Annotated in this window: 57 protein-coding genes, 6 tRNA genes and 1 pseudogene (1 of these 64 cut by a window edge); 32 read left to right on the top strand and 32 right to left on the bottom strand. The window is 60.6% G+C overall.

Going from position 1 to position 55,627, the window contains the following annotated elements; genetic code table 11:
* Positions 1–32, bottom strand: the beginning of a protein-coding gene (locus PSN43_RS13640) for a Tim44 domain-containing protein (protein ID WP_272701287.1). Its footprint begins 754 nt before the window's first position; only the first 32 of its 786 coding nucleotides appear in the window; it begins with the start codon at positions 30–32; the stop codon falls past the left edge of the window.
* 35 nt (positions 33–67) lie between these two features.
* Positions 68–466: a response regulator gene (locus tag PSN43_RS13635; protein WP_272701286.1), complete on the bottom strand. Its 399-nt coding sequence runs from the start codon at positions 464–466 to the stop codon at positions 68–70.
* Positions 467–653: 187 nt separating this feature from the next.
* On the opposite strand from PSN43_RS13635, the gene PSN43_RS13630 reads away from it, so the two are divergent.
* From PSN43_RS13630 to PSN43_RS13620, 3 genes are all read left to right on the top strand, one after another.
* On the top strand, positions 654–983 hold the full coding sequence (locus tag PSN43_RS13630) for an SHOCT domain-containing protein (RefSeq protein WP_272701285.1): 330 nt from the start codon (positions 654–656) through the stop codon (positions 981–983).
* Between the two features lie 2 nt (positions 984–985).
* Positions 986–1,768, top strand: coding sequence for an HD domain-containing protein (locus PSN43_RS13625; RefSeq protein ID WP_272701284.1), 783 nt, complete (start codon positions 986–988; stop codon positions 1,766–1,768).
* Between the two features lie 113 nt (positions 1,769–1,881).
* Positions 1,882–2,787: an NAD(P)/FAD-dependent oxidoreductase gene (locus PSN43_RS13620; RefSeq protein ID WP_272701283.1), complete on the top strand. Its 906-nt coding sequence runs from the start codon at positions 1,882–1,884 to the stop codon at positions 2,785–2,787.
* Positions 2,788–2,796: 9 nt separating this feature from the next.
* Here PSN43_RS13620 and PSN43_RS13615 read toward each other — a convergent pair whose 3' ends face one another.
* Positions 2,797–3,426, bottom strand: a complete 630-nt coding sequence (locus PSN43_RS13615; protein WP_272701282.1) for a PilZ domain-containing protein — start codon at positions 3,424–3,426, stop codon at positions 2,797–2,799.
* A gap of 66 nt (positions 3,427–3,492) precedes the next feature.
* Between PSN43_RS13615 and PSN43_RS13610 the strand changes: the two genes are divergently transcribed.
* The 10 genes from PSN43_RS13610 to PSN43_RS13565 all read left to right on the top strand — a co-directional run bounded on the left by PSN43_RS13610 (position 3,493) and on the right by PSN43_RS13565 (position 12,387).
* Positions 3,493–3,780 carry a potassium:proton antiporter gene (locus tag PSN43_RS13610; RefSeq protein ID WP_272701281.1) on the top strand — a complete coding sequence of 96 codons (288 nt, stop codon included), beginning with the start codon at positions 3,493–3,495 and terminating at the stop codon, positions 3,778–3,780.
* Positions 3,781–3,905: 125 nt separating this feature from the next.
* Positions 3,906–4,646 (top strand): cytochrome c3 family protein, encoded by a 741-nt coding sequence (locus PSN43_RS13605; RefSeq protein WP_272701280.1) that lies wholly within the window; start codon positions 3,906–3,908, stop codon positions 4,644–4,646.
* Positions 4,647–4,660: 14 nt separating this feature from the next.
* On the top strand, positions 4,661–5,866 hold the full coding sequence (locus PSN43_RS13600; RefSeq protein WP_272701279.1) for an electron transporter RnfC: 1,206 nt from the start codon (positions 4,661–4,663) through the stop codon (positions 5,864–5,866).
* Positions 5,860–6,840 carry an RnfABCDGE type electron transport complex subunit D gene (locus PSN43_RS13595; RefSeq protein ID WP_272701278.1) on the top strand — a complete coding sequence of 327 codons (981 nt, stop codon included), beginning with the start codon at positions 5,860–5,862 and terminating at the stop codon, positions 6,838–6,840. Before PSN43_RS13600 ends, PSN43_RS13595 begins: the two co-directional genes overlap by 7 nt.
* Positions 6,841–7,419 carry an RnfABCDGE type electron transport complex subunit G gene (gene rnfG / locus PSN43_RS13590; protein ID WP_272701277.1) on the top strand — a complete coding sequence of 193 codons (579 nt, stop codon included), beginning with the start codon at positions 6,841–6,843 and terminating at the stop codon, positions 7,417–7,419.
* 13 nt (positions 7,420–7,432) lie between these two features.
* Positions 7,433–8,110 (top strand): electron transport complex subunit RsxE, encoded by a 678-nt coding sequence (rsxE, locus tag PSN43_RS13585; RefSeq protein ID WP_272701276.1) that lies wholly within the window; start codon positions 7,433–7,435, stop codon positions 8,108–8,110.
* Between the two features lie 9 nt (positions 8,111–8,119).
* On the top strand, positions 8,120–8,695 hold the full coding sequence (locus tag PSN43_RS13580) for an electron transport complex protein RnfA (RefSeq protein WP_272701275.1): 576 nt from the start codon (positions 8,120–8,122) through the stop codon (positions 8,693–8,695).
* Positions 8,696–8,707: 12 nt separating this feature from the next.
* Positions 8,708–10,810, top strand: a complete 2,103-nt coding sequence (locus tag PSN43_RS13575) for an FAD-dependent oxidoreductase (RefSeq protein WP_272701274.1) — start codon at positions 8,708–8,710, stop codon at positions 10,808–10,810.
* A 78-nt stretch (positions 10,811–10,888) separates the two neighbouring features.
* Positions 10,889–10,965 (top strand) — tRNA-Val (locus PSN43_RS13570).
* Positions 10,966–11,328: 363 nt separating this feature from the next.
* The gene (locus PSN43_RS13565) at positions 11,329–12,387 is read left to right on the top strand and encodes a glycosyltransferase (RefSeq protein WP_272701273.1); all 1,059 of its coding nucleotides are present in this window, start codon (positions 11,329–11,331) and stop codon (positions 12,385–12,387) included.
* A 218-nt stretch (positions 12,388–12,605) separates the two neighbouring features.
* On the opposite strand, the gene PSN43_RS13560 is transcribed toward PSN43_RS13565, so the two are convergent.
* The 6 genes from PSN43_RS13560 to PSN43_RS13535 all read right to left on the bottom strand — a co-directional run bounded on the left by PSN43_RS13560 (position 12,606) and on the right by PSN43_RS13535 (position 20,020).
* Positions 12,606–12,968 carry an STAS/SEC14 domain-containing protein gene (locus PSN43_RS13560; protein WP_272701272.1) on the bottom strand — a complete coding sequence of 121 codons (363 nt, stop codon included), beginning with the start codon at positions 12,966–12,968 and terminating at the stop codon, positions 12,606–12,608.
* Between the two features lie 84 nt (positions 12,969–13,052).
* Complete coding sequence (locus tag PSN43_RS13555; RefSeq protein ID WP_272701271.1) at positions 13,053–15,323, bottom strand: tetratricopeptide repeat protein; 2,271 nt, start codon at positions 15,321–15,323, stop codon at positions 13,053–13,055.
* Positions 15,324–15,347: 24 nt separating this feature from the next.
* Positions 15,348–15,857, bottom strand: coding sequence for a QcrA and Rieske domain-containing protein (locus PSN43_RS13550; protein WP_272701270.1), 510 nt, complete (start codon positions 15,855–15,857; stop codon positions 15,348–15,350).
* Positions 15,854–17,152, bottom strand: a complete 1,299-nt coding sequence (locus tag PSN43_RS13545; protein ID WP_272701269.1) for a cytochrome b N-terminal domain-containing protein — start codon at positions 17,150–17,152, stop codon at positions 15,854–15,856. The genes PSN43_RS13550 and PSN43_RS13545 overlap by 4 nt, the downstream gene beginning before the upstream one ends.
* Before the next feature lie 148 nt (positions 17,153–17,300).
* Positions 17,301–18,284, bottom strand: a complete 984-nt coding sequence (locus PSN43_RS13540) for an HAD family hydrolase (RefSeq protein WP_272701268.1) — start codon at positions 18,282–18,284, stop codon at positions 17,301–17,303.
* 137 nt (positions 18,285–18,421) lie between these two features.
* Positions 18,422–20,020, bottom strand: a complete 1,599-nt coding sequence (locus PSN43_RS13535; RefSeq protein WP_272701361.1) for an arylsulfatase — start codon at positions 20,018–20,020, stop codon at positions 18,422–18,424.
* 421 nt (positions 20,021–20,441) lie between these two features.
* On the opposite strand from PSN43_RS13535, the gene PSN43_RS13530 reads away from it, so the two are divergent.
* Entirely contained in the window at positions 20,442–21,404 is a 963-nt protein-coding gene (locus PSN43_RS13530; RefSeq protein ID WP_272701267.1) for a LysR family transcriptional regulator, read from the top strand.
* Here PSN43_RS13530 and PSN43_RS13525 read toward each other — a convergent pair.
* Positions 21,379–22,332, bottom strand: coding sequence for a hypothetical protein (locus tag PSN43_RS13525; RefSeq protein ID WP_272701266.1), 954 nt, complete (start codon positions 22,330–22,332; stop codon positions 21,379–21,381). The genes PSN43_RS13530 and PSN43_RS13525 overlap by 26 nt on opposite strands.
* Before the next feature lie 171 nt (positions 22,333–22,503).
* A complete protein-coding gene (locus PSN43_RS13520; RefSeq protein WP_272701265.1) occupies positions 22,504–23,040 on the bottom strand; it encodes a hypothetical protein in 537 nt (178 codons plus the stop codon).
* Positions 23,041–23,255: 215 nt separating this feature from the next.
* On the opposite strand from PSN43_RS13520, the gene PSN43_RS13515 reads away from it, so the two are divergent.
* The 11 genes from PSN43_RS13515 to rfbD all read left to right on the top strand — a co-directional run bounded on the left by PSN43_RS13515 (position 23,256) and on the right by rfbD (position 32,109).
* Complete coding sequence (locus tag PSN43_RS13515) at positions 23,256–24,983, top strand: aldehyde ferredoxin oxidoreductase family protein (RefSeq protein WP_272701264.1); 1,728 nt, start codon at positions 23,256–23,258, stop codon at positions 24,981–24,983.
* A 93-nt stretch (positions 24,984–25,076) separates the two neighbouring features.
* Positions 25,077–25,304, top strand: coding sequence for a MoaD/ThiS family protein (locus PSN43_RS13510; protein ID WP_272701263.1), 228 nt, complete (start codon positions 25,077–25,079; stop codon positions 25,302–25,304).
* Between the two features lie 4 nt (positions 25,305–25,308).
* A complete protein-coding gene (locus PSN43_RS13505; protein WP_272701262.1) occupies positions 25,309–26,145 on the top strand; it encodes a HesA/MoeB/ThiF family protein in 837 nt (278 codons plus the stop codon).
* A 128-nt stretch (positions 26,146–26,273) separates the two neighbouring features.
* Positions 26,274–26,660: a winged helix-turn-helix domain-containing protein gene (locus PSN43_RS13500; protein WP_272701261.1), complete on the top strand. Its 387-nt coding sequence runs from the start codon at positions 26,274–26,276 to the stop codon at positions 26,658–26,660.
* A 54-nt stretch (positions 26,661–26,714) separates the two neighbouring features.
* Complete coding sequence (locus tag PSN43_RS13495) at positions 26,715–27,539, top strand: substrate-binding domain-containing protein (RefSeq protein WP_272701260.1); 825 nt, start codon at positions 26,715–26,717, stop codon at positions 27,537–27,539.
* Positions 27,540–27,605: 66 nt separating this feature from the next.
* The gene (locus tag PSN43_RS13490; protein ID WP_272701259.1) at positions 27,606–28,301 is read left to right on the top strand and encodes an ABC transporter permease; all 696 of its coding nucleotides are present in this window, start codon (positions 27,606–27,608) and stop codon (positions 28,299–28,301) included.
* Entirely contained in the window at positions 28,298–28,951 is a 654-nt protein-coding gene (locus tag PSN43_RS13485) for an energy-coupling factor ABC transporter ATP-binding protein (RefSeq protein WP_272701258.1), read from the top strand. Before PSN43_RS13490 ends, PSN43_RS13485 begins: the two co-directional genes overlap by 4 nt.
* Positions 28,952–28,967: 16 nt before the next feature.
* A complete protein-coding gene (locus tag PSN43_RS13480; protein ID WP_272701257.1) occupies positions 28,968–29,675 on the top strand; it encodes a molybdopterin-guanine dinucleotide biosynthesis protein MobB in 708 nt (235 codons plus the stop codon).
* Positions 29,676–29,678: 3 nt separating this feature from the next.
* Positions 29,679–30,140, top strand: coding sequence for a tRNA (cytidine(34)-2'-O)-methyltransferase (locus PSN43_RS13475; protein WP_272701256.1), 462 nt, complete (start codon positions 29,679–29,681; stop codon positions 30,138–30,140).
* Between the two features lie 77 nt (positions 30,141–30,217).
* Positions 30,218–31,234 carry a dTDP-glucose 4,6-dehydratase gene (rfbB, locus tag PSN43_RS13470; RefSeq protein WP_272701255.1) on the top strand — a complete coding sequence of 339 codons (1,017 nt, stop codon included), beginning with the start codon at positions 30,218–30,220 and terminating at the stop codon, positions 31,232–31,234.
* Positions 31,234–32,109, top strand: a complete 876-nt coding sequence (gene rfbD / locus PSN43_RS13465) for a dTDP-4-dehydrorhamnose reductase (protein WP_272701254.1) — start codon at positions 31,234–31,236, stop codon at positions 32,107–32,109. Before rfbB ends, rfbD begins: the two co-directional genes overlap by 1 nt.
* Positions 32,110–32,123: 14 nt before the next feature.
* Here the strand turns inward: rfbD and PSN43_RS13460 are convergent, their stop codons facing one another.
* Entirely contained in the window at positions 32,124–34,691 is a 2,568-nt protein-coding gene (locus PSN43_RS13460) for a SulP family inorganic anion transporter (protein WP_272701253.1), read from the bottom strand.
* Positions 34,692–35,066: 375 nt separating this feature from the next.
* Here PSN43_RS13460 and PSN43_RS13455 point away from each other — a divergent pair, with 375 nt between their 5' ends.
* Complete coding sequence (locus PSN43_RS13455) at positions 35,067–35,969, top strand: glycosyltransferase (RefSeq protein WP_272701252.1); 903 nt, start codon at positions 35,067–35,069, stop codon at positions 35,967–35,969.
* Between the two features lie 117 nt (positions 35,970–36,086).
* Here the strand turns inward: PSN43_RS13455 and PSN43_RS13450 are convergent, their stop codons facing one another.
* The 7 genes and pseudogenes from PSN43_RS13450 to PSN43_RS16010 form a co-directional block, all read right to left on the bottom strand.
* Positions 36,087–36,380, bottom strand: coding sequence for a DUF3955 domain-containing protein (locus tag PSN43_RS13450; protein WP_272701251.1), 294 nt, complete (start codon positions 36,378–36,380; stop codon positions 36,087–36,089).
* Positions 36,381–36,461: 81 nt separating this feature from the next.
* A complete protein-coding gene (locus PSN43_RS13445) occupies positions 36,462–37,403 on the bottom strand; it encodes an aminotransferase class IV (protein WP_272701250.1) in 942 nt (313 codons plus the stop codon).
* A 10-nt stretch (positions 37,404–37,413) separates the two neighbouring features.
* The gene (locus PSN43_RS13440; RefSeq protein WP_272701249.1) at positions 37,414–38,439 is read right to left on the bottom strand and encodes an aspartate-semialdehyde dehydrogenase; all 1,026 of its coding nucleotides are present in this window, start codon (positions 38,437–38,439) and stop codon (positions 37,414–37,416) included.
* An 18-nt stretch (positions 38,440–38,457) separates the two neighbouring features.
* Positions 38,458–39,330 carry a methylenetetrahydrofolate reductase gene (locus tag PSN43_RS13435; RefSeq protein ID WP_272701248.1) on the bottom strand — a complete coding sequence of 291 codons (873 nt, stop codon included), beginning with the start codon at positions 39,328–39,330 and terminating at the stop codon, positions 38,458–38,460.
* Positions 39,331–39,452: 122 nt separating this feature from the next.
* Complete coding sequence (locus tag PSN43_RS13430; RefSeq protein ID WP_272701247.1) at positions 39,453–39,842, bottom strand: (deoxy)nucleoside triphosphate pyrophosphohydrolase; 390 nt, start codon at positions 39,840–39,842, stop codon at positions 39,453–39,455.
* Positions 39,839–41,146, bottom strand: a complete 1,308-nt coding sequence (locus PSN43_RS13425; protein ID WP_442874879.1) for an ABC-F family ATP-binding cassette domain-containing protein — start codon at positions 41,144–41,146, stop codon at positions 39,839–39,841. The genes PSN43_RS13430 and PSN43_RS13425 overlap by 4 nt, the downstream gene beginning before the upstream one ends.
* Positions 41,147–41,269: 123 nt before the next feature.
* Positions 41,270–41,812: pseudogene (locus tag PSN43_RS16010) on the bottom strand (ATP-binding cassette domain-containing protein); the annotation flags it as partial.
* A gap of 96 nt (positions 41,813–41,908) precedes the next feature.
* On the opposite strand from PSN43_RS16010, the gene PSN43_RS13420 reads away from it, so the two are divergent.
* Complete coding sequence (locus PSN43_RS13420; protein ID WP_272701245.1) at positions 41,909–42,169, top strand: GIY-YIG nuclease family protein; 261 nt, start codon at positions 41,909–41,911, stop codon at positions 42,167–42,169.
* 121 nt (positions 42,170–42,290) lie between these two features.
* On the opposite strand, the gene PSN43_RS13415 is transcribed toward PSN43_RS13420, so the two are convergent.
* Positions 42,291–42,512: a hypothetical protein gene (locus PSN43_RS13415; RefSeq protein ID WP_272701244.1), complete on the bottom strand. Its 222-nt coding sequence runs from the start codon at positions 42,510–42,512 to the stop codon at positions 42,291–42,293.
* 2 nt (positions 42,513–42,514) lie between these two features.
* Between PSN43_RS13415 and PSN43_RS13410 the strand changes: the two genes are divergently transcribed.
* The gene (locus PSN43_RS13410) at positions 42,515–42,973 is read left to right on the top strand and encodes a hypothetical protein (protein WP_272701243.1); all 459 of its coding nucleotides are present in this window, start codon (positions 42,515–42,517) and stop codon (positions 42,971–42,973) included.
* A 72-nt stretch (positions 42,974–43,045) separates the two neighbouring features.
* Here PSN43_RS13410 and leuB read toward each other — a convergent pair whose 3' ends face one another.
* From leuB to PSN43_RS13380, 6 genes are all read right to left on the bottom strand, one after another.
* On the bottom strand, positions 43,046–44,113 hold the full coding sequence (gene leuB / locus PSN43_RS13405) for a 3-isopropylmalate dehydrogenase (RefSeq protein ID WP_272701242.1): 1,068 nt from the start codon (positions 44,111–44,113) through the stop codon (positions 43,046–43,048).
* A gap of 333 nt (positions 44,114–44,446) precedes the next feature.
* Entirely contained in the window at positions 44,447–44,938 is a 492-nt protein-coding gene (locus PSN43_RS13400; RefSeq protein ID WP_272701241.1) for a 3-isopropylmalate dehydratase small subunit, read from the bottom strand.
* A gap of 12 nt (positions 44,939–44,950) precedes the next feature.
* The gene (gene leuC / locus PSN43_RS13395) at positions 44,951–46,210 is read right to left on the bottom strand and encodes a 3-isopropylmalate dehydratase large subunit (RefSeq protein WP_272701240.1); all 1,260 of its coding nucleotides are present in this window, start codon (positions 46,208–46,210) and stop codon (positions 44,951–44,953) included.
* A gap of 4 nt (positions 46,211–46,214) precedes the next feature.
* Complete coding sequence (locus tag PSN43_RS13390) at positions 46,215–47,747, bottom strand: 2-isopropylmalate synthase (protein ID WP_272701239.1); 1,533 nt, start codon at positions 47,745–47,747, stop codon at positions 46,215–46,217.
* 138 nt (positions 47,748–47,885) lie between these two features.
* Entirely contained in the window at positions 47,886–48,653 is a 768-nt protein-coding gene (pssA, locus tag PSN43_RS13385; RefSeq protein WP_272701238.1) for a CDP-diacylglycerol--serine O-phosphatidyltransferase, read from the bottom strand.
* 27 nt (positions 48,654–48,680) lie between these two features.
* Positions 48,681–49,328, bottom strand: coding sequence for a phosphatidylserine decarboxylase family protein (locus PSN43_RS13380; RefSeq protein ID WP_272701237.1), 648 nt, complete (start codon positions 49,326–49,328; stop codon positions 48,681–48,683).
* A 107-nt stretch (positions 49,329–49,435) separates the two neighbouring features.
* On the opposite strand from PSN43_RS13380, the gene PSN43_RS13375 reads away from it, so the two are divergent.
* A complete protein-coding gene (locus tag PSN43_RS13375) occupies positions 49,436–50,440 on the top strand; it encodes a metal-dependent hydrolase (RefSeq protein WP_272701236.1) in 1,005 nt (334 codons plus the stop codon).
* Complete coding sequence (locus PSN43_RS13370) at positions 50,437–51,303, top strand: DMT family transporter (protein WP_272701235.1); 867 nt, start codon at positions 50,437–50,439, stop codon at positions 51,301–51,303. Before PSN43_RS13375 ends, PSN43_RS13370 begins: the two co-directional genes overlap by 4 nt.
* A gap of 79 nt (positions 51,304–51,382) precedes the next feature.
* On the opposite strand, the gene PSN43_RS13365 is transcribed toward PSN43_RS13370, so the two are convergent.
* From PSN43_RS13365 to PSN43_RS13340, 6 genes are all read right to left on the bottom strand, one after another.
* A complete protein-coding gene (locus PSN43_RS13365; protein WP_272701234.1) occupies positions 51,383–52,402 on the bottom strand; it encodes a hypothetical protein in 1,020 nt (339 codons plus the stop codon).
* 186 nt (positions 52,403–52,588) lie between these two features.
* Positions 52,589–52,663: transfer RNA gene (locus PSN43_RS13360), tRNA-Gly, on the bottom strand.
* A 61-nt stretch (positions 52,664–52,724) separates the two neighbouring features.
* Positions 52,725–52,799, bottom strand: a tRNA-Gly gene (locus tag PSN43_RS13355).
* Positions 52,800–52,868: 69 nt separating this feature from the next.
* A tRNA-Gly gene (locus PSN43_RS13350) sits at positions 52,869–52,943 on the bottom strand.
* A gap of 3 nt (positions 52,944–52,946) precedes the next feature.
* Positions 52,947–53,021: transfer RNA gene (locus PSN43_RS13345), tRNA-Cys, on the bottom strand.
* Positions 53,022–53,029: 8 nt separating this feature from the next.
* A tRNA-Gly gene (locus PSN43_RS13340) sits at positions 53,030–53,104 on the bottom strand.
* Positions 53,105–53,329: 225 nt separating this feature from the next.
* Here PSN43_RS13340 and dksA point away from each other — a divergent pair.
* Complete coding sequence (gene dksA / locus PSN43_RS13335) at positions 53,330–53,692, top strand: RNA polymerase-binding protein DksA (protein ID WP_272701233.1); 363 nt, start codon at positions 53,330–53,332, stop codon at positions 53,690–53,692.
* Positions 53,693–53,722: 30 nt separating this feature from the next.
* Complete coding sequence (locus PSN43_RS13330; RefSeq protein WP_272701232.1) at positions 53,723–55,237, top strand: NFACT RNA binding domain-containing protein; 1,515 nt, start codon at positions 53,723–53,725, stop codon at positions 55,235–55,237.
* Positions 55,238–55,627: the final 390 nt, after the last annotated feature.

Here is a 55,627-nt window from a genome sequence, read left to right as displayed (position 1 = left end):
CCCGGCGCGGTAGCAAATATGACGTTGTGCATGGATGCTTCGTAAAACAAAGTCGAAGGACAGGCAATCAATCGATGAACGCAAGATTGCGCAGAATGGCGTAGAGGCTCTCCACCTCGATGGGCTTGGGCAGGTAGGCCGCCGCGCCGCCCTTGTAATAGGCGCGGACCACTGTCTTGGGATCGTTCAGGGCGGTAATCATGATGACCTTGGCCTCGTCGACGGCGGAAACGCCCGTCTGCTGCTCCAAGGCCCTGATATCCTTGAGAGCCTGGTGGCCATCCTTGTTGGGCATCATGATGTCCATGCAGACCAGGTCATAGGGACGTCCTTCCTCCAGGGCCCGGCGAAAGGCGTCGACACATTCGACGCCGTCGGAGGCGGTATCGCACTCGCCGAAATCGGACAGAAGCGCGGTCAACAGCTTGCGGCTGGTAAATTCGTCTTCCACAATGAGAATTCGCATCACTACCCTCCTTCTTCAACGGCAGGAAGATACACCAAACTGACAAGGAATTCAACGGGCAGGGACCTACGCCTCGCCTGATTATAAACCTCCGCGAAGGTTCATCCAGCGACCGGGACTTGCCCTGAAAGCGATTGCAACGTAGGTACAGGCCACGACGAATCACGCCGCCCGGAGGAACAAACGCATGGACCTTTCACACATCCCCGCCTTTCTCGGCGGTTTCTTCGATTTTCTGGACAGCCCCCAGTGGCGCGCCTGGCCATTCAACTCCGGATACGGGGAGCACATCCTGCCCGCAATAGCCCGGATGCTCTTTGTCGCCGCGATTATCGGCGTGGTCCTGCTTTTCCTTCGCCTGCTCTTCGGCCCCGGCGGTCCGCTTCGGGACAAGGAACTGGAGGAGGAAGCCCGGCTCGAAACCGAACGTGAACGGGCTGAACTCGACGAGATGCTCGCGAAAGGCGAGATTTCCGAAATGGAATACAAGGTCAGAATGAAAGGCCTCAAGGATTGACCATGTCCCTGTCCGACCACATCCTCATGGTCCGAGAATTCGCCGAAGGCCACCTCGTGGGCGAGAATCGCAACGACTACCACATCCGCCTGAAGCTCGACCATTCCATGCGGGTGCTGGACAACGGACTGGCCATCATCGAAGGCGAGGGGATAAACGGCCGCACTGCCCAACTCGCAACCATGGCCGCCCTGTACCATGACATCGGAAGGTTTCCCCAGTTCGCCCGATACGGAACCTTCAAGGACGCCGAATCGATCAACCACGGGCGCATGGGCGTGCTCACCCTGCGCAGCCTCGACCTTCCCGACGGATTCACGGAGCATGAATGGAGGCTCATCCGGGCCGCCGTGGGCCTGCACAATGCCAAGACGGTCAATCCCGGCCTGAAAGGTCCCCTGTCCTCCATGGTCAACGTCGCCCGAGACGCGGACAAGGTCGATATCTTCGGCGTGATCCTGGACCACCTGAGCCAGCCGGGCACCCCAGACCGGGTTGTCATCCTCCAGCTTGAAAAGCATCCCACCCGCTATTCCCGGGCCGTTCTGGACGCGGTCATGTCAGGCGGCTCCTGCGACTACTCCATGCTCCGCTACGACAAGGATTTCCTGATTCTCATGGCAGGCTGGCTCTTCTCCCTGGCCTACGGCACATCGGCGCGCCTGCTGCTCGACCGTGGACTGGTGGAGCGCACCTTCGGGATGCTCCCGAAAAACGACGAGATCACCGATTTAAAGGAAAAGGTGCTCACCCACCTGCAAGCCGCGACCTCAGCCCGACACTGAACGCCTCCCGCCCCGGGGGCGGACATTCCCTTTCTCCCGATGCGCGCTTTACATCCTGTCGCGAATGCTTATCCTTTTCGATAACGCATTGTATCCGAACACAGGAGAACCCCATGTCCGACACACTCTACGACGTCGCCATACTCGGCTCCGGCCCCGGCGGCCTTCAGGCCGCCATCCACGCATCGCGCAAGAAGGTTAAAACCCTGATGCTCGGCCGCATCGACAACTCCAGCCTCTACTGGGCGCATGTCGAAAACTACTGCTGCCAAATCGAGATCACGGGCGAGGAAATCCTGAAGAAAGGCCGCGCCCAGGCAGAGAATTTCGGCACTGAATTCCGGAACGAGGACGTGCTCGCCATCGAACAGGAAGGCAAGACTTTCTCCCTCAAGCTGGAATCCGGGGACATTGTCAAAACCAAGACCGTAATCCTCGCCACCGGCTCCAACCGCAACAAGCTGGGCGTACCCGGCGAGAAGGAGCTGCTCGGCAAGGGTGTGAGCTACTGCGTCGACTGCGACGCGGGCTTCTACCGCAACGAGGTGGTGGCCGTGGCGGGCTGCCGCAGCGCCGCCGCCGGCGGGGCCGTGGCCCTGACCAACTTCGCCAGCGAAGTACACCTCTACTGCGCCGAACTCGATGTGAACGAAGGATTACGCCAACAGCTGACCGCCACGGGCGTGAAGGTCCACGAAGGCGTGAGCATCAAGGAAATCCTCGGGGAGAACGCCGTTGAGTCCGTGCTTCTGGACGACGATTCCACCCAGCCGGTCACCGGGGTGTTCATCGAACTCGGGGCCAAGGGAGTGCTGGAGCTGACCGCCATGCTCGGCGTGCAGCTGGACGAGAACATGAAATACATCGAAGCCGACAAAAAGCAGCGCACCAACGTGCCCGGCATCTACGCCGCGGGCGACATCTGCGGTCCGCCCCTGCAAATGGCCAAGGCGGTCGGCGAAGGATGCGTGGCGGGAATAGAAGCCGCCACCTACGCCAAGAAGCTCGAACTGGACTAGCCGGACAAGCTAATCTCCCGGGATGCGACAGCAGACCCGGGCCTTGATGAAACCGGATATCCGAGCGCGGATGTCCGGTTCATCGTTTTCGAAGCGCAGGACGGCATACCGTTCATGATCCTTCATGAAAACCTTGAGCACGGAACATCCTACCGACACGGCCGACCTCTTCACTCCGTAGGGGCGAATCGTCAACCGCACCCCGCCCCCTGTCTCGATAGGGAAGTCGTCCTGCCCGGCGACCGGGAAACGTATGCGGGCGCAACTATCTGAAATATCATCGACAACCCCGTTGACGACACGCTCCCCAACGGACACGGAAGCGGGGAAAAAGCAGGCGTATCGGGGCTCGCCGCGTCCTTCCGGGGCAAAAAAGGTCTTCGGCGCCGCCAACTCAAGCCGCGCGTCATGCGAACCGCCGACGCGCAAAATGCGGGTGCCGAAACAGAGCAGCCTGCCGTCATACGCATAAAGGACTTCGGCGAAGGCGTCGGCCTCGATTCGATCCAGAACCCCGGAGGGCACCTCGGCGCGGACCACCAGCCTGCCGTCCCGGCCCACCCCGGAGACAAGCGCGATAAAACGGTCCTCGAACGTGGACACTTCGAGGAGGATGCTGTCGCCGATGCCGATGTCCATACAGTCCTCCTTATCACTTCAATAAACTATGGCCTTTCTGCCCGCAATTATATATACACGCTCCCCATGCTCAAAACGCTCGGAATCCTCGCCTGGGGAGGATGTCTTCTGACACTGGCCTGGCAGGGTATAGCCTGGGCCGTCACCGGTTCCCGCCCCTCCCTGACCCTCATGAATGTTCTCGGAGGGCTGTTTGGCCTCGACCTGCCCGCCCTCGCGCTCCGGCTTCCCCTCGACATTGCCGCCAAGGCCGCCTACGTGCTCGCAACAACCGAACTGGCCCTGTTCCTATGGTGGGCCGGAGCGGCGATATTCGGTCTGATGTTCGCTCTAGGCCTGCTGCGCCGGAAATAAATTCGGTCCGAAACGACCGGTTTCGGATAACCGTCGTCACAACCATGAAACCCCTAGGGTATGGACTAAACCACACGGTTTCAGCTACAAACTGCTATTAAGCCCTAAATCAAGAGGTTCATCTTTTGCAGAATCGGTATCTCCCCATCGCCATTGTTACCGGCATTCTCTTTCTCGCCGCCCTGGGCGGCTATCTGGCCCCGGCCAGCTCCGAAGGACCGCCGGTCCGGGTGCTGCTGGAAAACAAAGGCGGCAAGGTCATCCTGAACCACGCCCAACACATCGAGGACCAGAGCGGACAGTGCGCCGACTGTCACCACACCACGGGCGAAGACCCGAATCCTCCCGCCTGCTCCACCTGTCACGTGGCCAAGTTCGACAAGGCGTTCGCAGCCGGACACCAAAAGACCATGGATGAAAAGCTGTGCGCCTCCTGCCACCATGCGGGAGCGACCATCGCCAAGTTCAACCACGACGAGCACGTTGACAACTACGCAGACGGCGACTGCCGGTCCTGCCACCATTCCGAGGACATCGAACCCGAACCACAGGCCTGCTCCAACTGCCACTCGGACGGCGGCGATTCACTGCCCAGCCTGCGCGACGCGGCTCATGCCCGATGCGCCGACTGCCATGACGACATGTTCAAGGAAGGGACCACGGGCTGCACGCGCTGCCATGAACGCAAGCCCGAACCTGCCGCCAAGGCCGAATACCGGGCCTGCGCGGACTGCCACACCGTCCCCGCGGACCAGTTGATACCCACCACCATGGCCGCCTACCACGGACAATGCATGAGCTGCCATGAAGAGAACGGAAGCGGCCCGTTCGGCGACGACGCCTGCGGCCAATGTCATATGAAATAAGGGATTCCAGAGACATGAGCTATTACGACTTCAGCCTGCTGTGCGGCGAGACCGGCCCCCTGGTCTCGGCCTCCCGCCCCGACAGGCTGCGCCTCCCCATGGAAGGCATGACCCCGATCCTGGCCGTGGGCGACCAGGTCCTCGCCGGCGCCAAGGTGGCCCTGGGCAACGGCCCGGACACGGGCGACCTGCACGCCCCCCTGGCCGGGACCATCCTCGAAGTGGAACGCTACTCCATACTTCTTGAAGTGGACGGAGGAGGCAAAGCCGACCCCATCCAGCCTTGTCGAGACGGCGGCGAGCCGCTCCGGCATTGGCTCAAATCCATGGGCGTCAACGTAGGCGCCCTGCGCAAGGCCCCTACACTGATTATCAACGGAGTCCCGCCCGAACCGGGCATCTCCGTGTTCGAGCCCCTGCTGCACGACTACCGCAAAACCCTGGAGCTGGGCCTGGAAACGGCCGCCAAGGTTGTGGAACCGTCCAAGATGTTCCTGGCGGCCGCCAAGGGCAACAGGGCCAACGCCTTCGCCAACTGCGAAGTGGTCCACGTGGCCCCGGTCTATCCCAACGGACTCGACCCGTTGGTTTACAAGGCGGTCCTCGGGCAGGAGGTCCTGCCCGGCTCCCGGCCGGAAAACGCGACCATGCTTTCGGTCGGCGACCTGTACGCCATCGGCCGGGTCATGGAAACCGGCCGCCCCGTAACCGAAACGGTCATGACCATCGGCGGGCAGAACCAGCTCGTCCGCGTGGGCACCCCCGTCGGATTCCTGGCCGCCGAGGCCGGAGCGCAAATCCAACCTGGCGACCGCCTCGTCCTGGGCGGCCCCCTGCGCGGCCTGGCCGCGGCCAACCTCGACCAGGGGGTGGGCAAGGACTCCTGCGGCCTGACCATCCTGCGCAGGGAAGAGGGCCTGGAGCCCACCGACAATTTCTGCCTGGGCTGCGGGGCGTGCGAACGCCACTGTCCGGCCCGGATCATGCCCGGCCTGATAAGCCGATGCGCCGAATTCAAGCAGTTCAAGCGGGCCGAGGCCTACCACATCCACTCCTGCATGGAATGCGGCCTGTGCGGCTACTGGTGCACGGCGCAACGCCCGCTTCTGCAATACATCCGCCTCGCCAAATACGAGTTGGCCCTGCTGGCCGGAGCCAGCGCGCCTGCCGGACCTTCTGGCGACGAAATCAAGGAGCAGACCGGAGACACGCCATGCTGAAGCAGCTCAACCCCATTCTGACCGTAACCGCGCCGCCGCATGTGCATTGCGGACGGACCATCCGCCGCCAGATGCTCGACACCCTCGTCGCGCTCCTGCCCGCGGCCGTCATGGCCGTGGTCATCTTCGGCGTGGAAGCGCTCCGGGTCATGGCCCTGTCCTGCGCCGTAGCCGTGGTTGCCGAGGCCGCGCTCAACCGAATCATGAAACGCGAACAGTCCGTTGACGACTACAGCGCCCTGGTCACGGGCCTGATGCTCGCCTTCCTGCTGCCCGCCTCGACTCCATGGTGGCTGGTGACGATCGGCTCGATCGCCTCCATCGCCTTGGGCAAAATGATCTTCGGCGGCCTGGGCGGCAACCCGCTCTGCTCGCCGCTGGTGGGCTGGGCCGTATGCCGCATATCCTGGGGAGGCTACATGGACACCAACGCGACCATGCTCTCCTTCAAACTGGCCGCCCCCCTGCAACAGCTCAAGTATTTCGGCGTGGACCACATCGACTCCATCCGCTACTCCGACCTGCTCCTGGGCAACCAGCTCGGCGGCCTGGGGGCCGTCCATGTGGCCGCCCTTCTGGCGGGCGGAGCCTTCCTGCTTCTGCGCAGGCACATCTCCTGGGAAATCCCCGCCGCCTTCATCGGCGGGCTCCTGCTGACGGCCTGGGCCTACAACCTCATCGACCCCACGGTCTATGCCCCGCCCCTGTTCCACCTGCTGGCGGGCGGCGCGGTCTTCGGAGCCTTCTTCCTGGCCACCGATCCGGCCTCCAGCCCCATCGGACGGCTGCCGTCCATCCTCTTCGGACTCATGGCCGGAGCCATGGTCATCGTCATCAGGGTTTACGGCATCTATCCCGACGGCGTGCCCTTCGCCATCCTGCTGACCAACCTGTTCACCCCGCTGCTGGACCGCATCCGGCCCAAACCGTTCGGCGGACCCTATTCATTCCTGGACGGCTCGGAGGGCGTGTAGATGAAGGAAATGATAAAGATGGTCCTGGTCCTGTCGCTTATTTGCGGCCTGTCCGGGCTGACTCTGGCTTCGGTTCGCCAAGCCACCTCGGAACGCATCGAGGAACAGGTCCTGACCTATGTGCAGGGCCCGGCCCTGGCGCAGATATTCGTCGACTTCGACAACAACCCGGTGAAGGACCGCAAGACATTCGACCTGCCCGACGGCACCGTAACCGTGTTCCCGGCCATGAAGGACGGCAAACTCCTGGGCGTGGCCTTCGAGACCTTCGGCAAGGGGTACGGCGGCCCGGTGGGCATCATGGTCGGCTTCGACACCGACGGCTCCAGACTGGCGGGCATCGGTACAACCACCCTCAAGGAAACGCCGGGCATGGGTATGCGCCTGGTGGAGCCCGAGTACCGCGATCAGTTCCGCGGCCACGCCACCGATTCCCTCGCCCTGAGCAAGGACGGCGGCGACATCACGGCCATCGCCGGAGCGACGATCTCATCAACCGGCAGTGTGGCCGCCGTCAACGAGGCGATCAGGATATTCCAACAGATCAAGGACAAGATCCGCAACACGTGGACGTCCTAGCAAGGTATTGAGCATGAGCACATTGTGGAAGGAATTTTCGAAAGGACTGTGGCGCGACCTGCCGCCGTTCAAGCTGGTCCTGGGGCTTTGCCCCACCCTGGCCGTCACCAAGACCGCATACAACGGCTTCGGTATGGGCATGGCCGTCATCTTCGTCCTGGCCCTGTCCAACATGCTGGTTTCCATGTTGCGCAACATCATCCCGTCCAAGGTCCGCATCGCCTGCTTCATCGTGGTCGCCGCATCCCTGGTGGTCTGCGTGGAACTGCTCATGCAGGCCTACGCCTATCCGTTGTACCAGCAGCTCGGCATCTTCGTGCCGCTCATCGTGGTCAACTGCATCATCCTGGGACGGGCGGAAGCATTCGCCTCCAAGAATCCGGTCCTGCTGTCCGTGGCCGACGGCCTGGGCATGGGACTGGGCTTCACCCTCTCCCTGACGTTCCTCGGTTCACTGCGTGAGCTGTTCGGTTACGGCACATGGTTCGGAATGCAGATCATGGGCTCCTGGTACGAGCCGTTCGGCTTCATGGTGGAGGCCCCCGGCGCCTTCGTCTGCCTGGGCGTACTGCTCGCGGGCATGAACGCCCTGACCAACTGGCAGCGCAAGACCAAGGGGCTGGAGGCCGTCGAAGGCCCGGTCCACGACTGCAAGACCTGCGGCATGTGTTCCAGCAAGCCGAGAGTTTAGGGAGGCACCATGGATTATTTCGTTCTCGTCATAGCCGCCATCTTCGTCAACAACATCGTGTTGGCGCAATACCTGGGCAACTGCCCGTTCATCGGCACGTCCAAGGAATCGGGCGTGGCCATCGGCATGGGGCTGGCCGTCGTGTTCGTGGCCGCCATGGCGGCGGTCATCACCTGGTGTGTGCAGAAATTCCTGCTCGCGCCCAGCGACCTCGACTACCTCCAGACCATCGCCTTCATCCTGGTCATCGCCGCCCTGGTCCAGTTCGTCGAAATGTTCCTGAAAAAGGCCATCCCCCCGCTGTACAAGTCGCTCGGCATTTTCCTCCCGCTGATTACCACCAACTGCGCGGTGCTCGGCATCGCCATCATCTGCCAGCGAGAGGAATACACCCTGCTCGAAACCCTGATCTTCTCCGTGGCGTCGGGCTTCGGCTTCATGCTCGCCCTGGTGCTTCTGGCGGGCATCCGCGAGCGGCTCGACCTGTCCAGAGTGCCCATGGCCATGAAGGGCACCCCGCTCGGCCTCGTCATGGCCGGGCTCATGTCTCTGGCCTTCTTCGCCTTCAAGGGCATGGCTTCCTAGGAGTTTGACCGCATGATAACCGCTTCCGTTCTGATTCTTTTCGGCATCGGGTTCACGGCCGCCATCATTCTGGCCGTGGCCTCCAAGCTGCTCTACGTCTACGAAGACCCGCGCATCGCCCAGGTCGAAAGCGTGCTGGCCGGGGCCAACTGCGGCGGGTGCGGCTTCCCCGGCTGCGCCGGAGCCGCCCAGGGCGTGGTCGAAGGCAAAGCCGGAGCCACGGTCTGCGTCATCGGCGGAGACGCCGTGGCCGTGAAGGTGGCCGCCATCATGGGCCTTGAGTTCTCCTCCATGGAAAAACAGGTCGCCTTCGTGGACTGCACCGGCGGCATCCGCGCCGAGGAAGTCTACAAATACGCGGGGGTCAAGGACTGCCGCGCCCAGCACATGCTCTACAACGGCTCCAAGATGTGCCCCGAAGGCTGCCTCGGTTTCGGCACCTGCGTTACGGCCTGCCAGTTCGGGGCCATCGAAATGGGCCCCAACGGCTACCCTGTGGTCGACCCGAATCTCTGCACGGCCTGCGGCGGCTGCGAACAGGTCTGCCCGCGCGGCGTGATTACCGTCTGGGGCATGTCCGCGCGCATCACCCATCTCAATCTCGAAACCGACTGCCTGGCCCCGTGTCGCCAGAAATGCCCGGGGCAGATCAACATCCCCCGCTACATCGAACAGGTCTCGCGCGGCGATTACGCGGGCGCTTTGGAGACCATCCGCGAACGCATTCCCATGCCCCTGTCCATCGGACGGGTCTGCCCCCACCCCTGCGAAGGCGTCTGCCGCCGCGGCCATGTGGACGAGCCCGTGGGCATCAACATGATAAAACGGTTTGCGGCCGACTGGGAAATGAATTCCGGAACCCGCCTGCCCATCCCCTGCGCTCCGGACACCGGCCGCAAGGTGGCGGTCATCGGCGGCGGCCCCGCCGGGTTGTCCTGCGCCTTCTTCCTGCGCCGCCTGGGGCACAGCCCGACCATATTCGACTCCATGCCCAAACTCGGCGGCCAATTGCGCTACGGCATCCCGGAATACCGCCTGCCCAAGGCCGTGCTCGACTGGGAGATCGAGGGCATCCTCGACCTGGGTATCGACGTGCAATACGAAAAGTTTTTCGGAAAGGACTTTTCCCTGAACACCCTGCGGGAAGACGGTTTCGAAGCCGTATTCCTCGGCATCGGCGCTTGGATGAACATGAACCTGCGCATCGAGAACGAGGACGCCGCCGGCATATCCACCGGCACCGAATTCCTGACCAAGGTGGGACTGGGCATCGACACCGGCACGGGCAAAAAGGTCGTGGTCATCGGCGGCGGCAACACCGCCATCGATGCGGCCAGGACCAGCCTGCGCCTCGGCGCGGAAGTGACGCTCATGTATCGCCGCACCCGAGACGAAATGCCCGCCAACGTGGAGGAAATCATCGGGGCCGAGGAGGAGGGCGTCAAATACCTCTTTCTCGCCGCGCCCACGCGCATCGTCACCGATGACGCCGGGCACGTCACCCACGTCGAATACATCCAGATGGAACTCGGCGAGCCCGACGCATCCGGACGCCGCAGCCCCGTTCCCATCGAAGGGTCCGAAACCCTGCTCGAAGCGAACACCGTGTACACCGCCATCGGCCAGAAGCCCGAACTTTCGTGCCTGTACGAAGACGGCGTCTGCCAATTGGAGGAAACGCGCTGGCGCACCCTGGCCGCCGATCCCGATACGCTGCAAACGGCCATGCCCCACGTCTTTACCGGCGGCGACATGCACACCGGTCCGGCCCTGGTCATCACCGCCCTGGGCGAAGGGCGCAAGGCGGCACGATCCATTCACCAGTATCTCAACGGCGAAACGCCTCATGTTGAAGAGCGTACCCAGCGCGACCTGCTCGCCTACACCATGTTCACGGATATCCCGGACGTGGGCTGGCGTGAACGGTCCAAGATGCCGCACCTGTTGGAATGCGACGAACGCGCCTGTTCCTTCGATGAAATCGAAGGCGCGCTCAACGAAGCCCAGGCCAAACACGAGACATGCCGGTGCCTGCGGTGCGGCCTGACCTGCTACAATCGGGACATGGCCGAGGGACAGGAATGCGCCAGCGAAGATTGTGTAAAAAATCAGTAAAAAAAGGTTGCCAAGCCTCAGGGTAGAAGGATATACAGTTTCTCCCTTGAGGCGATGTCCCCAAGGAAAGACCAAAAAGGGCGATTAACTCAGCTGGTCAGAGTGCCATCTTCACACGGTGGAAGTCACAGGTTCAAATCCCGTATCGCCCACCACGTAATCAAGGGTTTAGGAGTTTTACTCCTAAACCCTTTCCTTGTTTTGGGGAGCAAATGGCAGGACCAAGTCCCGGGAGGAATCAGAAATTGGCTCCCTCCCCCGCCAAGACAGATCCTCTGGAACGGATAATAACGATGCAATTCGTCCCCCTGTGCAAAGCCCTTCGGCGATGCGAAGAATCGTTCTGTTTGCCTTTCCGGCCCACCGACGCACGCGAATTTTAATCCGAAGGGGCTTCATGGGGGTATGGTTTAATAGGTTGGATAAACAGCCTGTATCTGTTAGCGTCCGTACAGGATTTTAAGGGTGCACATACCCTTTGTTAACTATATAAATCAATAATACTGAATTCTTATCGGATGAATATACTCTTCGTAAATTCGACCCGCAAATGGGGCGGGGTCAAAACGTGGTGCCTCGACATGGCGGAAAGCCTTCTCCGCCAAGGACACAAAACATGGATTGTCGGCCGCCCTGGAGCATTCGTGGAAAAGGCGACGCATTTGGGAATCCCTGCCGCCGCGCATTCATTCGGGTTTGACCTCAACCCGTTGTCCATCATTTTCTTTTTGAAGTACCTGTCAAAGCACAAAATTGACGTTCTGGTCTGCAACATATCCAAGGACTTGCGTACTGCCGGGGTCGCCGCCAAAATTTTGGGGATTCCCGTAGTGCAACACTTGGGCGCACCCCATGATGTGGTGAACAGATTCAAGACCAGGGCCACACAGCGTGTTATCGGGGCGCATCTGATCGCGTGCAGCAATTTTGTGTTGAAAAGCCTGACAAAGTCAGTGCCGCTATTCAACGACTACGACTTCACGGCCATATTTCCGGGCACGCGCCCAAATCCGCTTTCCCCATCCCGCAACCATTCTCCGCGAACCATCATCGCCACAAGCCAACTCAACAGGGATAAAGGGCATTCCCACCTTTTGGAAGCCCTCGCCGGTTTGAAGCACAAAGGGTACGAATTTAAATGCATAATTGTTGGCACTGGCAAGGATGAACAGGCACTCAAGGAGCTCTGTCAATCGCTCGGTTTGCATGATGAAATTGAGTGGACCGGTTTTGTCACCGATGTTACGGCCGAGCTTGAACGCGCGGATATTTTCGTACTGCCCACTCTTTGTGAGCCTCTCGGCATCGCTCTTGAGGAGGCAATGGCGAACGGTCTCGTTCCCGTGGCGCGAAACATAGGAGGGCCGCCGGAAATCTGGCACCCTGACATGAAAGAGCTTCTCGTTGAGCCTCAAAGCAATAGTGCCGGATTTGAAAAGGCCCTTGCCCGCCTGTTGGACTTGCCCGATGAGGAATTGCTCGCCATGAAGCAGGCCGTTCATGCCCATGCCGTCACCACATTTTCACTCGACACTCAAGCTCAAAAGTTTCTCAACTGGCTTGAAACGTTTACTTAATACCTGTTTTGGCTCCCCGCCCGGATCACGAGGGAGCGTTCCGAGATCGAACGTCTCTCAGTAGATGAAGTATCGACAAGCCTTCTCCGCGCTTTCTTCACACGGCGGAAGTCACGGCTTCCCCCCGTTTAGCCCACCACTTTGATGAAAAAAACGGACGCTTGAATCAAGCGTCCGTTTCCTTTTGCGCGCAATAAAAACTGTTCTTGACCCGGTACTCAGGACGTTACCCACTCAAGGGCCTGGCCGAGCTTTTCCGGCGGGTACAATCTGATTTCGCAATCCATGAGCAGTTCGCCGAGCTTGACGCCCCACCGCACCCAGTTGGAGCCGCCGACAACGGCGAGTCTGCGGAAATCCTTGCGATGGGCCAGCCCGAACTTGGCGTCGTCCCATGCGGCCATCACATCCCACCCGGTGAAATCCGCATCCATGTAGAACAAGGCGTCGGCCTTGCCGTTATCATTGATGAGCTTCTCCAGGGCCGGAATCCAGACATCCCGGTAGTCCTCGTCCGTCAATCTGTCGGAAGCCCGGACCGCGAGCATCTTCGGCGTGGACTGTTCCATTACGGTAATCATGCGGCACCTCCTTGATCGGATGACACTCCACGGAATAACCATACCCCATTTGCGAACATAAGCCCAGAACCGGCCGCCGCCGAATCAACGGCCGAGGTGGCGAAGCAGTTCCCGGGCGGCGGCATCGCCGGGTGAATGCTCAAGGGTTCGCACAGCCAATTCCCTGGCCTTCTCCGGTCGGCCAGTGGCCAGATAAACATTGGCCAGGGCGACGAAATAGTCGCGTCTCGGATCAGCGGCCAGCGCCCTTTCCAAAGCGCTCCCCGCTTCCTCGGGGCGATGCAGGGCGAGCAGCACCTGGGCATGGTTGTACTGGACCCGGCCATTGCCCGTCATATGCGCGGCCGCCCTGCCGAGATGGCCCTCGGCCTCCTCGTACCGGCCCATTTCGGCGAGAAGCAGGCCCAGGGAATAGGCGACCTCATGCAGATCCGGATTGTCGGCGGCCACCTCTCCCAATAGCCGCGCTGCCTCGGCATTGTCTCCTCGCCGGTTCAGGAGCATGGCGAGATTGACCTTTGCCGGATAGAACAGGCCGTCGATCTCGATTGCCTTGCGATATTCCTTCTCCGCCTCGTTGTCCTGCCCCCGATTGACCGCCAGATTGCCGAGATTGTACCGCTGGGGGGCGAAATCGGCGTTGTATCGCAGACTCCGCCGGTACGCCTCCAATGCATCCCGGAAGGCTTCCCGGTCCGCCTCGCGAATATCCTCTTCCGGCAATGCGCTAAGCAGCGCGGCGGCCTCCATTCGCACGGCCTCGACCGGATCGTACAATTTGGGCGCAATGCGCTTGAGCCGGGTCCCGGCGTCGAAATATTCCAGGCTTCGGATGGAGGTATAGCGAATCAGGGCGTCCCCGTCTTCCAAGGCCCTCGCCAATGCCGCGCGGCTCGCATCCGACGGGTAGGCGCGGAGCAGCTCCAAGGCTGTGGCCCGGACAATGGCGGGCGAAAGCGCGTCATCGGCCAGGCGCACAAGCTCGACTTCGGCCTCGTGTTTTCCTGCCCGACCGGCCGCGAGAACCGTGCCGTAATGGGGCTTGCGCTTCTCTCCGTACCACCTGGTCACAGCCTTCACGTTCCAATCCAGCGACTTATCGTCGTGGCAACCTTTGGCCGAACAGGCGTTAGGAGTTCCCAGGGACTCGCTCAGGTCGGGGCGCGGAATCCGCAGGCTGTGATCCGCCCGCCTGTCGATGCCCATGTAGGTGGATTCAGGCATATGGCATCGGACGCACAGGTATCCCTCGCTCGGCCTGCCTTCATGCTCGCGCTTGTGGAAATGATGGCCCGGAGAATCGTAGACCTCAGCCCGATGACACCGGGTACACAGATCGTTGCCGTCCGCATGTCGCTTCAGCCCGTGCACGTCATGACAATCACTGCAACGCACCCCGCGCGCGAACATCCTGCTTTGCAGGAAGGAGCCGTAGACGTAGACCTCTTCCTTTATCTGCCCATCAGGATAATACATCCCTTCCCCGAGCAATTGCGGGATCATCAGGTTCAGAAGTTCCTCCTGGACATGACGGTTGTCTCCCAACTGAAAACGGCGGGAGTGGCACGGAGCGCAGATCGCGACCTGTTCCCCGGCCGCAAGATTCCCCGTGCGCACGGTCAGTGCGTAATTCGGCGTGTCCTTGCGCGCCAGGGGCGGCAGCCCGGCCCATTCGACATGTTTGGAACCCGGTCCATGACAGGCCTCACATCCCACGTCGATCTCCGACCACGTAGTGTCATACGTGTCGTTCTCCGGGTCATACCCCTTCCGAACCCGCGTCGAATGGCACTCGGCGCACATGGCGTTCCAGGTCTGACCGCCGTTGGTCCAGTGGAGCCAGTCGTCCGGGCCGTCCACATCGTAAGGCGGCAGCCGGTACCAAGCCTTCCGCTCAACGTCCCAGGCGATATTCAGGCATTGCAGCCTGCCTCCGGGAAAAGGGACCAGATATTGTTGCAGGGGATAAACCCCGAAAGTGTGGGATATATCGAATCGCCCGGGCTTGCCGTCCGGCCCCTCGGTCTCGACGCAATAGCGGCCGTCGCGCCTGAAGAAACGCGTAACCGCGCCGGTATGGGGATCGGTGTAGGCTACATTATCGAAATCGCCGAGCACCGTGGTCTCGTCAGCCACGTCCATGGCCCTGTCGTGGTCCGAGCCAAGCCACTTCTCATAAGCGGTTCGATGGCATTCGGCGCACGCCCTGGAACCCACGAACCGGGCGGATTCATCCGGCTCCTGCGCGACGGGCGGGCGAAAATGCAGAGCGGCAAAGGGGGACAGCAGAATGAAGACCGCCGCGACGAACGCGATCCGTTCCCATGCTGCCGAGCCGTGGAATGAAATGGCCATTACGACGCCCCCGTTCCCCGCGTCCTAGATTCGTGCCGCCTGTTCCGCAAGGTAGCGGTCCCGGCGACGGGCCTTGGCGCAGTCGACTTTGACCATGCCGTTTTCGATGCGCACCGGGTAGGTATCCAGGGGCCTCGGCGCAGGCCCGGTCACAACCTCTCCGGTCAGGCTGAAGGAGGAGCCGTGACAGGGGCAGACAAATGCCCCCTTCTCCTCATCCCAAGGCACGGAGCATCCCAGGTGGGTGCAGGTCCTCGACAGAGCCAGAAATCCTCCGTCCGGCAGACGGGCCAGATAAAACCGCCCCTGGGGCACGGCCGTCACAGTGCCGGGCGCGAACGCCGAGACCTCCCCCGCTTTGATTACGCTCTCCGTATGCCCAGGCCTGTTGCGGTCCCTGCGCGAAGCCAGAAACGAGATGCCGAGCCAGCCCAACTCAGCCAGGGCAGCCAGCCCGAGAACCGTCCAAATCCAGTTGAAGAAGGCCCTACGGCCGAACCTGCCACCGGAGAAGCGCGAATCCGTTTTGCTCACAGGCTGCCTCCCGTTGCGAGCCAGGGCCAAACCAGGCGCATTTCCGCGCCGCGAAAGAAGACTCCGACAAGGGTGAGAACGACGAGGATCGCGAATCCCGCGACCAAAACGGCCATGACCGCTTCCGCCCTGGTGCGGTTCGCGGCCTCGACCAACAGCCAATACCCCGCCCCCGCCAGGAGAAAGACGGCCACGGTAGGAACGACGCCGCGCGCGAGCATCGCGTCCGCAGCCATGCCGACGCCGGGTTGCCGAAGGGCGTCGTCAGCCAGCACGGCGGCCACGGCGAGAAGCGCGCCGACCGCCGCGGCCCATGCGGCAAGACGCCTGCCACTGTCCGAACCGAACCAGACGCCGCCGGGCAGCGCGGAGTTCGGGACGAAAGGAAGCAGCAGAAGCGCAACGCCTCCCAAAAGCGGCCAGACAAAAGCCGCGAAAACAGGATGAAGATGCAGCAGCAACTCCTGCAATCCCTGAAAATACCACGGTGCCTTGGTCGGATTCGGACTCATACCCGGATTGGCCTGCTCAAGCAGAGGGGCGTTCCAGAACATGGCCAGGAAAAGGACAAAGGCGACAAGGGACAGGCCGACGGCCGCTTCGCGGACAATCAGATTCGGCACTACGGAAATCCGCCGCAGAGGGACTTTCCCTTCCGGCGCGCTGACGAGTCCCCCGGCCTTGCGGACCAACCAAAAATGCCACATGAGCAAAACCAGCAGGGAACCGGGGATAACCGCCACGTGCAATACGTAAAAGTTGGACAGGGTCGCCTGGCCGATTTCCGTCCCGCCTTGAAGAACTCCACGCAGCCATTCTCCGCAAAGGGGAATATAGCCGAGCGCGGCCATGGAGACGGTCACGGCCCAATAGGCCAGTTGATCCCAGGGGAGCAGATAGCCGGTGAAATTAGCTGTCAGCACGAGAACGAGCAGACAGAGCCCGATTATCCAATTAAGGCGGCGGCCCGACCCGAAGGCCCCCGTAAGAGCCGTGCGCAACAGATGAAGCGCGGTGACCACCGCCAACAGATTGGCGGAGGCATGATGAATGTTGCGCACCCAATAACCCAGGGGAATATCACGGCCCAAGGCGCGCACAGAGCCGTAGGCTTCGCCGAGCGTCGGCCGGTAGACAAGCAGCAGGAGCGCGCCGGTGAGGAAAAGCAGCCCGGTCAAAGTGACGGCCATGCCTCCCAGCCCCCAACTCAGGCGAAAGCGGATAGTCGAATACGGGACGGTCCGGGGATGAAGATGGAGTATGAGATCCGTGATGGACTGCCTGGACGCCTTCATGTTCTTCCTTGTTCAAGAATCGGCTGTACGCTGACCGCGAATAATATTCAGGCAAGGCATAACGCATATCCGGCCAGAATGAAAGGAGCTCCACCTCTCCGCGCACATGTTGCGGCGAGGTGGAGCTGTTTTCGGCAGGCCGAACTCGCTACTTGGAGTCCGGATACACGGTCTTCCAGTCGTTCTTCATGTCCACCACGGCCCAACCGGCCTTGACCGCCTCGGCCTGGGCCTTCTCCGCCCCCTTGTCGTAAGCGAACTCACGCACGCCGTCGGTATGGCGGACCAGCAGGGCGAAGCGAGCGCCCTCTCCGGCCATGGTGTATTGCAACATCTGAATGTCGCCGTCCGAATTGCCGAAGGCGGCAACGGGACGTCGGCCGATATGCAGGTTGATGCCCACAGGCTTGCCTTCCTTGTCGTCAATAAAGCCCAGTTCGGCTTCGCGGACGATAACCGGCTTTCCGTCCCGCATCTCGAATTTCGTCTTGATGGAGCTGCCCACGACCTGCTCGGGGGGAATGCCGTACACGGCCTCGGACCAGGGCCGCATGAACTCGATGCCTCCACCGGACACGATGAAGGTCTTGAAACCATTGGCGCGCATATAGTCCAAAAGTTCAAGCATGGGCTGGTAGACCATCGCGGTGTACGGCAGCTTGGTCTGGGGATGTCTAGCCGTAGCGATCCACTGCTTCACCCCGGCTTCAAATTCATCGGAGGTCATGCCTGCATGGGTTGCCATAACCACTTCGAGAAGCGATTTCATCCCGCCCTTGGCCGCCGTCTCCATATCGCCTTTGAGCAGGGAAGCGAAAGGCTCCTGCGTCTCCCATTCGGGATGATCCGGGGCCAGTTCCCTCACCCGGTCCAGGGCAAAGAACAATTGGAAATACATGGGCTTTTCCGCCCACAGAGTACCGTCGTTGTCGAAGACGGCTATCCGTTCCGGAACAGGAATAAAATCCGGACCGCCCTCCGATGTCACCCTGCTCACGAAATCCATGAGGTTCCGTTTGACGCCTCCGTCGTTCCAGGAGGGAAGCGGGTCCGCCGCCTGCGCGATGCCCGAGGAGAGAATCAGGATAAGAGCCGCAAACAGTATCTTCCACGTCTTCAAGGTGTCGCCCATAGCGTATTCCTTTTGGGGCGTTCAACGGACCGTCCGTCCGCCCGCCCGAACTGGCTTGCCCCCGAAAGCTTCGTGCTCCCGGGGGCAAGCGTCACGGATTATCGTTCGATCAATTCACAACCCGGCAACGGCCGAGCCTAATTGCCGGTGGGCATCGGCAGACTGATGCCCTCCTTCTTCAGGGAGTCGCGGACATACTGAAACCGCTGATAGTTGGTCAGCGTCATCGGCCCGGTGTAGACCTCGCTCTGGAGCTTTTCGGGCGGGTATTGGACATAGGTCTTCATCAGGTCCTGAACGGCCAGATTAAAGCCCACCATTGTCCAGGTGTGCTCGGTGTAGTTGTTCATGAACACGTCATAGCGTTCCTGCGGGTCCTGCCAAAGGTCGAATACCTGCGGGACGGTAGCCACGTACTTGTCGGGTCCCTTCCAACCGAGGTTGGAATCCACGGCCATGCCACCGGTGGGCATACCGTTGTCGCCGCGGAGATTGTACACGGCCTTGTAGTTGCCCACGCGCACCGCGCCGGGGCTCAACTCGTTTTCGGTGAAGTAGAACCAACTGTTGCGCTCGGACTTGCCCTTGCCGAAAAGGACCGGGGACATGTCGTAGCTGTCGAAGACCATGGGCTTGCCCTCGACGTTGTTTTCAGGAAGCTTGACGCCGGCCATGGCGGCGAAGGTGGCCATCAGGTCCAAACCGCCGAGGATGTCGCTGTTGCGGCTTCCGGCCTTGATCTTGCCGGGCATCCAGGCGATGGCCGGGACGCGGTTGCCGCCCTCGCGGACGGTTCCCTTGGTGCCGCGGAAGGGAGTGTATCCCGCGTCGGGGTACACATCCTGCCAAGCGCCGTTATCCGTGGTCCAGAAGACCAGGGTGTTCTTGTCCAGGCCCAGTTCGCGCAGCTTGTCCATGATGCGGCCAACACGGGTATCGAGCTCCACGATGGAGTCGGCGTACTTGGTCTTGGACAGGGACTTGTGCTTGAACTCGGGGGCCGGAAGGTTGGGCTGGTGCACCTTCATGAAGTTGGCGTTGATGAAGAACGGCTTGCCGTCCTTGGCGCCCTTTGCGGCCTCCTCCAGGAATTCCAGCGTCGCCTTTTCCACATAGCTGTCCACGAAGGGAATACCGACCACGCCCTTTTCCGGGGTGTTGTTGTATGAGCCGTCGACCTTGAAGTCCTCCTTGGCCTGTTCTCCGGCCTTGGCGGACAGGGAACCCTTGGTCACCTTCGCGAACATTTCACGCAGCTTGGGGTCCATGTCGGGGAACCAGTTGGGATCGGCATAGGTGTACGCATTGAGGTGGTACAGGAAGCAATACTTCATCACGTCGTAACCGTGGGCGTTGGGCAGCGCGTAATCGTCCTCGCCCAAATGCCACTTGCCCGTAAAGTAGGTGTTGTACCCGGCCTTCTTGAGCACCGAGGCCAGTGTCCACTCGGAAGCGGGCAGGCCGCCCCCCTGGCCCTGGAAAGCCACGGTGGTCATGCCGCTGCGGTTGGGGATACGGCCGGTCTGCATGGCGGCGCGGCCCGGCGTGCAACTGGGCTGGGCGTAGAACGAGAACATCGTCATGCCTTCATCGGCCAGCCGGTCGAAATTGGGTGTGGGCATTCCGCGTCCTTCACCGCCGCCGTAGACGCCCAGGTCGCCGAAGCCGGTGTCATCGGACACGATAAAAAGAATGTTCGGTTTCTCAGCTGCCAGAGCGACGGAGAAAAGGCACATCAGCAATGCGGATGCCATCGCCGCAACAATAAAAACCTTCGGTTTCATAAGCCAATTCCTCCTCGGTTTTCCATACAATCTCGGGGCCCTGAATCCATCATAAAACCCAACGCCCTACAGGCGGCCAAAGCAGTTTCAACCGGCTGAAATCCATACCGGGGCGCATGTGGGAAATACAGCACAGGCGGTAATCCGTTCCATAAACTTATCACCTCTATTATAATTCCTAGAGAGAGTTTATGAGATTGTCCAATGCATTTTGGTTACTTTTCTATAATTTTTTGTTATCCATATACAGAATATGAAACATAATGTTAATTTGCCGTTCCTTCCCGCGTCGGAAAAACAGAACAGACAAGCGGCCCTTGCCCCGGCCTCATCCCAACGCTCTTACGCCCACGTACGTTAACCGGATTGCGTCATGGACATAACCATCAGGCATATTGAACAAATCGACGTCTTGTCCCGATACGGCAATTTTCGTCTCGCCGCGAACAAGCTCTGCATATCCCAACCCGCCCTCAGCCGTTCCATCCTCAACCTGGAGGAAAAACTCGGAGTCAGGCTGTTCAACCGCACACGCGGCAAACTGCGGCCCACTCGATACGGTGCGCTCATCCTGCAACGGGGAGAGAAGTTGCTCCATGACATGACTCTCCTTCACCGCGACATTTCCATGCTGAAAGGAGGGGAAAACGGCGTCATCCATATAGGATGCGGCCCGTTTCCCGGGGAGGTCCTGGCGGGCGACGCCATCGGCCGTTTCAACAAGATATATCCGAAGGTGACCGTCAAACTCACCGTGGATTATGCGCCGAGGCTCACCGGGATGTTGCGCAAACGACTCATTGACTTTTATGTGGCGGACGCTTCCCACATGCTCGATTCGCCGGAGTTCGATCTGACGCCCCTGCCGCAACAACAGGGATTCTTCTGTTGCCGAAAAGGACATCCCCTGACCGAAACGCCCGCCCCTTCCTTCGCGGACATTTTCAGCTATCCCATGGCAATCATGTGGATCTCCGCCCCAGGATTGGAACTGTTCAGCAGGCTGAAGGGCAAGGACATCGGGAAATTGGAGGAAATCGGCACCGGGCTCATAAAATGCGACAACCTGCACACGCTCCTGCGCGTGGTCGGCAACGGTGATGCCGTGACCGTGACTTCGAGGGAAGTCCTGGACAATATAGCCTTCAAGGACCAACTCCACCTGCTGCCTGTCCTGGTGCCGGAGCTGCGGACCAATTATTACATCGTGGCCCTGAAGGAGCGCTCAGCCATCGGAGCAGTGGACTGCCTTCACGGCTTATTCCGCGAAGTGGCCGAAGAGGTGATTCGCAAAGACCCCGCTTCCACCTCTACTTCCCGAAAAGCGGCTCAGTGACAAGCGACTTGATTACCGGAGTAATCTGTATGCGGAACATGGCCTGCTGACCGAAGTCATCCGGCTTGACCACCGAATATTCGAACCCCGCCTTGATATTCACGGGTGTTTCGCCCATGCTGACGGTCTTGCCCACGAACAGCCCCACAGGCACGGTCCATTTGTTCCCGTCAGAGGCGTTGTGATTGTAGGTGACAGTCGGGTTCATACCCACCTGCCAGGCGTCCGGCAGGTTGAAAATCAGGAAGTACAACATGCTGCCCTGGTTGAGGTCGGGTTTGCCTCCCTGCCCGGCCGAAGCCGCCTTCCAAAAATAATTGGGGAAAACACCGACGGTGAACAGAGGCGTCTTGTAGCCGAGCACGGCCGCCGGCCCCAGTCCCCATTGATCCTGGCCCAACCTCCCGTCCGTGGCAGTGGGCAGCAGAGCCGTCAACCCAGCGCCGACGATCAGGTTCGATCCGGTCAAGTTGACGGGCGGGGAGTAAAGGACCGGCAACTGAATGTCGCCGAATCCGCCGACCTTGCGGACATCGCCGTCGCCTTTGGGGATGGGCTGGGAAAAGACGATGGGTATGACGGGCCGGGTTACCAATTTGGACTGTTCGTCACCCTCGCCGAAAAGCGGAATGGGCATGATAGGTTGGAAATTCATGCTCCCGCCATACTCGGGGCCGTTGTCCACTTCGGTGCCGTCGAAAGACTGCAATGGGTGCAGATCAAAATTCAACGCCCACAAGTCCCCAAGGGGGTTGGCGAGCTTGGCCCCGGTTTCGGACAGGGAATCCGGATCATGAACCGTTGCCGACGCAGCGCCTTCAGCAGCCCGCACCGGCCGGACGGCGCTCAACGCAACCGCCAGACAGACGACAAAAAGAAAGACCGAACACGCTGTCGTGCGTATCCGGTCTTCCGTCTTCATTTTCATGAAAATGGATTGCATCGAAATGCCCCCTCATGGTGCTCAAACAATTAACGCTTCACAATTATCACCGACATTGTATCCGTTAATTCTTTTCCTCGCCACAAAAAGCCAAACAAATATTCCACAGGTAATATATCATCTATAAGATAGACAAAAAACCGTCTTGCAGACCCATCAAACAAATCTGAGGCGAATGGGCACCTCTCCGGCCAGTGTTTCGAGCCTGCCCAAGAAATCGTCCGCGCTCGCGCCGGGAGCTTCGAGAATTTGCGTTTTCTTGCCCCGAAGAAAAGCCGTCAAATCCGCCGCATTCACCCAGATGCCCCTTTCCAGAAGGTTCCGGCCGATCTCCACGGCCAAGGTACTGAACACCTTCACCGACAACCGGGCCGGAGCCGCTGCGGCCCGCCCTTCTTCCTTGACGGAAATGCCGCTGCGAAAACTTTTGTAAAAGTTGTCGCGGCCCATGACGATGCCCACCAATCCCGGCATGGCGCTGCCCAGGGCGAGCTTGTCCCCGTCCTTGACGTAGGTGGCGTCCAGATCGTCCACCGGGCTGTTGTTCAGGAATATGGTTCTGACGGTGGTGTCGATAAACCCGTCAGCGAATCCCAGCGCGTCATGCAGAAATTCCCGTACGGAGCTACCGGCGACGCCTTCGAGATAGAAGCCTTTCTGCAAAAGGTAGTTCCAACCCGATACAGACGCCACGGTCATCGATATTACCATGTAATCGTTTTTCCCTGACAAATTGGCATCCCCTTTCACCGGAGTATTGTACTGAAATGGAACATTATGCCGGACTGAACACAATATGCTGTTTTTTTTGACATTAATTTTCAAAGCAGGCTATAATTCAATCAATAGTCAGAGTCTCGACAAAGCGTCAAGAAAAACGCTGAATCCTAACCGCAGAGGATAATCCTATGCCCAAGATCCTTAGAATCAATTGCCGAACTCAAGAATATTCCTTTGATGAAGTCGGCCTATACGCCGGATTGGGCGGTCGCGCACTGACCTCCCGGATCATCAACAAGGAAGTCCCCGCCACTTGTCATCCCCTGTCCGCCGAGAACAAGCTGGTCATTGCCTCCGGCCTGTTGGGCGGGTCTTCGGCCGCCAACTCCGGCCGCGTGTCCGTGGGCACCAAGTCCCCGCTGACCGGCGGCATCAAGGAATCCAACTCCGGCGGCCTGTTTGGACACAGGATGCCCAAGCTCGGGCTCGTCGCCATCGTGCTTGAGGACAAGCCCGCGGAAGACGCGCCCTTCTCTTCGCTGTTCATCACCGAAGACAGGGTTGAATTCCGCGACGCGTCGGACATCGCCGGAATGGACACCTATCCCGGCCACGACAAGCTGCTGGCCGAATACGGCGACAAGCTCTGCGCGGCCATGATTGGCCCCGCGGGCGAAACGCTGCGCAAGACCGCGACCATCCAGTTCACCGATCCGTACAAGCGGCCCGCCCGCTCGGCCGGACGCGGCGGCACGGGCGCCGTCCTGGGCTCCAAGAAGATCAAGGCCATCATCCTTGATCCCGAAGTCAACGTGAAGGTCTCCGCCGTCGACAACGACGCATTCAAGGAAGCCCGCTCCACCTGGGTCTCCATACTCAAGGGCCATCCGGTCACCGCCGAAGGCCTGCCCGGCTTCGGCACCTCCGTGCTGGTCAACGTCATCAACGAAGCGGGCGCGCTGCCCACAAAGAACTTCCGCTATGGCCAGTGCGAACACGCCGCCGACATCTCCGGCGAAAAGATCGCCGAAGTCATCACCGAACGCGGCGGCAAGACCACCGAAGGCTGCCATACCGGCTGCATTATCCAGTGCTCCCAGCAGTACAACGACGCGAACGGCAACTACCTGAGCTCCGGTTTCGAGTACGAAACCGTCTGGGCCTTCGGGGCCAACGCCATGATCCGCGACATCGACGACATCGCGATGATGGACCGCCTGTGCGACGAAAAGGGCATGGACACCATCGAAATCGGCAACACCATCGCGGTTGCCATGGACGGCGGCATCATCCCCTGGGGCGACGGCAAGGCCGCCATCGAACTGCTCAAGAAGGTCGGCACTGACGATCCCATGGGCATGATTATCGGCAACGGCGTGGACTTCGCGGGCGGAGCATTCGGCGTGGAGCGTCTGCCCACGGTCAAGGGCCAATCCATGCCCGCCTACGACCCGCGCGCGGTCAAGGGCGTCGGCGTGACTTACGCCACCACCGCCATGGGAGCCGACCACACCGCCGGATACGGCGTCACCGCCAACGTCCTCGGTGTGGGCGGGACCATCGACGGCCACAAGAAGGAAGGCAACGTCGAGCTGTCCAAGAATCTCCAGGTAGCCACCGCGGCCATCGACTCCATGGGCTTCTGCCTGTTCGTGGCCTTCGCGGTTCTGGACTCCGAGAACGGCGTCCAGGTCATGGCCGACCTGGTCCAGTCCTGGACCGGCAACACCTTCTCCGTAAACGACTTGGTCGCCCTGGGCGCAGGCGCCATGCAGGATGAGCAGGACTTCAACAAGCGCGCGGGCTTCTCCGAGGTCGACGACCAGTTGCCCCGCTTCTTCGAAACCGATCCCCTGCCGCCTCACAACGTGGTCTGGGACTACACCGTTGAAGAACTCCAGGGCGCAAAGGCCTAGTTCGGACAACACGACCAACGACATGGGCCGGGGAACATTCCCCGGCCCTTTTTCCTGGTTGACCGCCCCACTCCAACAGACTAGATTTACAACATGGGAATAGAAATCAAAACCTTTGCGACTCTGGCGAAATACCTGCCGGAAAACAGCGCCGACTATCCTGTGGAACCGGGTGAGACCGTCCGCTCCCTGGTAAACAGGCTCGGCATTCCGGAGAAGGACGTCACCCTCATTTTCGTCAATGCCCTGCGCTCCGATCTCGATCGCGAGATACAGGACGGAGACCGCGTGGGACTGTTTCCCCCGGTGGGCGGCGGCTAGTCCTTTGGACGACACCCTCAATATCGGCATCCTCGCCATGGCGCGCCCCGGTTCTCTGCCGTGGGGCGGCACTGGGCCTGTCCTTGACGTCGAGCGGGTGGCCGAACTGGCCGCGCGGCACGATGTGCCAGGCAGCGAAATCGAGGCCCTGGCCCTGGAACTGGACGTCACGCCCACCCGCTATCTGCGCAACCGGCAATGCATCTCCCGGGAGGACCAGCTCGGCCTGCTCCGCGCCCGAGTGGCCCAGGTAGGCCTCGGCGGCCTTGGCGGGACGCTGCTGGAGCAACTCCTGCGCCTCGGAGTCGGGACCCTGCGCGCGGCCGACGGCGACAAATTCGAGGCGTCCAATCTTAACCGGCAGGCGCTCGCCACCCTGAACGGTCTGGGCCGGGACAAGGCCCGTGCGGCCCGATTGCGGGCTGCGGAGGTCAACCCCTCGACCACCCTGGAAACCGTGTCCGAATTCCTGACACCGGACACCCTGCCGAAGTTCCTGGAGGGTTGCGCCGTGGCCGTGGACGCCCTGGGCGGCCTGACCATGCGCGGCCATCTCCAAAGGGCGGCAGGCGCGGCGTCCATTCCCCTGGTGACAGGAGCGTTGGCCGGGTGGACCGGCTATGTGGCCGTGGTCATGCCTGGACAGATCGGCCCGGCCGATCTCATGGGCGAGGACAACGGCGGGGAGGAATTACTCGGCTGTCCGGCCCCGACCGTGAACTTCGTGGCCTCCCTCATGGCCTCCGAAGTCGTCAACATCCTCACCGGAAAGCCGACCCTTGCCGGAAAGATGCTCCTGGCCGACCTGCGCTCGCACACATTCGAGACCGTTTCGCTCTGATTCGGTGCCAAGTCCTGCTTTATTATGTTTTCGTTGACGTAATTCCCAAATATCGTCTATTTTTCCTCCTGTTATAATCTTCTTTACAAAACGACGGGTTCACCAGCCTGCGAACTCCGAGGTACTCCATGAAACAACAACCTGAAACCGTCCTGAGACTGCGCGTCTGGCTCGACCAGGAAGATCAGACCTACATCGGCATCGGAAGCACTCTCCTGCTGCAACAGGTCGAAAAACTCGGCTCTCTGCGCCAGGCGGCCGAAGCTCTGGGCATGTCCTACCGCCGCGCCTGGGGCAAATTGAAAAGCGCCGAGGAGCGCATAGGCAAACCCTTGGTGGAAAAGACCAAAGGTAAAGGCCAGCGTTTCAATCTTTCGCCCTATGGCAAGGAAATTATGGAAAAATTCCTCCACTTTTACCTGGACGTGGAGGAGTACGCCACGCAACGCGCCTCGGAACTGCTCGACATGGACGTAAAGAAGTCCGGTGAATTTTACCGGGAAGACACGGAATAAAGCCTCATATCGTTTGGGGCCAGCGGATATAACTGTTCATAAATGGAGGGAAAAATGAAACGTTTGCTGATCGCCGCCCTGTCCTGCCTCATCATCGCCGCCATGGCGCTGCCTGTCATGGCCGCCCAGACGCTGATGATGGCCACCACCACCAGCACCGCCAACACCGGACTGCTGGACGACCTGATCGTGCCCAAATTCATGAAAGACACCGGCATCGAGATCAAATTCGTGGCCGTGGGAACGGGCAAGGCCCTCAAAATGGCCGAGAACTGCGACGTGGACGTGGTCCTGGTCCATGCCCCCGCAGCCGAAAAGGCTTACGTGGACAAGGGCGTGCTCGTGGATCGCAAGGAACTCATGTATAACGACTTCGTCATCATCGGCCCGGCTTCCGACCCGGCGGGCGTGAAGGGCATGGGCGTGGCCGAAGCGCTGAAGACCATCGCCCAGAAGCAGGCCGTGTTCGCCAGCCGCGGCGACAACTCCGGCACCCACAAGAAGGAGCTGTCCCTGTGGAAAGCCGCCGAAATGCCCGTGCCCGAAAAGGACGCCTGGTACATCCAGACCGGACAGGGAATGCTGCCGACCATCAACATCGCCAACGAGAAGAACGGCTACACCATGACCGACCGCGGCACCTTCATCAAGTACGCCGACACCAAGGGCGGCAACCCGCCTCTGGTGGTCCTGGTCGAAGGCGACAAGGTCCTGTTCAACCAGTATAGCGCCCTGGCCGTGAACACCGCCATGTGCAAAGACGCCCAGTACGAGCTGGCGACCAAGTTCATCAACTGGATGGCCTCTCCTGAAACCCAGGAGGCCATCGGCAACTTCAAGCTGCTCGGCAAGAAGCTGTTCATCCCCAACGCAAAATAACACCACAGTCATCATCCGACGGGGGAGGGAGGCGGCATCTCCCTCCCCCGCCTTCACGAGAGCTACATGGAATATCTGCTGCAAGGCTTCATACAGGGGTTCAAGCTCCTTTTCTCCGGCAATCCCGAGACCTATTCCGCCATCACGACCACGGTGTATGCGTCCACCCTGTCCATGATATGCAGCCTGTCCATCGGCGTGCCGCTCGGGTTCCTGCTGGGCTACAAAACATTTCCCGGAAAGAAGGTCGTCCGCACCATGGTGGACACTCTCCTTTCCTTTCCCACGGTGGTCATAGGACTGGTCGTCTACGCCTTCCTGACCCGCAACGGGCCTCTGGGCGGGACCGGACTGCTCTTCACCATACCCGGCATGTCCATCGGCCAGACCCTGCTCGGGCTGCCCATCATCATCGCCATGACCGCCAACGCCGTGGAGTCGCTCGACAAGCGGCTGCCCATGACCCTGCTCACCCTGGGCGCGACCCCGGTCCAGATGATGTGGGCCACGGTCCTCGAAGCCCGTTATTCCATCATGCTCGCGGCCATGGCCGCATACGGGCGGATCGTCTCCGAAGTGGGCATCTCCATGATGGTCGGCGGAAACATCAAATGGCATACCCGAACCATCACCACGGCCATCGCGCTGGAAACCGGCAAAGGCGAATTCGCCGTGGGCATCGCCCTGGGCATGGTCCTCCTGACCGTTGCGCTGCTGGTCAACATCGGGGCCGCAGGCCTCAAGAAACGGGCAGTCCAATGACCATTCCCCTGATCTCCCTCGACAAGATTCGCCAACGCTATTCCGAACGTACCGTCCTCGACATCGACCACCTGGAATTCGAGAAAGGCTCCATCATCGGCCTCGCGGGTCCCAACGGCTCCGGCAAATCCACCATGCTCCGGCTGCTCGCCTTCCTGGAATCGCCGGCGCACGGCACCATCACTTTTCTCGGCCGCCCCGCCCAGGCCAGGTCGGCCGTGAACCGACAGGTCACGCTGCTGGTGCAGGAACCCTACCTGCTCAAGCGCACGGTCTTCGCCAACGTGGCCTACGGACTGCGCATTCGCCGCAAGAACGACATCCCGGGCAAGGTGGCCCGGGCTCTAGAAATCGTCGGACTCGACCCCGCCATATTCGCCAAGCGGCAATGGTACGAGCTGTCCGGCGGCGAAGTGCAGCGCGTGGCCCTGGCGGCGCGCCTGGTTCTCAAGCCCAAGCTCCTCCTCATGGACGAGCCCACGGCCAGCCTGGACGCAAAAAGCGCCGAACTGATCCATCAAGCAGTGCTGTCCGCCCGCGACGAGTACGGCGCGAGCCTGGTTATCGCCAGCCACGATATGCCCTGGCTCGAAGGGGTCACGGAACACATCCACTATCTCGATAGCGGCCGCCTCGTGCGGACCGTCTAACCGTTCGGAGGAACTCATGAAGGCAGTCTCCCTCGTCGGACCGAAGAAATCCGGCAAGACCACCCTGGGCGTACAACTCGCCCGCCATTTCAAGGAACAAGGACTGACCGTTTCCGCGGCCAAATTCAGCCACCACGGCTTCGATTGGAGCGACACCGACACCACGGACTACGCATCCGTCTGCGACGCCGTGGCGGGCCTGAACCCCAAGGAAACCTTCGTTCACTGGACCAAACGCAGCTTCCTGCCCGATCTGTTGCCGTTGCTGAACAATGACGTGCTCATCGTGGAAGGAGGCAAGGAACTGGGCTTTCTGCCGCGCATCCTCTGTCTGCGCGGCGACCTGTCCGACGGCGTGGACTGGCTCCACCCGGAGCTGGCCATAGCCAGCGTGGGTGACGAATCCGTGGAAGGAGTGCCCGTGCTCAACGACATTTCGGCCCTGGCCGACGCCGTGCTTGAAAAGGGATTCTTCCTGCCGGGCATGGACTGTGAGACCTGCGGCCGCCCGGACTGCCGCACGCTGGCCTCTGAAATCGTGGCGGGAAAAACCACGACCAAGGCGTGTCTGGCCATGCACAACTCCATCCAGCTCGATATCGACGGCGCGCCGGTTGGCATGAAGCCCTTCGTGGAGGACATCATCTCCGCCTCCATCAGGGAAATGGTCCGCACTCTCAAGGGATACGCTCCCGGCAAGGCCACCATCAAACTGGACGTGTAGATCATGCGCATCGTTCTCTTCGAGCCGGAAATTCCACCGAACACCGGCAATATCGCCCGGCTGTGTGCCGCCACGCGGACCCCGCTCCACCTCATCGAGCCGCTCGGATTCTCCATTGACGACAAGCACCTCAAACGCGCGGGCCTGGATTACTGGCCGCATGTGGATGTGACCGTCCACCCGAACTTCGACCACTTTCTCGAAACGATCGCGCCGCCGAGGCTGGTCATGGCCACCACCAAGGCCAGCACCGCCCATCACCGCTTCGAATTCCGGGCCGACGACGCCATAGTCCTCGGCCCGGAGTCGCGCGGCCTGCCCGTCGAACTCATGGACGGCCGCCCAAGAGTGCGCATTCCCATTTGGGGAGAGGTCCGCAGCCTGAACCTGTCAACGGCCGCGGGTATCCTCCTCTTCGAGGCCCTGCGCCAAACCGATTCCATCAGGGACACCTTCACGGCTTGAGTTTTTACCCGCCTGGCTGTAGGGTTTTCAAAGTTCACCAATCTCCGAACCCTTTCACCCAGACCAACATAATTTCCATGAAAATACTCGTCACCGGCGGCTGCGGCTTCATCGGCACCAACTTCATCAGGCTCATGCTCGGCTCACACCCCGACTGGTCCATCATCAATCTGGACAAGCTCACCTATGCGGGCAACAGGTTGAACCTCCTGGACCTGGAGGAAAACGAGCCCCGCTACGACTTTGTGCAGGGCGACATCTGCGACCGCGATCTGGTCATGGACCTCCTGGCCGACCATAAAGTGGACGCGGTGGTCAACTTCGCGGCCGAGTCTCATGTGGACAGGTCCATCAACGACCCGTCGCCATTCGTCGCCACCAACGTGGCCGGAGCGCAAAACCTCATGGAATGCGCCCGTCAACGCCGCACGGAACGGTTCGTCCACGTGTCCACCGATGAGGTCTACGGCACCCTCGGCCCGTCGGGCAAATTCACCGAGGACACTCCCCTCGCGCCCAACAGCCCCTATTCCGCCAGCAAGGCCGGTGCGGACCTCATGGCCCGGGCCTATTTCGAAACCTATCATTTCCCGGTGCTCATCACCCGCTGCTCCAACAACTACGGTCCATACCAATTCCCCGAGAAGCTCATCCCCCTCATGTTCCTCAACGCCAAGGCGAACAAGCAGCTGCCCGTCTACGGGGACGGCCTCAACGTTCGCGACTGGATTTTCGTGGACGATCACTGCCGAGGCGTGGAGCTGACCCTGACCAAGGGACGCGAGGGGCAGGTCTACAACTTCGGCGGCAACGCCGAGGAAACCAACATCTCCGTAGTCAGGACCCTGCTCTCCATCGTGGGCAAACCGGAGTCGCTGATTACCTACGTCACCGACCGGCCGGGCCACGACAAACGGTACGCCATGGACTTTTCCCTGGCGCATAAAGAGCTCGGTTTCGCCCCTACGCTGCCCTTCGACGAAGGATTGACGCGAACCATTGCCTGGTACGAAGCCAACGGAACCTGGCTTGAACAGGTCCAAAGCGGCGAATACCGGAACTTCATGGACACGTGGTACGAGGAGCGCGCCTGATGCGCATTGAAGGACTGCGGGTTGCCATCCTGGGCGGCAGGAGTGGACTGCTGGGGCAAGCCCTGACCAAGGAATTCAGCCGAGCCGGGGCCATGGCCTTCCCCCTCTCCCGCAAGGACTGCGACGTTCTCGACCCGCTGTGCATGGAAGGATGGCTGAACCGAAACGACCCGGATCTGCTCGTCAACGCCACCGGCTATACGCAGGTGGACTTGGCCGAGGATGAACCGGAAAAAGCCTTCGCCCTCAACGCCACCGCTCCGCCGCTGTTGGCCACGCTGGCCGCGCGGCGGGCCATCCCTTTTATCCACTACAGCACGGACTTCGTTTTCAGCGGCCACAAGCACTCGCCCTACACGGAGTACGACGAAGCCAACGCGACTTCGGTTTACGGAATCAGCAAAGCGGACGGCGAACGCGGCCTGCTCAAGCTCGGCTATGAGCGCACCCTGATAATCCGGATATCCTGGCTCTTCGGTCCGGGCAGGACGAACTTCGTGAAAAAAATTCTCGGACTGGCGGACACGCGCCGCAACCTGACCGTGGTCAACGACCAGGTCGGTTCTCCCTCCTACACACCGGATATCGCAAAAAACACCATCCGGCTGGTGGAAAAGGACGCAACCGGGATATTCCATCTCGCCAATTCCGGGGAAACCTCCTGGCACGGGTTGGCCAACACCGCCGTCAGCCTCGCAAACAAGGACTGCACGGTCTCGCCCGTCCCCACTTCGGCCTATCCCACCAAGGCCGTCCGCCCCTCATACTCGGTGCTCGATCTGGCCAAATTCACCCGGACCACGGGCGTAACTCCGCGTCGCTGGGAAGACGCCCTCAGACAATACGTCCTGGAAGACCTCGCCCAGGACGCCTAGGCCCTCCCGATCGTCTAAAGCATGAGATCGCGCACCCGGAGGTTGCACGCCGCAAGGCGCGCGGACACAAGGTTCACCAGGAAACGGTTGATGGCTGTAACCAGCCTGGGGGCGCGCGCTTCTATCGCCTCAAGCCTGCGCAGGGTCATGCGGTAAAGGACACACCTCTCGGCGGCCCGGATGGTCGCCGATCTCGGAGACAAAGTGTAAATGCCCATCTCGCCGAACACCGCGCCCGGCCCCACTTTTTTCAGCCGGATGATTCGGCCGTCGGGCAGTTCCAGTTCGACGTCCAGCCTGCCGGATTCCACGAAATACATGGCGTCTGAACTGTCCCCCTGTCGAAAGACCGTTTCGCCCGCCTGCACCACCTCGCGCTGAAGGGCCTTCATAAGCGCCGGGATATACCGGGGCACCGGAAAGATCGGGACCAACAGCTCGGGCAGTGTCCTGCGCTTCATCTCCAGCATTCCCTCGGCGTCGAGCACCCGATTCTCGCACCACTCCAGGGCGTAATCCAGGTTGAAGAATATCTTGAACTGCCCGTCCTCGTCGCCCGCATACCCAAGGGAAACGAGATGGGACTCCAATTCCAGCGGCGCGCTGGTGATGACCACCTGAACACCGCCTTCTTCGGCCAGCCTGTGCAGCTTGGCGAAACCGAGCCCGGAAGCCGAGGCGAAGCCTTCCACCAGCCGAAAATCAAGAACCAGATAGTCCAGGGAGAGCCGGTTGGATTCCTCCAACCTCGCGCGCACCGCCTTGACCAGCCGCTCCATGGAGCCGAGAAAGAGGAATCCCTGGATGCGCATGATGTGGATATGGTCGCCGTATTCCTTGAGAATCCTCTGCTGCGCCGAGGCCCTGTCAACGTTGCTGGAGTGATGGGAGCCCGACAGCTCGTTTCGCACCACGCCTCCACGGCCCGCACGGCTGACCGTGACCATCAGCGCCAGGACCACGCCGACGGCGACGCCTTCGAGCAATCCGAGAAGAATGGTCGCCGCAAAGGTCAGCCTGAGCAGCCACAGATCGGTTCGGCCGGTAAAGGAAGAGCGGGTCCTGAATCCCCAATCGCGAATAAGGTCAAGCCCGGCGTACACGAGCAACCCCTCGGGCACGAAGCGGGGGATCATGGGCAGCACCACGTCCGCGTAAAGCAGTCCCACGCCACAGACCAGACCGGCCACGATCCCGGCCAGCGGCCCCCTGCCGCCCGAGGTATAGCTGCCTGCGCTCCTGCCGTAGGAAAGCGACACGGGCATACCGCAAAACATCCCGGAAACCATATTCGTCACGCCGAGAGCGGCATATTCGCGATTCAGATCGCTCTCCTTCCCACTCATCAGCTCAAGCCGGGTAGTCCGATACATGACAGTGAGCACGGCCAGAACGACCATGGCCCCGATGTACAACGAATGCGATTTGATTACCGCCCACTGAATGTCGCTGAAAAGCAAGGGTGAGCGCAGCACCTCCACCAGATGAACCAGGAGCGACCCCTCAGGGAACGGCACCGGCGCAGCGAGGTCCTTGAGGCCAGAATCAGCAGCCCAGATTCCCACCCCGTTTCCAGCCCCCACTGCGGCCAGGATCAAGGCCAGCAGAAACAGGGAGTTTTTGGTCCTGAACATGGCGAAGAACAGGAACAGGCCGAAGATCACGCTCGGCCCCATGGTGTTGAGGTCCTGGTGCAAATCGAAATCGGTGGTCAGGGAGAGAGCCAGGCTATAGACGTTGCTCCAATCGGGATTCAGGCCGCCCATCCAGGCGAACGCCCCGACGAGCACGAATACCCCCACGCCGCCGATAGCCCCGCCGACGATTTGCAGTGGAATGAAGCGGATGAACTCACCGACCCTGAACCGGGCCAGCAGGAGCAGGCTCAATCCCGTCAGCAACGCCGCCGTGCTGATGCCCGCCAGGATGGTCGGCAGGATGAGCTCCGGGGTGAAGGTCTCGGCCATGTAGCGGTACATGCTCCCGATGAACAGAAAAAGCACGGCGGTCAGAACCGTCTCGGGCCCGACCAAGGCGAAGGGAATGCGCGAGAGGAAGGAAAAGCAGATGGAGCCGACGATGACGCCGGTCAGCGCGGTGCCGAGCAGAAACGGCAGGTATTGATGCATCCCGCCCTGGGAAGCGGCCAGCAAGGACAGGGAATAGACGAAAAACAGGGACAGCAGGCCGGAAACGATGCCCGCGTACAGGTTGAGGGTCTTTCCGCCGCGCAGCAGCCGCCAACGGTCGGGGTCCGAATCGCCTTCGAGATTCGTCGCTCCCTCGTCCCCCTTGAAGTCCGCGTCCCACACCTCCGGCGCGCCCGGCTCGACAAGATCGCTCACGTCGATCTCGCTCTCATCCACTTCAGGCTCGGTTTCGACCGTATCCAGCACCGCGCCGCAACGAGAACACTTGGAACCGCCACCCTGCTCCTGGACGTGCCCGCAGGCGGCGCAAATAACGTCTTCCGCCCGCCCCAGGTCGACTTCCGGCCGCTCGTCGAGATTGATAGGGAGTAAAGGCTCGGCGTTCCCTTCCGCCCGGGAAGGCTTTTTCTTCGAAACTCGATCGTCGGCCACGGTCACGCCCAGGCCGCAACCCGGACACCTGGCTTTTTTCCCAATCAGCCCATCAGGGACAGCTCGCTCATAACCGCACGAATCACACTTGAAGCTAGCCACAGGTTACCGCCGGAGACAAGAGGTGCATCCATAAACCGGGGAAGACGAAACCGGTCGACATATTGTTTCACGCTTCTAGCTACATACGTCAACCCACGGCCTCACGCAAGCCGACTCCACAAAGGAATGCACGCGCTTTTTTCAAAAAAGACGCGCCCCGGGCCTAAAGTTTCCGACCTATGGGTCGATGCGATAATTGCGAGTGAGGCGAATTGTGTACACGGATCGTACCAGCCTCCCCGGATGTGAAACCGAATCCCATGGAAGGGAGCCATGCGCAAGCATACCGTTTCCATAATCGTTTCCGACTTGGAAACCCACCCCGGCCTGCCGCGCCTGTTGCAGTCCATCTCCCGGCAGTCCGACGGACTCGACCGGACTGAGATCGTGGTGGCAGGAAACGGCGGGCACGCCCCCTCCGACCAGGATGTCTGGCGGGCCATAACAGGACTCGACGCCATCCGGCTGGAAGCTTTCGATACCGACGTCACTCCGTCCAGGGCCAGAAATCTTGCCGCATCCAGAACGCTCGGCGACCTGCTCATGTTCGTGAGGCCCGATTACCGCCTCGACCCCAAGTATCTGACCACCGTCGATGCGGTCTTCGAGGATCACCCCGAAACCGGAATAATGTACGCCGACTATATCCGGCTGGCTCCCGACAGGAACCGCGCCCTCGGCCCGTCCATGGTCCAACTGCCTCCGTACCGGGACGGCCTGCTCCAAGCCCGGGGATTCCTGGGCCCCGGCGTACTCATCACGCGCGAGGCGTTCGATCGGACAAACGGATTCCGAGACAACACATTCTACCGCGACTGGGACCTGTGGGTGCAGGCGGCCCTTGCGGGCAGCCAGTTTCACCATGTCAGCTATCCGCTGGCCTCCTGCGAGCACCATAAGCCGTCTTTCAGGGAACGCGCCGAAGACGGCCGGTGCAAGGCGATCCTGGTCATCAACAACCAGCAGTTCTTCCACGAACACACCGTGCGCTGGGCGCTGGCCCATCTGCGCGGCGAAGCCTGGGCCGCATCCTTCGGATTCATGTCCATTCCCGGCCCCCTGGACGTCACCCACATGCTCCACGACCACGCCATGCGAGCCATGGGAGCCGATACGCTGGCCGATGAAGCCATTCGCCGATTCCGCCACGCGGCGATCAATTCCGGTCCATTCTGAACGCAACGCGAAAAGCGCCGCGACCGAAGGCCCGCTCTCACGCGGCGCATCGGCCCCGGAATCCGAAAACCCCGACGATCAAGACGTAACTATCCGAAAGAATATTCGGAAGAATTATTAGCGGCGGGCTTTAAAACGCCGATAGAGACGACGAAGAATCAACACCGCGCAACCGAGAAGACCGACCAACAGAAGGATCGCGCCTATGGGGAGCGCTGGGCCGAATTCGCGGAGAACACCGTTCTCATCAACGGTGACGAAGTAATTGCCCAAAGCAAGGAGAATCAACGCGGAAGTGAGAATAGCCGCGACCGTGGCCCAGGCGACGCGCCCTTCGGCCGGTTTGCAGAAGGCCTGAAAAACCGACCAACCGATCAGGCCGATAATCGCGAGGAGCAAATACACGTTCATGAGCAACTCCGGTCATACCGCCGACGACGGGCCGGGCCGCCGCCCGGGGCAACCCCGGGCTTGCGGCCCCGAACACTCCCCCTAAAGAGGGATGCCGGTCTCGACCAGGTCCTGCCGCAACAGTTCCCTGATGCGCTTCGCGACCGGGCCGGGCTTGACGTTGTGAATGGGCTTGCCGTTGAAGCGGACCACGGGAATGGCGTCGCCGGTGGTGCCCACGATGAGGACTTCGCGTGCGAGCAGGATTTCCTCCTCGCTGATGCCGCGAAAAACAATGGAAATCTCGCCCTTGATAAGGTCCACCGCGCGCATGAGGGTGGTTCCGGCCAGGGCGTTGGTGAACTCGGGGATGACCAGACGGCCCTTGTCATCCACGATGCAGACGTTCTCCGTGGCTCCTTCGGCAAGCAAGCCGTTATGGTCGAAGCAGAACGGGAAGTCGTAGCCCTTCTCCTCGGCCTCGTGCTTCATGAGCACGTTGGGCAGGTAGTCGATGGACTTGATGGTCGCCAGGTACGACTGCTTGGCCGGAATGGAGGTCTTGAAGGCGGTCACGCCGTTCTCGTAGACCGATTCCGGTTTGGGATGCATATCGTAAGCCACCACGTAGAGGCTCGACTCGGGGCATTCGGACGGATAGATGCCGAAGCCGCCCGGCCCGCGCCCGATGAGCACGCGGACCATGCCGGTATCCCGGCCCCCCGCCCTGGCCACGTCCAAAATGAGCTGCCGGATGTCGTCCCAGGGACACGGCGGGGTCATGTAGATGGCCTGGCAGAAACGCTCCATGCGGGCCATGTGCGGCTCAAGCTGATAGAGCTTCCGGTCCACAAACTTCATGGTCTCGAAAATGCCGTCCCCGCGATGGACCAGATGGTCGTCCCAGGGCATGAGCATGAGCCTCGGATCCGTGCAGATCATGCCCACGCGGTGCTCGTAAAACGCCTGTATTTCCGACGAGCCTGGCCGCTCCACGGCCAGCATCGCTTCCAAATACGCCTTGGAATCCGCTACATTGGCCACGCCGAACTCCTTAGGGCACGCGCACCAGGTCGCGCTCGATGAGGGTCTCGGCGATCTGGATGGTATTCAGGGCCGCGCCCTTGCGGATGTTGTCGGAAACAACCCACATGTTGATGCCGTTCTCAATGGTCTCGTCCTCGCGGATACGGCCGACAAAGGTGTCGTCCTCGCCGGAAGCGGTGATGGCCATGGGGTAGGCGAGCTTCTCGGGGTAATCCTCAACCACGACGCCGGGAGCCTTGGCCAGCAGCGCGCGGACATCGTCGGCGGTCAGCTTGAGCTCGGTCTCGATGTTGATGGACTCGGAGTGGCCGTAGAAGACCGGCACGCGCACGCAGGTGGCGGTGACCTTGATATTCGGATCGCCCATGATCTTGACCGTCTCGTTGACCATCTTCATTTCTTCCTTGGTGTAGCCGTTGGGCTGGAAGACATCGATGTGCGGCAGGCAGTTGAAGGCGATCTGGTGCGGGTAGACGTCGGCCACAACGGGCTGGCCGGACATGAGGCGGCGGACCTGGTTCTCCAGTTCCTCGATGGCCTTCTGGCCGGTGCCGGAGACGGCCTGGTAGGTGGATACCACCACGCGCTTGATCTTCGCTTCGTCATGGATGGGCTTGAGCGCGACCATCATCTGGATGGTGGAGCAGTTCGGATTGGCAATGATGCCCTTGTGCCAGTCCAGGTCCTCGGGGTTCACTTCGGGCACCACCAGGGGGCATTCGGGGTCCATGCGCCAGGCCGCGGAGTTGTCGACCACAACACAGCCGGCCTTGGCCGCGATGGGGGCGTACTCCTTGCTGATGGCTCCGCCGGCGGAAAACAAAGCGATGTCCACGCCCTCGAAGGAATCCTTGGTCAGTTCGAGCACGGTCAGCTCTTCGCCCTTGCACTCGACCTTCTTGCCCGCGCTCCGCGCGGAGGCCAACGGAATGACCTTGCTGTAGGGGAAATCCCTCTGCTCCAGGACCCGCAGCATCTCCTGACCGACCGCACCCGTGGCGCCGCACACGGCGACAACGAAATTCTTGCTCATCTTCCTTACTCCCACGAACTATATATTGAGATTTTTTCCGATTTCCAGAACAGCCTCGGCGCGATTGAGCGTATACAAATGCACGCCCGGCGCGCCCCCTTCCAGGAGCTCGCGCGCCTGTTTGGTCGCGTAGTCGATGCCGAGTCTGTACACGGCATCGTCACCGCCCTCCTCATGCGCCTTTTCCAAGGCGCTCAAGAACTTGCCCGGAATGGCCGCGCCACACAGGCCCAGGATGAACTTGGCGGATTTCAGGCTCATGATCGGCAGGATGCCGGGAATGACCGGCACGTCCGAGCCCATCAACCGAAGCCGCTCCACGCAGTCGAAATACAGCCGGTTGTCGAAAAACAACTGCGTCACCAGAAATTCAGCGCCCTTGCGGACCTTCTGATGCACCATCTCCAGATCGGACTTGATGGACGGCGACTCGCAGTGGGGTTCGGGATAGGCCGCGCCGCCCACGCACAGTCCGGGATACCGGCCGGAAATATACTCGATGAGGTCTGACGCGTGCCGGAACTCCTGGGAGTCGAAGTCGAAATTTTCCACGCCGCGGGGCGGATCACCACGCAGAGCCAGGACGTTGTCGATATCGGCCTTGACCAGGCTCTCCAGGAAAGCGTCCAGCTTTTCGGCCGACGCCCCGACGCTGGTCAGATGGGTGATGGGCTCGATGCCGTGGTCCCGTTTCATCCGGGTGGCGATCTCCAGTGTATTGTCCTGCGTTCCGCCGCCCGCGCCGTAGGTCACGGACGCGAACAGGGGATCGAGGACCTTGAGCTTGTCGACCACCTCGAAAAAGGCGGGCCATGCTTCCCGCTCTTTGGGCGGAAAGAACTCCATGGAGATGAACGGGGACTTCCCATCGATCAGATCACAAACGCGCAAAGCTTACTCCTTCAACAATCGCTTCAAATATGGCCCACGGCGGGCAAGTGAAATCATATACTCCTTCTCGCCCCAACCTTCAATGGGAAATGGCGCGGGCCGTGACGGAAAGGCAATTCGAATCAGGAATGGAGGGCTTCGACGATAACGGTGTCGGCGGGCAGGAAATCGAGCTGAAGCGGACAGGCTGGATCGACCCATGCCATAAGCTGGTTCTCAACACTCTTCAACTCACCGGAATACTTATTGATATGATAAAAATACAGATGAACTCGGAATTCGTCGTACTCATGCCGCAGGTCGCGCCAGTATTCGAATTCAAGAGGGGTTACGTCCAGTTCCTCCCGGAATTCGCGGACCAGCGCCTGCTCGCGGGTTTCGCCGGGCTCAACCTTGCCGCCGGGGAACTCCCACCACCCGGCCATGGGCCCGCCGTCCGGCCGCCGCACGGCCAGATACTCTCCGTTGCGCCAGACGATACCGGCCACTACCTCCAGGACGGGTTTGGTCATTCGGGCTCTCCGTCGCCGGAGATGGCCTCCATGCGCTCCTCCAGCTCGGCCATGCGTTCCATGAGGTTCTCGGCCCACTCGGTGGCCTCCTTGTAAGCCGCATTGAGCTTGAGCGCCTCCTCAGGCTTCGCGTACGTGGCGGGATCGTTCATCTTCTCTTCCAGTCCGGCCTGCTCGTCCAAAACCTTTTCCAGGTCCGCCTCAAGCTTCTCGTATTTCTTCTTGAGAGGCTTGAGTTCGCGGTAGAGGCGATTGCGCTCTTCCGCCTGACGGCGTTTCTCATCCTTGGAAAGCTTGCGCCGTTCCAAAGCCTCCTCGGGATCGCAGGCGGACTGCCCGTTGCGGCACGCCTCCTCCCGCTTCTGCTTCGCGTGGTACTCCTCGAACCCGCCCACATGCTGGGTCAGCCCGTTTTCGTCCAGAGCCCAGACCTCTTCGGCCACCTCATTGAGCAAATAGCGGTCGTGGGCCACGAAGAAGAGCGTTCCCTCGTAATCCTGCAATGCGCGGATAAGCCCCTCGCGGGTTTCGATATCCAGGTGGTTGGTGGGCTCGTCGAGAAGAAGCAGATTGGCCCGGGCCAGAAACAATGTGGCCAGGAGCAGGCGGGACTTCTCGCCGCCGGACAGTCCCCGGACCTTGCGGTCGAAATACGGCTCGCCCAGCAGGAACAGGCCGAGAACGCTCATGACCTGCTCTTCGGTCAATCCAGGGCTGGAAAGCCGCCTGATCTCGCCGAGGACGGTACTGTCCAGGTTGAGGATTTCGTGCTGATGCTGGCTGAAATAGCCCATTTCCGTGCCCGGCCCGATCTTGACGTTCCCCGCGGAAGGCGTCAGCGACCCGGCGATGAGCTTGAGCAGGGTCGACTTGCCCGCGCCGTTGGGCGCGACCACGGCCACCTTCTTGCCCCGGAAGAGCTGAAAATTCAGGGCGGGCCAAACGGACTCCCCGCCCTCGTAATGAAATTCGAGGTCCACGACGGAGATCGCGACCTTGTCGCCGCGCTTGGGCTCGGGCAGGCGGAAATTCAGGCTCCTGCCGCGATGATGGGAGGCCTGGACCTCCTTGATCTGGCTCAGTTCCCGCTCCAGCTTCTCCACCTTCTTGAGCTTGCTCTGGGCTTGGGCGGCCTTGCGCGCCTTGACGCGGAATTTATTGATGTATTTGTATTCGTTGTCGATCTTCGCCGAAAGCTTGTCCGCTTCCTTGCGACGCTGCTCCCGATTTTCCTCGTCCCACGCCAAAAATTCGTCGAAGGACCCCTTGCGCAGCAACGGCTTGGCTCCGCCAAGGAAGAGCACATGGGTTCCGACCCTGTTCAGAAAAATACGATCGTGAACCACGAAGGCGAGCGCGCCCCGGAAGTTGAGAAGGTAATCCTCCAGCCACTCCACGGCCTCCAGGTCGAGATGGTTGGTGGGCTCGTCCAGAAGAAGCACGTCCGCGCCCTGAAGGAGCACCCTGCCGAGCTTGGCACGTTCGCGCCAACCGCCCGACAGTTCACCGATGCGCTTGTGCAGCGACTCCTCGGAAAATCCCAGGCCGGTCAGGATGGCCCGCGCCTTGTGATCAGGATTGTAGCCGTAAAGACGCTCGAACTCGGCCTGCCGATGGGCCAACTGCTCGATGCGGCCGTTATCGCCCTCGTGCACGGCGCGCTCCCACTCTTCCCAGAACTCGTTCCAGGAGGGCAGCGCGGAGAGGACCCAGGCCAAAAGCTGCTGTTCCAATATCTCGCCGGTCATTTCCTGGGCCACATAGCCCACGCGGGCGCCCTTGGTCAGAGTGACCTGGCCGCCGTCGGGCTCTATCTCCCCGGCCAGAACCTTGAGCAAAGTGGACTTGCCGCAGCCGTTGGGGCCGGTCAGGGCCAGGCGCATACCGGGCGTGACCTCAAAGGCGACGTCGGAAAAGATCGGCTCTCCGCCGAAGGATTTCTGTAGGCTCTGTACTGTAATGCGGGACATATGTGGACCTTTCTGTTTTGCGGATGAGAGATATAATGGGAGGACGGGATTGGCAACCGTTTTGACCGCGCACGATCCGCAGGGTACACTGCGTCCATGCAGACATGGCACGTCTACCTGCTCCGCTGCGCGGACAACAGCCTCTATTGCGGCATCACCAACAATCTGGACCGAAGACTCGCGGCCCACAACGCCGGGACCGCCTCCAAATACACCCGGGCCAGACTGCCGGTGCGGCTGGAGGCCAGCGTGACTGTGGACGGCAAGAGCGCGGCCCTGAGACTGGAAATAGCCATCAAGAAAATCCCGGCCTGCCGTAAAATCAAACGATTGCTCGAGGCCGGGAATATATCCTGAATTCTTAAAGAATTTCCAGTATTCGCTTGCCTCACAACATGATCCGAAGTACATGATTCGGAGCTAAGGACTCCGCCAACTCGACAACGCAAGGCTCCGTTTCATGCTGGAAGTTAGTACCCTATACCTTCTCCTGGCCATGTTCGGGTTTGTTCTTCTGGGGATTCTCGTAATTCACCATCACAACTGCACCGACCAGATTTGCCGAAAAAGGCATGAGATTCGACGACTGACGATCGATCTTACGGCCAAGAACGCCGTGCTGGAAGAGCAAATCGCCGAGCTCAAGGCCGCAATCGACGATGTCAACGATCAGATCGCTCTGCTTGAACTGAGACAGCAACCATGATGACCTTCAGCATCATCCTGGGCACTGCTCTCGCCTTCTTCGTCACGGCGTTCCGCGCGCTTTCCCGGCACCGCCACGCCACCATGGCCCGGCTGACCGACGAACGTCGGGAGATAGACGCCCTCCACCAGTCCTTGACCAAACAGAGACGGGAACTGCAACGGGAGCGGACCAGCAAGGAACAAATCCTGTGCTCCCTGAAGAACAACCAAGGCATTGTTCAGACCGCCAGCGTAGCCGACTTGGAAACCTTGGAGACGGACGACAACGAAAAGATCGGCCGCTACCTGCTCGCCCGGGGCAAGATCACCATGGAGCAGCACGAACGAGCCCTCCAAAAAATGAACATCCTCAAAATGGATTACCTCGGCGTGTGCCTGACGCTCGGCTTCATCGACCTGGAAACCAGCCAAAAGGCAAAGAAGGCGGCCAAGGCCAACTCCCCTTCCATCTGATCCTCCAAGGCAGACAAAAGGACCGCATCGCCAAGCGACGCGGCCCTCTTCTTCTCTTGTTTCGGAAACAGGCTACATGTTCGCCAGCACGGCCTCGGCCATGCCTGTGCAACCCACGCGCTTTCCGCCTTCCTGCATGATGTCGCCGGTGCGGTAGCCCTGCTCAAGGGTTTTTTCCACGGCCTGCTCAATGCAGTCGGCCTCCTCGGCCATGTCGAAGGCGTGGCGCAACATCATGGACACGGACAGGATGGTGGCCAGGGGGTTGGCCAGGTCCTTACCCGCGATATCCGGCGCCGAACCGTGAATCGGCTCGAACAGACCGGGATTGCCATCGCCCAGGGACGCGGACGGCAACATGCCGATGGACCCGGTGATGGCAGCGGCTTCGTCGGACAGGATGTCGCCGAAAAGGTTGCCGGTGACCAGGACGTCGAACTGGGACGGATCGCGCACCAACTGCATGGCCGCGTTATCCACGTACAGGTGCGACAGCTCCACGTCCGGATAATTCTTATGCTCGTCCACGACGATCTCGCGCCACACGCGGGACACGTCCAGCACATTGGCCTTGTCCACGGAGCAGACCCGGCCGGAACGCTTGCGGGCGGCCTCGAAAGCCACCTTGGCGATACGGCGAATCTCATGCTCGTAGTAGACCATGGTGTTGTAGCCGTAGCGCTCCCCGTCCTTTTCGCCGTCGAAACGGGGCTCGCCGAAATAGATGCCGCCGGTCAGCTCGCGCACGACCATGACGTCCAAACCCTTGGCCACGATATCGGGACGCAGGTAGCAGGCGTCGGAAAGCTGCTTGAACAACCGCGCGGGGCGCACGTTGGCGAACAAGCCGAGTTCCTTGCGGATGCCGAGCAGTCCCTTCTCCGGGCGAATGGCGGGATCAATGGTGTCCCACTTGGGACCGCCCACCGCGCCCAGCAGCACGGCGTCGGAATCCTTGCACTTGGCCACGGTCTCCGCAGGCAGCGGCACACCTTCGGCGTCAATGGCGCAGCCGCCGATCAACGCTTCCGTGGTTTCGAAATCACGACCGTATTTCTCGCCGACCTTTTCCAGCACGCGCAACGCCTGGGAAACAATCTCCCGGCCGATGCCGTCACCGGGCAATACACAAATCTTCATCGTCTTCTCCTGTGGATGCGAGATGCCTCCGGCGGCCCTACCGGGGGTCGCCTTCGGCGGGACCAGAGAACCTTTTGAAAAAGGTTCTCTGGACTCTCCAAAACTTTTTATCGCGCCTTCGGCGAGGCCGAGGCGTGCAACAATTCCTTGATCCCCCAATAACCGTTCACGACCTTCATGTCGATCAACGGCCAGGCCTTCCGCTCTTCTCCACTCCGCGTAGCGGCAACAAAAAGTTTGGGAAAGGATGGGGATGGGGGTCCGGGGGAAGGGGAGGAAACAACCCTTTTCAAAGGGTTTTTCCTCCCCTTCCCCCGGCCGCCGGAGGCATTCCTACGCCAATTTCCTCTTGGCGTATTCCACTAAGCCGCCCGCATTGAGGATTTCCTGCATGAACGGGGGTACCGGGGCGGCCTGGACGGTCGCGCCGGTGGTCAGGTTCTTGATGACGCCGGAGGCGGTGTCGACCTCGATTTCATCGGTATCGCTGAACTTGTCGATGTCGTCGCCGATCTCGAGCAGGACCAGCCCCATATTGAACCCGTTACGGTAGAAAATGCGCGCAAAGCTATGAGCCAGGACCACGGGAATACCCGCGCCGAGAATGGAAATGGGAGCGTGTTCACGGGACGAGCCGCAGCCGAAGTTCACGCCGCCGACCATGACGTCGTTCTCCTTGACCCGCTTGACCCATCCGGCCTCAAGCCCCTCCATGCAATTCCTGCCCAGCTCCTTGGCGTCGGTGGTCACCAAGAAACGGGCCGGGATGATGGCGTCCGTATCGATATGGTCGCCCACTTTGTGGGCGGTTCCGGTTACTTTCATTATTGCGCCCTCCTACAGCTTGGCGGGGTTGATGATCTCACCGGCCACGGCGGAAGCGGCGGCCACGGCGGGGTTGGACAGGAAGACCTCGGATTCCAGGGAGCCCATACGGCCCTTGAAGTTCCGGTTGGTGGTGGTGATGGCTCGTTCGCCGCCCGCCAGGATGCCCATGTGGCCGCCCAGGCAGGGGCCGCAAGTGGGCGGTCCCACGATGCAACCCGCATCCATGAAGATTTCCATCAGCCCTTCCTTCATGCAAGCCTTCCAGATGGCCGGAGTGGCGGGCAGGATGATGCAACGCACCTTGGGATTCACCTTGCGGCCATTGAGCACTTCGGCGGCAAGGCGCATGTCCTCGATTCGGCCGTTGGTGCAGGAGCCGATGACAGCCTGGTGAATCCTGAGCCCGGAGGTCTCGTCCACGGGCTTGACGTTCTCGGGCAGGTGCGGACAGGCGACCTGCGGAGCCATGCCGGTAACATCGATGTCGAGCACCCGCTCATACACGGCGTCCCCGTCTGCGGCCATAAGCCCGCCGCCGGAGAAACCGGCGTTCCGGGAATAGTCCAGGGCCTTCTGGTCCGCAGGGAAAAGCCCGACCTTGCCGCCAGCCTCGATGGCCATGTTGGCGATGGTCATGCGCCCTTCCAGCGACATGTTGTCCACGACTTCGCCGCCGTACTCCAATGCCTTGTAGAGCGCGCCGGACACGCCGAGAATACCGATCTGGTTGAGGACGAAATCCTTGGCTCCCACATACCGACCGGGCGTGCCGGTGAAGTTCACGCGGATGGTCGGGGGAACTTTGAACCAGGTCTCGCCCAGCGCCATGGCCGCGCCGATGTCGGTGGAGCCCATGCCGGTGGCGAACGCGCCCAGGCCGCCGTAGGTGCAGGTGTGGGAATCCGCGCCCACGACGATGTCGCCGGGGCCGACGATGCCCTTTTCGGGCAGGAGCGCGTGCTCCACCCCCACCTCACCGCATTCGTAATAATGGGTCACGCCCATCTCTTCGGCGAATTCGCGGACCACTTTCACCTGCTCGGCGGAATCAATGTCCTTGTTGGGGGTAAAATGGTCGCAGACCAGGGACACCTTGTCCCGGTCAAAGACCTTTTTCGCGCCCATGGCCTTGAAGGACTTGATGGCCAGGGGGGCGGTGATGTCGTTGGCGAGCACCATGTCCACCTTGCACTGGACGATCTGTCCAGGTCCGGTGACCTCCTGGTCAGTGTGGTTCTGCAAAATCTTTTCAGCTAAGGTATGCCCCATTTGCTTATTTCTCCTCTTTCGCTTTTTCCAAGCGGTTCAATGCGTTGACCATGGCCAAGGCGCTGGCCTTGACCACGTCGCCGTCGTTGGCGCGGCCCACGGCCTTGATGCCGTCGTGCTCGATGCGCACGGCGACCCCGGCCAGGGCGTCGGAACCCTCTGTCACGGCATTAACCGAGTAGACTTCGAGTTTCGGCGACACGCCTACTAATGAGTAGATGGACTGGAACACAGCGTCAATGGAGCCTTCGCCGAAATTGCTGGTTTTGCGCACTTCGGCATCGCCCTCGGCACCGAACTCCATGACCGTGGCTGCGTGCGGCGGAACATCGCCGGTGCCGGAAAACACAGACATATCAACCAGTCGGAAACGATCCTTGCGGCGATAAACGGACTCGAGGATCAGCGCTTCCACGTCCTCGTCGAATATCTGCTCTTTCTTGTCAGCCAAATCCTTGACGGCCTTGAAGAGTACGGCGATCTGTTCTTCGTCCAGCTTGTAGCCGAGCTCCTCTGCCTTTTTGCGTACGGCGTGGGAGCCGGAATGCTTGCCGATGACGATATCGTTGGAGGTGCGCCCGATGGAGGCCGGAGTCATGATCTCGTAAGTCAGCCGATTCTTGAGCACGCCGTCCTGGTGCACGCCGGACTCATGCGCAAAGGCGTTGGCTCCCACAATGGCCTTGTTGGGCGGAATGGGCATTCCGATGATCTGGGACAGGCGGCGGCAGGAAGGGAAGAGCTGCTCGGTGTTGATGCCGGTCTCCACCCCGTAGAGTTCCTTGCGGGTGTTGATCGCCATGACGAAGTCTTCCAGGGCCGCGTTGCCCGCGCGTTCGCCGATGCCGAGCACGGTGCATTCAACCTGGCGCGCACCTGCCTGGACGGCGGCCAGGGAGTTGGCCACGGCGGACCCCAGATCATTATGGCAATGAACGGACAGAATGGCCTTGTCCATGTTCCGCACGTTGTCCATCAGGTATTTGATGAGTTCATAGTATTCGAAGGGCTGGGTGTAGCCGACGGTGTCGGGCATGTTCACCACGCAGGCCCCGGCGTCGATGGCTGTCTCGGCCACCTTGACCAGGAAATCCCAGTCCGAGCGCGAGGCGTCCTCGGCCGAGAATTCCACGTTGTCGGTGTACTGCCGGGCGTGGCTGACGGCCTTCTCGATCATCACGAGAACCTCGTCGGCGGTCTTGCCCAGCTTGTGTTTCATGTGAATTTCGCTGGTGGCCAGGAAGGTGTGGATGCGCGGATGCCTGGCGTCCTTGATGGCCTCCCAGCAACGGTCGATGTCCTTGTTCACGGCGCGGCACAATCCGGCGATCTGCGGTTTTTCGACCGCCGAGGCAATGGCCTGGACCGCCTCGAAATCGCCTTGGCTGGCGATGGGGAAGCCTGCCTCGATAATGTCCACGCCCAGAGTCTCGAGTTGGCGGGCCATGCGGATTTTTTCGTCCAGGTTCATGGTCGCGCCCGGAGACTGTTCGCCGTCACGCAAAGTGGTATCGAATACGTACACTCTGTCTGCCATGGTGTCCTCCGATGGTTCCCCTTTCGGGGGTATGTTCTAAATGTTTGACAACGGGTATACAACCGCCAAACGCAAAACCCGCGCGGGGCAGCGTGGCGATAAGGGTCAGTACGACGTACTGATATGGGATGAGGAGAGCTAGTTCAGCTCTTTCTTGGAGCCATCCCGCAGTAGTCGCTTGTTGGTGCGGGATAGTAGGAAAAGCGTGTAGAGAGGGCCGGACACGAGGTAGCCCAGGAAGAAGACGAAACCAAGCACCTTCGGACGGGAGGCGATGAGCGAGAAAAGCAGAATCGCGGTGACCATCCAGCTAAAGGGATGGGCCTTGAAGGCGCTGATTTCCTTGAAGGAGTAAAAACGAATGGTGCTGACCATGAAGAAGGACAACACGTAGACGAGAACCAGGGCACCCACCGAAACCACGGAATGCATGTACTCCTGCGGCACATATTCGGAGAAGAGCACCAAGGTGGCCAGGGTGCAGGCTGCGGCCGGGATGGGCAGGCCCACGAAATGCTTCTTGGAGGTGGTGGCGGCCTGGACGTTGAACCGGGCGAGACGCAAGGCCCCGCAGGCCATGAACAGGAACGCGGCCATCAGGCCGAGACGGCCGAAGTCGTTCAGAAGCCAGAGGTAGGACATGACTGCCGGGACCACGCCGAAGGCCACCAGATCGGCCAGCGAATCGAGCTGGACGCCGAATTCGCTCTGCGAGTTGGTGATGCGCGCCACCTTGCCGTCCAATCCGTCGAACACGCAGCTTGCCAGGATGCACAGGGCGCAGGAGGTGATATCCCCCTGAATGGCCCAGATGAGTCCCAGGAAGCCGACAAACAGGCTGGCCGTGGTCAGCAGGTTCGGCAGAAGGTAGACACTTTTATGGCGCGGCAATTTTTCCTCAACCATGGCAATCAGTTATTCCGTATCGACGGATCAGGCGGTCCGTTTTTCCGCCAGTACCGTTTCGCCTGCGACGGTCTTCTGACCGACGCCGACAGTTGGTACATAGCCATCCGGAATGTAAAGGTCAACTCTTGATCCGAATTTGATCAAACCATATCGCTCCCCGCGCTTGAGCTTGTCCCCGGGTTCGGCCCAGCAGACGATGCGGCGGGCGATGAGCCCAGCGATCTGGACCATGGTGAACCGCTGGTTGCCCTTGCCGGTGACGACCACGATGTTGCGCTCGTTGTCCTCGCTCGCCTTGTCGAAAGAGGCGTTGAAGAACTTGCCGGGGATATAGCGGATGGTCTCGATCTTTCCGCTGACCGGCATCCGGTTCACATGCACGTTGAAAACGTTCATGAAAATGGCGATGTACTGGCGGGATTCGCCGCTGACGGGATCGATCGCGCGGTCGATCTTGATGACCCTGCCGTCGGCAGGGGCGGCCACGGCCTCCGCGTCTTCGGGCCCGACGCGCTCCGGGTCGCGGAAGAAATGACCGATAAAAGCGGTGGCGGCGAGCCCGATCACAGCCATGGGCCAGCAGCCGATGATGGCGAAAATCAGGGTCGTGAATGCAGCGATGACTATATAGGGCACCCCTTCCAGGGCAACGCCGACAGACGGTTTCAACATGGCGCGTCGAGCTCCTTTCAAACGAAGTTTACGGTCTTTACCCTTGGCTTCCTCAAACCGCAAGTTTGTTTTTTACAATATATTCGCGCCAAGGTATACCCCATGACATGGATCCGGTCACGCACCTCTCGTCGGGCCTGCTCGGCGGCATGGCCGCCCGCAGGTGGTTTCCCGAGGCGAAACACCTCGTGCCCGCCTGCATGCTCGCTGCCTGGATTCCCGACGTGGACATTCTTTTCGGCAACAACGATCCTGAATTCGACCTCCTCTACCACCGGGGCGTCAGCACTTCCATCTTCGGTACTCTGATTCTCGCCCTTGTCCTGGCGGGTTTGTACAAACTCGTCTCCCCGCGCACCCCGTTCACCAGAATAGCTCCGCTGTTCTACGCCCTGACCCTGATCCACGTCTGGCTTGACCTCATCACCACCTACGGGACTCAGTTGCTCGCGCCCTTCTCCAACCACCGCTTCGCCCTGGACGGCGCGTTCATCATCGACCCGGTTTTTACCGTAACGGCCCTGGGCCTGATCGCCGCCGCCCTGATCGTGAAAACGCGCCGCCACGCCGTCGCCCTCATCGGCATTGTGTGGTTTTTCGTCTATCCGCTGGGCAACATGGGAATGGGAACGATTCTCCAACATGCCTACGCCCGCCGGCTCGACGCCAAGGGCGCGGCCTACGACCATGTCCACGTCACTCCGGACGCGCTGTCGCCCCGTTTCTGGAAGGTGGTCGTCACCGCCGGACCGGACTACCTGCTCGATACCATGGACCTGTTCGGCGATCTCGCGCCGGACGCGCCCCGCAAGGTCAGGCGTGCGGACAAGCAAATCCTGCGCAAGCTCGGCGAACAGCAATCCATGTTCGCCACCTACGCATGGTTTTCCAAATGGCCCTATGTCGAGGAAACCGACACTCCCGACGGCAGGACCCTGATCTTCCAAGACCTGCGCTTCACCTCCACCAACCCTGTCATGGCGTGGGTATACCGCGACAAAAAACAGCCGTTCACCCTCACCGCGCACCTCGACAACTCCGGCCGCATCATGTCCTGGTCATACGAGGGAGGCGTCAGCTCCCTGGCCGACGCCGAGGAACCGCTGAAGTGACCTGGTTCGCGCTTTCCCTGGGGGCGGCTTTTTTCATGGCCTCCAACTCCGCGTTCATGAAGCGGTTCTTTTCCGATCTCTCGGCATGGGAAATGAGCCTTATCCCCTATTTCTACGCCATGCCCCTCATGGCGCTGACCATTCCCTTCATCGGCATTCCGCCCATCGGTCCGAGATTTCTCCCGGCCCTGGCCTGGGTCCTGCCCGTGCTCATGGTGTCCATCATCCTGCATTACAGGGCCATCCGCATGTCGCCCTTGTCCCTGACCCTGCCCTTTCTGAGCTTTACGCCGGTCTTCGTCCTGTTCACCGGCGACCTCATCCTGGATGAGACGCTCTCCGTTCCCGGCGTTGCGGGGATGCTCCTGGTGGTCGTGGGCGGTTACGTGCTCAATCTTGATGCCGCCAGATACGGTTTCCTCGGCCCCATACGGGCCATCTGGAAGGAGCCCGGGTCCGGGCTGATGCTCGTCGTCGCCTTCCTGTACGGCCTGACCTCCGTGGGCGGGAAAGTCATGATCCTCGATTCCTCCCCCATGTTCACGGCCATGGCCGTATTCACCCTCTACGGCCTGCTGCTGACTCTCATATTGATATGGACGGGCAAAACCTCGTTCAGGAGTCTCACGCAAAAGCCCCTCCTCGGAACGGTGGCCGCGCTGATAGTCTTCGCAGAGATAGTCTGCCACAACCTGGCCATGTCCATGACCGCGGCCGCGTACATGATTACCATCAAGCGCACGACCGGCATTTTCTCGGTCCTGTACGGCTGGCTTCTCTTCAAGGAACGCGGCATTCGGTTCCGCCTGCTCGGCACGGTCATCATGACCGTAGGCGCGGCGGTCATCGCCCTGTGGGGATGATGCTCCGCACCGTCTCCGGCGACAGAGAAAAAAACGCCCGGTTGGTCCGGGCGTTTTTTTGATTCGGATCGAATCGGAATCAGGTCAGGCAGCGGTAAAAATCGACGCCCAGCCGGTGCATGGGCACCACGCGGCCTTCGAGAATGAGCCCCTGGGGAATGAACTTCTCGTCGAGATACTCCGCCGGAGGCTGGAAGCCGTTCTCCCGGGCCAGGATGACCGAGGCGCGGGTGGCCGCGCTGTGCGCGATAAGCCCTTCCGGAAAGAACTCGGCCCGGTCCACACTGTCGCCCACGGCCTCGAAAAACGCGCGGTACTTGTCGAAACAGTTATCCGCGGCCAAGGTCTGCTGAATGCCCGCCATGATCTCGTTCGCCACGAAATCGACGGACCGGCCCCTGACAAGCGCGTAGGCGTTGCGCCTGTTCGGATCGGCCAGCATGACGGCTCCGGTGCCCAGCGAATGGACCAGATCATAAGTCCGTTCACCGGACACGGGATCGGCCTGATAGCCCAGGGTCTGGATATCCGTACACCCGGCGCGCCTCGCAAGAATCTGCATGGCCAGCAGCATGATGCCGGTCCCGGCTCCGAGATCCACGCCGATAAAGGCCCCGTTTCCCCGAACCGCTTCCGCCCTGCCCAGGACCGCACGCATGAGGTGGGCCGCCTTGGGAGCGTCCGCCAGGACCCGCAGCACCGGGGACCACATGCGCAGCCTGTTCATGACCTCGATGTCGTCTCCCGGCTCGTTCATGGACTGATGGCGCGAAAACCGTTCGTACAACCCGGCAAGCTCGCCGTAGGGCACCGGATCGCGGTACGCGTTCTCATGCACGTAGGCGTAAAAATATTTCACGGCCACATTAAGAAGGCGGGCATCGGAAACAGGCTCGCCGGGATCGCACAAACGATCCACATCGAAAGCCAGGGAATCGGGGGTATAAAATTCCGGGGCGATAGCCGGGGCCTGGCAGCCGACCATCGCCGTAAAGTTGCGGGCCTGCATCCCCGCCGAGGCGAGAGGCGAACCGGTCAGCCCGCCGGAAAACCCGCTATGCGCCGGATCGAACGTGTGATGTATGCTTGTCTTGCTCATGGTCGTTTGAACGGTCGGGTTGGTGGAAATTGTTGCCGTCCAGCCCGTATTTGCACGGACCATACCGGAGGCGAAAGAAACGTCGCACAAAAGTCGCAATTTCTCACTAATTCCACAAAAACAAGCTGATAGGGGTTCATACCCAGCACAAAAAAAGCCGACCTCATAGAGGTCGGCCTGATTGCCTGGAGCGGGAAACGGGATTTGAACCCGCGACTTCAACCTTGGCAAGGTTGCACTCTACCACTGAGTTATTCCCGCGTGGTGATATGGAGACTCCCCCCAAAAAAGCCGGTCTCTCGCGGAGACCGGCCTGATTGGCTGGAGCGGGAAACGGGATTTGAACCCGCGACTTCAACCTTGGCAAGGTTGCACTCTACCACTGAGTTATTCCCGCGTGTCTTCGTCTTGGTCGGCTGGCTCCCCCCAAAAAAGCCGGTCTCTCGCGGAGACCGGCTTGATTGGCTGGAGCGGGAAACGGGATTTGAACCCGCGACTTCAACCTTGGCAAGGTTGCACTCTACCACTGAGTTATTCCCGCCGGTGGAGGCGACATCCGGATTTGAACCGGAGAATGGAGGTTTTGCAGACCTCTGCCTTACCACTTGGCTATGTCGCCGACTTTTTTGGAGCGGGAAACGGGATTTGAACCCGCGACTTCAACCTTGGCAAGGTTGCACTCTACCACTGAGTTATTCCCGCCCTCAAAAGCGAACCACTGTTTACCCGTGCCCCTTTCAGGTGTCAAGCGGATTTTATGATTTTTTTAAAATCCCGGGACATATGAATGACCTGTTTTTTTTGCCTGAATGGAAAGACTTTACTTTTTGGGCCTTTTTGGTATACCAACGCGCTTTAATTCAGTAGAACTATGTGTGCACCCTTAGCTCCTCAAACAGATTGCTCACTCTCAGAGGGGAGGTTCAAATGGAAGCCAATGACCTGAAGTACTTCAAGGAAAGCTTGAACGGCATGCTCGATGACATCCTCCAGAAAAGCGAGGCCACCATCGAAGACATGACCGAATCCGGAGAGGTCTACGCCGATCCTGCTGATCGGGCCACGGCCGAAAGCGACCGCGCCTTCACACTACGTCTGCGCGACCGCGAACGGAAGCTCATCAAGAAAATCCAGCAGGCCATCAACCGCATTGAAGACGGCGAGTTCGGCATCTGCCAGGAGTGCGGCGACGATATATCCATCGCCCGCCTCAAGGCCAGACCCATGACCACGCTGTGCATCAACTGCAAAAGCAAACAGGAAGAGGACGAGGCCGTCCGCGGCGACTAGCCGCACACCCGGCCTTGGACGGAGACGGCCGTGGAAGCCAACTTTTTCCGCTTCCTGAGCGCGGAACTCGCGTCCATCCTAACCGGTCGCCGAATAGACAAGGTATTCGGCCCGGCCCCCGGAGTCTGGGTGCTGGCCATCCAGAACACGGGCGAACCTCTATACATGATCTTCCGGCCCGCCAAATCGGCGGGCCATTTATTTCTCTCCGCGGTCAAGCCCGCCAACCCGCAAACCGCTCCGGCCATGGCCATGTGGTTTCGCAAACGGCTGCGAAACCGCAGGATTCTGGCCGTACATCGGGATTGGCCCAATCTGCGGCTGGCGTTGGAGCTCACTCCGCGCACCGACCCGGACGGCAAAACCTTCCTCATCCTGGACTGCCGCACCGGCATGACCCTGGCCGATGAACTGCCGCCGTCCTTTTCCTCCGAGCCGGAATGGCCCGCCATGGAAGACGTCCTCGACGATCCGGAAATCTGGCGTGCCTATCCGCACATATCGCCGCTCCTGCGCAAGGCCCTGGCCTACCTCCCGGAAGAACAGGCCCACGCCCTCTACTTCCGCGTAGCCACCGCCTCGGCCGACAGTTTCCACATTTCCCGATCCGACGACGGCCGACAGCCTCCCACAGCCTGGCCGACCGGCCACGATGACGAGACGTTCGACTCGGCCCTTGAAGCCGCCCGAGCCCACGGCGAAAGCACCCTCTTCCCCCTGCTCGACATGGAAGAGGACAAGGCGCAAACCGTTCAGCTCAAGCGTATACGCAAAAAACTCCAACGCAACCTGGCCAGGCTGGACGAGGAGCAGGCGCGACTCGAAGCCCTGGCCGCCGAGCAGATCAAAGCCGAAGCGTTGCAAGCCGAGCTGTACCGATTCAAGAACGCCGAAGGTCTCGAATCCGTGGAAGTTTCGCACCCTGTGCACGGTCCCATGACAGTGATCCTCAACCCGTTCCTGTCTCCCACCGAGAACATGAAACGGTATTTCAAACTGTCTGCCAAGGCGCAGCGGGGCTTTCCGCACATCGAACGCCGCCGCCGCGAGCTGCTTGCCCAACTGGCCCAGGCCGAAGACGGAACAATCGAAATCCATCCCGCCGCGCACCAGACATCGCCCGAACCGGAAGGTCCCGCCGCCCTGCCCAAGCGATTCCGCGGTTTGGCCGTCAGCCTGTTCCGCACCACCGACGGCTTCACCGTCATCCGAGGCAAAAACAAGCAGGCAAACCACCACATGCTCAGCAAGGCGGCCTCGCCCTTTGATTACTGGTTCCACGCCGAAGACGGTCCCAGCTCCCACGTCATTCTCAAGCGCGACCACCCCGGCCAGGACGTGCCCGAAACATCCCTGATCCAGGCCGCAGCCCTCTGCGGACTCAAAAGCTATCGCAAAGACGACGGCAAAGCCGATATCATGTACGCCCTGGTCAAAGACGTGCGCAAAGTCAAAGGATTCAACCTCGGCCAGGTTGCCGTTGACCGAAAACTCGGCACCCTCCGCGTCGATCTCGATCCCGATCTGGAAAGCCGACTGGCTTAAGAATGCCTCCGGCGGCCAAGGGGAAAGGGGAGAGAGGGCACCCTTTGTAAAGGGCTGCCCTCTCTCCCCTTTCCCCCTGGACCCCCTATCCCCTCTCACCCTCCGAAACTTTTTGTATGCGCATCCGCGCGGGTGCAGGTATGCGATGGGGTGAACCTCTTCCCGAAACGACTTTCGAGCTAGTTTATTTTTGGGAGACGGGAAAAGAATTAACTCTCCGCCGAGCCCGCGAAGCGGCGACAAAAAGTTTAGGAAAGGATGGGGATGGGGGTCCGGGGGAAGGGGAAGGAAAAGGTACAGTCCGGGTACATAGGTAACACATTAGTCCGGGAACATGGGTAACACTTTGGGCATGGAAGCCTGGAGGTGCACATGCCCTGGAAAGAGGTG

It is taken from the genome of Desulfovibrio sp. Fe33, from assembly GCF_028532725.1.
Classification (GTDB): domain Bacteria; phylum Desulfobacterota; class Desulfovibrionia; order Desulfovibrionales; family Desulfovibrionaceae; genus Pseudodesulfovibrio.
Note: the sequence above shows the minus strand (reverse complement) of the source record. Positions and strands in the feature narration are given on the sequence as shown.

Excerpts from the sequence above, each read along its gene's own strand:
- PSN43_RS13635 (WP_272701286.1), bottom strand. The coding sequence starts at position 466 with ATGCGAATTCTCATTGTGGAAGACGAATTTACCAGCCGCAAGCTGTTG.
- PSN43_RS13630 (WP_272701285.1), top strand. The coding sequence starts at position 654 with ATGGACCTTTCACACATCCCCGCCTTTCTCGGCGGTTTCTTCGATTTT.
- PSN43_RS13625 (WP_272701284.1), top strand. The coding sequence starts at position 986 with ATGTCCCTGTCCGACCACATCCTCATGGTCCGAGAATTCGCCGAAGGC.
- PSN43_RS13620 (WP_272701283.1), top strand. The coding sequence starts at position 1,882 with ATGTCCGACACACTCTACGACGTCGCCATACTCGGCTCCGGCCCCGGC.
- PSN43_RS13615 (WP_272701282.1), bottom strand. The coding sequence starts at position 3,426 with ATGGACATCGGCATCGGCGACAGCATCCTCCTCGAAGTGTCCACGTTC.
- PSN43_RS13610 (WP_272701281.1), top strand. The coding sequence starts at position 3,493 with ATGCTCAAAACGCTCGGAATCCTCGCCTGGGGAGGATGTCTTCTGACA.
- PSN43_RS13600 (WP_272701279.1), top strand. The coding sequence starts at position 4,661 with ATGAGCTATTACGACTTCAGCCTGCTGTGCGGCGAGACCGGCCCCCTG.
- PSN43_RS13595 (WP_272701278.1), top strand. The coding sequence starts at position 5,860 with ATGCTGAAGCAGCTCAACCCCATTCTGACCGTAACCGCGCCGCCGCAT.
- rnfG (WP_272701277.1), top strand. The coding sequence starts at position 6,841 with ATGAAGGAAATGATAAAGATGGTCCTGGTCCTGTCGCTTATTTGCGGC.
- rsxE (WP_272701276.1), top strand. The coding sequence starts at position 7,433 with ATGAGCACATTGTGGAAGGAATTTTCGAAAGGACTGTGGCGCGACCTG.
- PSN43_RS13580 (WP_272701275.1), top strand. The coding sequence starts at position 8,120 with ATGGATTATTTCGTTCTCGTCATAGCCGCCATCTTCGTCAACAACATC.
- PSN43_RS13575 (WP_272701274.1), top strand. The coding sequence starts at position 8,708 with ATGATAACCGCTTCCGTTCTGATTCTTTTCGGCATCGGGTTCACGGCC.
- PSN43_RS13565 (WP_272701273.1), top strand. The coding sequence starts at position 11,329 with ATGAATATACTCTTCGTAAATTCGACCCGCAAATGGGGCGGGGTCAAA.
- PSN43_RS13560 (WP_272701272.1), bottom strand. The coding sequence starts at position 12,968 with ATGATTACCGTAATGGAACAGTCCACGCCGAAGATGCTCGCGGTCCGG.
- PSN43_RS13555 (WP_272701271.1), bottom strand. The coding sequence starts at position 15,323 with ATGGCCATTTCATTCCACGGCTCGGCAGCATGGGAACGGATCGCGTTC.
- PSN43_RS13545 (WP_272701269.1), bottom strand. The coding sequence starts at position 17,152 with ATGAAGGCGTCCAGGCAGTCCATCACGGATCTCATACTCCATCTTCAT.
- PSN43_RS13540 (WP_272701268.1), bottom strand. The coding sequence starts at position 18,284 with ATGGGCGACACCTTGAAGACGTGGAAGATACTGTTTGCGGCTCTTATC.
- PSN43_RS13535 (WP_272701361.1), bottom strand. The coding sequence starts at position 20,020 with ATGTGCCTTTTCTCCGTCGCTCTGGCAGCTGAGAAACCGAACATTCTT.
- PSN43_RS13530 (WP_272701267.1), top strand. The coding sequence starts at position 20,442 with ATGGACATAACCATCAGGCATATTGAACAAATCGACGTCTTGTCCCGA.
- PSN43_RS13525 (WP_272701266.1), bottom strand. The coding sequence starts at position 22,332 with ATGAAAATGAAGACGGAAGACCGGATACGCACGACAGCGTGTTCGGTC.
- PSN43_RS13515 (WP_272701264.1), top strand. The coding sequence starts at position 23,256 with ATGCCCAAGATCCTTAGAATCAATTGCCGAACTCAAGAATATTCCTTT.
- PSN43_RS13510 (WP_272701263.1), top strand. The coding sequence starts at position 25,077 with ATGGGAATAGAAATCAAAACCTTTGCGACTCTGGCGAAATACCTGCCG.
- PSN43_RS13500 (WP_272701261.1), top strand. The coding sequence starts at position 26,274 with ATGAAACAACAACCTGAAACCGTCCTGAGACTGCGCGTCTGGCTCGAC.
- PSN43_RS13495 (WP_272701260.1), top strand. The coding sequence starts at position 26,715 with ATGAAACGTTTGCTGATCGCCGCCCTGTCCTGCCTCATCATCGCCGCC.
- PSN43_RS13490 (WP_272701259.1), top strand. The coding sequence starts at position 27,606 with ATGGAATATCTGCTGCAAGGCTTCATACAGGGGTTCAAGCTCCTTTTC.
- PSN43_RS13485 (WP_272701258.1), top strand. The coding sequence starts at position 28,298 with ATGACCATTCCCCTGATCTCCCTCGACAAGATTCGCCAACGCTATTCC.
- PSN43_RS13480 (WP_272701257.1), top strand. The coding sequence starts at position 28,968 with ATGAAGGCAGTCTCCCTCGTCGGACCGAAGAAATCCGGCAAGACCACC.
- PSN43_RS13475 (WP_272701256.1), top strand. The coding sequence starts at position 29,679 with ATGCGCATCGTTCTCTTCGAGCCGGAAATTCCACCGAACACCGGCAAT.
- rfbB (WP_272701255.1), top strand. The coding sequence starts at position 30,218 with ATGAAAATACTCGTCACCGGCGGCTGCGGCTTCATCGGCACCAACTTC.
- rfbD (WP_272701254.1), top strand. The coding sequence starts at position 31,234 with ATGCGCATTGAAGGACTGCGGGTTGCCATCCTGGGCGGCAGGAGTGGA.
- PSN43_RS13455 (WP_272701252.1), top strand. The coding sequence starts at position 35,067 with ATGCGCAAGCATACCGTTTCCATAATCGTTTCCGACTTGGAAACCCAC.
- PSN43_RS13450 (WP_272701251.1), bottom strand. The coding sequence starts at position 36,380 with ATGAACGTGTATTTGCTCCTCGCGATTATCGGCCTGATCGGTTGGTCG.
- PSN43_RS13440 (WP_272701249.1), bottom strand. The coding sequence starts at position 38,439 with ATGAGCAAGAATTTCGTTGTCGCCGTGTGCGGCGCCACGGGTGCGGTC.
- PSN43_RS13430 (WP_272701247.1), bottom strand. The coding sequence starts at position 39,842 with ATGACCAAACCCGTCCTGGAGGTAGTGGCCGGTATCGTCTGGCGCAAC.
- PSN43_RS13420 (WP_272701245.1), top strand. The coding sequence starts at position 41,909 with ATGCAGACATGGCACGTCTACCTGCTCCGCTGCGCGGACAACAGCCTC.
- PSN43_RS13410 (WP_272701243.1), top strand. The coding sequence starts at position 42,515 with ATGATGACCTTCAGCATCATCCTGGGCACTGCTCTCGCCTTCTTCGTC.
- leuB (WP_272701242.1), bottom strand. The coding sequence starts at position 44,113 with ATGAAGATTTGTGTATTGCCCGGTGACGGCATCGGCCGGGAGATTGTT.
- PSN43_RS13400 (WP_272701241.1), bottom strand. The coding sequence starts at position 44,938 with ATGAAAGTAACCGGAACCGCCCACAAAGTGGGCGACCATATCGATACG.
- leuC (WP_272701240.1), bottom strand. The coding sequence starts at position 46,210 with ATGGGGCATACCTTAGCTGAAAAGATTTTGCAGAACCACACTGACCAG.
- PSN43_RS13390 (WP_272701239.1), bottom strand. The coding sequence starts at position 47,747 with ATGGCAGACAGAGTGTACGTATTCGATACCACTTTGCGTGACGGCGAA.
- pssA (WP_272701238.1), bottom strand. The coding sequence starts at position 48,653 with ATGGTTGAGGAAAAATTGCCGCGCCATAAAAGTGTCTACCTTCTGCCG.
- PSN43_RS13380 (WP_272701237.1), bottom strand. The coding sequence starts at position 49,328 with ATGTTGAAACCGTCTGTCGGCGTTGCCCTGGAAGGGGTGCCCTATATA.
- PSN43_RS13375 (WP_272701236.1), top strand. The coding sequence starts at position 49,436 with ATGGATCCGGTCACGCACCTCTCGTCGGGCCTGCTCGGCGGCATGGCC.
- PSN43_RS13365 (WP_272701234.1), bottom strand. The coding sequence starts at position 52,402 with ATGAGCAAGACAAGCATACATCACACGTTCGATCCGGCGCATAGCGGG.
- dksA (WP_272701233.1), top strand. The coding sequence starts at position 53,330 with ATGGAAGCCAATGACCTGAAGTACTTCAAGGAAAGCTTGAACGGCATG.